Here is a 57,671-nt window from a genome sequence, read left to right on the forward strand (position 1 = left end):
TGCTGGAGCCGCTCGGCTATATACCGCCGGCCGAAGCTGAGGCAAACTATTATAAGCAACTGAGCAGTCAAGCCATCTCGGCCTGACTCACACTAACCGGCCTCCACGAAAGCCGGGGCGGTTCATATCTTGGGTTCGCGTTGCAACCAGTGCGGCTATGCTACTACCTTCTGAGCAGTCCACGTGATGCGAGCGTGTCCCTCGAATATCTGGATGATGTTGCTGTCCACTACGCCGACGGCACGCTGCTATTGGAGCAATGCAAAAGTGCTCTCGCACACAACCCCATTTCTGACTGGTCGGATGACCTTTGGAAGACGGTCGCGAATTGGTTTGACGCGGTGGAAACGCAGAAGGTGGATGGTGCGAAAACATCCTTCAAGCTCTACGTGACACCTCCGAAGCCCGGCAAATTGAGTACGGCAATGCACACCGCAGCCGACGAAAAAGCTATTGAGGCGCTTGTCAAACAGGTCAAGGACAAGCTGAAGAAAAAGGCCAATGCCCCAAAATGCATAGCGCATGTTCAGAAGTTTATCAATGCACCTAATGCCCTACGCCTAGCTGTTGTCGGCAAGGCCACAGTCTTTGCCGCCGATGCTGACCCATTAGAACCTCTTCGTGAACTGTTGAGGCCCACGATCCCAGAGGCATTGCTTGACGTGATCTGCGCCTCGGCGATTGGCCAGGCCAAGGAGGCTGCCGACAAATGCATTCGCAGGAAGGTCCCGGCGGTGGTAGCTGTGGCGGAGTTCCAAAGAAACTTCCACGCCTTTGTCCAGCAGAACAACATGGCAGGCTATCTACCGACTTTCACGGCCGCTCCATCCAAAGACGCCGCAAAGGCTTTACTGACGAATCGTCCGGTTTTCGTGCGACAACTGCAGCTGATACAGGCGTCCGAAGAGCAACAGCTTCGAGCGGTCAGCGACCTCATGCGTATGTCTGGCGACAAGGTGAAGTGGGCAGAACAAGGCCTCGTCTTTAACGGCACCTTTGAGGACTGGGAGGGTACCTTACTGCGCAAGCACGATGCAGCTCAGAGCGAAGTCCGGGACACTTACGCAGAAAAGACTCAGGAGGCTCAAGGAAGGATCGTTTATAGCCGCTGTGCTGTTATGGAAGTTCCGCTCGACAGTCGAGTAGTACCTGGGCATTTCACTCATGGAGGCTTTAACGATCTGGCAGACAGGCAAGAACTGGGTTGGCATCCGGAGCACAAGACGCTTCTGAATAAAGAGGACAAAAAGTGACAGACAGAGCTCCAGCACCACGTCTCAGTGAGGCCGCACTCGTGCAAAACGAGGCGCTCGCGGCATACGCTATTTGGAGATTCGGTCTTGGATTCCAAGAGCGTGATGGACAAGCTGCACCTCTGCCTCTTGCATTCTTGCTCTTGCCGCTGGTACTTCACGCGCCGACTCTGGCTACCGTGCTTAGCACGCAGAAAGCTTCCGGCTTGTATCTTTTCGCTGGCAAACTTGGCGAGCATCGCGAAGATCTTTTGGCGGTACACGGTCGTGCTTTGGCACTCCGTCAACTGACGCTTGAATCACTCATCGTCGCTGAGCAGTCTAGGTTGGTTCGCATCGAACCGAGTACCGCAACCATCCGGGCATTCAGCCCCCACAATGAGTTGGTGGCTCCAACGCTTCCTGAGCGAATTCGACGAATCTCACCTGCCAGTGAAAAGATTGGATACTGGTTTTCTGGCCTCTCCGACCAACAGGTCGCCCATACATTGAAAATAGGGTTCTAATGCACTTCCAACTGTTGAAAGTCATTTTGTGGCCGCGAAAAGGCAGTGAGCCGAGGGTGGTCAAGTTCGAGCCGGGCATGGTGAACGTCATCAGCGGCGCCTCTAAGACAGGGAAGTCGTCGGTCATCCCAGTCATTGACTACTGCTTGGGTTCGGAAAAGTGTGCCATTCCCGTCGGTGTAATTCGAGATTCGTGCTCATGGTTTGGCATTTTGGTCGATACACTCGAAGGGCAGAAGCTGCTAGCTCGAAGGGAGCCCGGTGGCCTAAAAGCATCCGGAGAAATGCTGCTCCTAGAAGGCCCGGTCGTCGAGGTCCCGTCAATCATCATTGAGAAGAATCACAATGTCGAGTATGTGAAAGCCGTATTGAACCGGCTCTCTGGTCTGTCGAATCTGCAGTTCGAGGCCGGCGCAGATGAGCGGTTCAAGTCGCGTGTGAGCTTTCGTGACCTGATGGCCTTCCTGTTCCAGCCACAGAATATCGTTGCCAATCCAGATGTGCTGTTCTTTAAGGCGGACACGACTGAGCACCGGGAAAAGCTGAAGACCATCTTCCCTTACGTGCTCGGCGCGATAAGCCCTGAACTGCTTCTGGCCCGGCACGACCTTGACCGGCTATCGCGGCTTCTTCGTCGCAAAGAGGGCGAACTTAAAGCACGTCAGGATACAGGTGCAGCTTGGCAGCGTGAAGGTTTCGCATGGGCCCGTCTGGCGATTGAATATGGACTTTTGCCCACGCAAACGGTGGTGCCGGATGACTGGCCAGCGACCGTCGATCTGATGCGAGTGGCGCTTCGCAGCGACACGCGGTCAGCAACGCCCACGTTAGCGTCGATGGACGTTATCATGAGCAGACTCGCCGAACTGCGGGCGATCGAGTCGAAGCTGACGATGACCCTTAATCATTCCCGTCAACGCCTCCATGAACTGCGCCGCCTTGACGAAAGTAGCGACGAGTACCGTGATGGTCTCCGCATTCAGCGAGACCGCTTGGGCTTGTCGACCTGGATTCGAGAGCTTGCGTCACAGCATCCCGCAGCGGTCCTTGAGCCTAGTGAGGCGGGTCGTTCGCGAGTCGACCAGCTATGCCAAGCGCTGGAAGGCATTGAGTTAAGGCTACGGTCCTACCCGGAAGTTTCTGAATCGCTTGGAAAAGAGACGCTGCGCCAACGTGAGACGGTAGACACTGTCCTCAGCGACTTGGCCGCTGTGCGGACGGAAATTCGCGCCTTAGAAGGACAGTCTGATGAGGCTCGGAAGGTCACTACGCGAGGCGAGGAAATTTCCCGATTCCAAGGGCGGTTGCAAGAGGCACTCAGGCTGTACGACGCTGCTGACACGTCCTCTGAACTGAACCAAGAGATTTCGATGTTGCGGGCTGAGGTCGGACAGCTTGCCAAACTGGTGTCAGAACATGAGATTGGAAGGAAGCTGGAGAACGCGCTCGATACTATCCAGAACATCTCTGGCAGACTAATCCCGCAGCTCGACGGTGAATGGCCAGACGCACCAATTCGCCTTGTCATCCAAGACCTCAGCGTGAAAGTAATCCGAGAAACGCGTGACGACTTCCTTTGGGAGATTGGTAGCGGCGCGAACTGGCTGGCATATCACATTGCCCTTAGTCTGGCGCTACAAGGATATTTCTTGCGCTTGCCGCAACACCCTGTTCCCGCGCTACTGATCTACGATCAGCCGAGTCAGGTCTATTTCCCTGCACGTCGCACAGGAAAGGTGACCGAGGACGAGCTCGATCCCACGTGGAAGAATGAAGACGTGGTCGCGGTCAGGAAGGTCTTCGCACTGTTCGACGACATCATCAAGAAAACAATGGGACGCCTTCAAATCATTGTTCTCGACCATGCGGACGAGGAGGTTTGGGGAGGGCTGAAAAACGTTCATCTCGTGGAGGAGTGGCGCGGTAAGGGGCTTGTGCCAGATGCTTGGGTTTAGCGGTAGGCCGGTGGATATCGAGGTGGTCGAAATCATATCCGGCAACACATCTGTGCCGTGCAGTTCCCGCAGGTGCGCTGGGCACTCTGACACCCTCATATCACGCGCGTACATGCTTACGACCAGGGGGACACTTCGCGCTGGTGATTGCGAAACCGATTGCTACGCACTTAAAAACGTGGTCTAGCTTGGCTTACGCTCGGCATTAGCCCGTGGTAACCGAGTTATCCGCGTTTTAGCCGGAAGGCAGAGGTGTCGTACAATTTAGCGATGGAATACCATATTGCGCGTGTCAATTATCACTATCGGAAACTTCGAACGACACTTCAGCGACTGCCGGCGACTGACGCTGGCGCGAATGTGGAGTTCGAGGCCTACGTGTTCTTCGAAGTCTGCTTCCACTTGAAGGATTGGATAAAGTCCGACCCCAGGTATGACCTACGCCGCGATGATGTTGACGCCTATATCAACCAATCAAAGCCTCTGCGAATGCTTCATGATCTCTGTAACAGACTGAAGCATCGGACTCTGACTTGGCCTAAAACGGATATTGGCCCTTTTAGTATGACTTTCACTATTGAAGTTGGCCCTGAAGGGGCATACCAGCGGCTGAGCCGGCTAGAGGCAGAAGTTGACGGAAAGGTCGTGTGCATGTACTCCTTGGCTGATCAGGCGATGCGTTCTTGGGCTGCGTATTTTGACGCTCACCCAGCGCTTCGTCTAGCGGCAGGATGCACCCTTGAGCCAGTGTAGCGCCCCTCAATGACGAGAGTGACAGCGGTAAGCAAATATGCGAACTCAACCATTTACGGTATATCTGAATGTATTTGGCATACTGCCAATGGAAAGCTCAGCAACCTAGCGGGTTGTGATGCTATTGAACGTAATCGCGCGCTACGTCGAGCGCATGCTGACAGCGACCAAGGCGTAGTAAGCACAGCGTACGGCCGGCCTCGGCCGTACAAATTTCCTCCGTTTCCCCATCAATTGGCGTAGACTGCCTGCTGGCAACACCATCAGTAGGCAGGGCATTCGCTCGCCTGTATTTACTACAGAATAAAACAAAAGGGGACCAGGATGAACACGAGGATGCGTGGCGTGAAGCCATTGGTATTGCTGGCGCTGCTGGCCGCGGCCGGCATCAGCTCGGCCGAGGGCATGCACAGCTACCGCTCGCTGGCGATTTCCGGCAATGGCGAACGCCTGGCCGCGCTGGAAGCGGTCGAGGGCGAGGCGAAGAACGGCCCGCGCATCGTCGTGCGCGACACCGCCACCGGCAAGATCGTCTCGACTTTCCAGCAATCCGACTGCAGCGGCTGCCGCATCGAGGCGCCGGTATGGTCGCCGGATGGCAGCGCAATGGCGCTGATCAGCACCGACCCGAAGGCCGGTGTTGCGACCGTCAACGTGCTGCGTGACGGCAAGCTGAGCGCGGTCGCCAGTGTCAAGGGCGTCGCGAACACCGTGCGCTGGTCGCCGGATGGCCGCCAGCTGGCCTTCCTGGCCACCGTCGGTGCGAAAAAGCTGACCGGCGCGGTGGAAGCGGGTGCGCGCCAGATCGGCGAGATCGGCGTGGCCGAGCAGGAAGACGAGCAGCGCATCGCCGTGGTCTCGAGCAGCGGCGGCGACTATCAACTGGTTTCCCCGAACGACACCTTCATCTACGAATACGACTGGACTCCGGACGGCAAGGGCTTCGTCGTCACCAGCGCCAAGGGCAACGGCGACAACAACTGGTGGATCGCGACCCTGGGCCACGTCGAGCTTGCTTCCGGCAAGCTCCGTGTGCTGGCCGCGCCGAAGATGCAGATGAACATGCCGCACGTCTCGCCGGACGGCCGCACGGTCGCCTTCATCGGCGGCCTGATGAGCGATTTCGGCTCGGTCGGCGGCGACGTCTACACGGTCTCGATCAATGGCGGCGAGCCGGTCGACGTGACCCCGGGCTTTGCCGGCACCTTCAACGGCATCGCCTGGCGCGGCAAGCAGGTGATGGCATCCGTGCTGGCCGGCGCCGACGCCGGCGTGGTGGCGATCGACCCGGCGGCGCGCAGCAGCCGCGTGCTGTGGAAAGGGCCGGTCTCCGCCTCCGCATCGCGCGACGGCCGCTTCGTGTTCAGCCTCGATGGCAAAGTGGCGGCTTCGGTGCACGAGGACTACGAGCACGCCCCGCGTATCGTCGCCGGCCGCCTGCCGGAGATGAACGCGATCACCCGCGACAACGAATCCTTCGCCCCGGTCGTGTCGGCGCAGAGCGTCAGCTGGACCAACGAGGGCTACAAGGTGCAGGGCTGGCTGGTCGGCCCGCGCCAGGTCGACGCCGGCAAGAAGCATCCGATGATCGTGCAGGTGCACGGCGGCCCGGCGGCAGCAAGCACACCGCGCTACATCTCTGGCGGCGAGGGTGGCAATTCGCTGGTGCGCGACCTGGTCAAGCAGGGCTATTTCGTGTTCATGCCGAACCCGCGCGGCAGCTATGGCCAGGGCTCGAGCTTCACCAGCGCCAACCGCAAGGACTTCGGCGGCGGCGACTGGCGCGACATCCTGGCCGGCGTCGACGCCGCCATCAGGCAGGCGCCGGTGGACGGCAACCGCCTCGGCCTGATGGGCCACTCCTACGGCGGCTACATGACCATGTGGGGCGTCACCCACAGCACGCGCTTCAAGGCCGCGGTGGCCGGCGCCGGCATCGCCAACTGGATCAGCTACTACGGCCAGAACGGCATCGACCAGTGGATGGTCCCGTTCTTCGGCGCCACCATGTACGACGATCCGGCCGTCTACCGCCGCGCCTCGCCGATCGAATCGATCAAGGATGCGAAGACGCCGACCCTGATCTACGTGGGCGAGCGCGACGTGGAATGCCCGCCGGCGCAGTCGATGGAGTTCTGGCACGGGCTGAAGGCGATGGGCGTGCCGACCACGCTGGTAATCTATGAAGGCGAAGGACATGCCTTCCGCAAGCCGGAGCACCAGAAGGACCTGCGTGCGCGCGAAATCGGATGGTTCAACAAGTATTTGAAATGACTATGCAGTGCGTGGGCACGGAGTGCCTAGCCTATAAGAAGCCGGCTCGCGCCGGCTTTTTTTACTGCGGCGCTTTCTGCGCATTACCCGCCGCAGCCACTTGCGCAGCCGCTTTTTCCGGATTCAGCACCACCTGCACATAATTATCCGGCTTCAGATACCGCTGCGCCGCCAGCTTCAGATCCGCCACGCTCAGCTTCTGCACTTCCTTGTCGAAGGTGAGGATGGTGGCCGGGTCGGTGCCTTCGGTCAGTGAGGTCTGTAGCGCGGCCAGCCAGTAGCCGTTTTCCTGCAGCGACTTGCGGTAGGTTTGCAGCCAGTTCGTTTTCACCTTGTCGAGGTCGGCCTGGTCCGGCCCCTGGGTGCGCATGCGCTCGATTTCGTCGAAGGTCGCCTTCACCACCTTGTCGACGTTGTCCGGCCCGGTCGGCAGGGTCACGCCCACCGTGTAGTGGGCGTAGGGAATGCGCGTCATCGAGGCTTCCATGCCGCCGCCGTAGATCAGGCCCAGCTTCTCGCGCAGCACGTCGATGATGCGGATGTTCATGACCTCGGTCAGCGCGGACAGGCGCAGCTCTTCGAGTTCGTTGACCTCTGTGGCGCCGGTGAAGGTCAGCGAGACCGTGCTCTTGTCCTCGGAACCGCTGTTCACTTCCTTCTTGACCACGCCCTTGACCGGGCGGATGCCGAGGTCGCGGTACGCCACCGGGATGTCCGGCGTCGGCAGGCTGGCCAGGTAGGTCGCCAGCAGCGGCTTGATGGCGGCGACGTCGAAGCTGCCCACGAAGATGAAGGTCAGGTCCTTCGCGCTCGAGAAGCGCTGGCGGTAGATGGCGATCGCGCGGTCGAGGTTGATGCTGGCGAAGTCCTCGGGGCGCAGGGCGCGCGGCGCGCGCGGGTTGTCGCCGTACAGCGTCGACATCAGCACGTCGCCGAAATGGGCGCCGGGCTGGGAGGCGCGGTTGCGCGCCAGTTCCATCTGCTTGCCGAGATAGGACTTGTACAGGTCTTCGTCGCGGCGCACGCCGGCGAATTTCAGCCACACCATCTGCAGCATGGTCTCGACGTCGGTGGCGCCCGCGGTGCCGGCGACGACGTCGGTGTTGTTGCCGAGGCCCGCGCTGACGGCGGCCGCCTTGCCGGCCAGGATCTTGCGCATGTCGAGCGGCGAGAAGTCCTTCAGGCCCATCGCCGCGACGATCGAGTCGGCATAGCGGGCGTTGTACATGTCCTCGGTGTCGAACAGGCTCTGGCCGCCGAAACGGGCGGCGCTCATCAGGACCTGGTCGTTGCGGAAGCGGGTCGGCTTGAGGATCACCTTGACGCCGTTCGACAGCACCAGGCGGGTGGTGCCGAGGTGCTCGTCGCGGCTCTCGCCGACGATGCTGCCCGGCGCGGGCGGCTGGTCCATCAGGCGCGCCGCCACGGCCTTCTCGTCGTGGGCCTGCACGTCGCGGCGCTCGGCGGCGGAGACCGCGGCCAGCAGCTGCTCGCCGGTCGGCACGGGCGCATCCTGCTTGGCCGGGCCGGTATAGATCACCAGCTTGCCGGAATCGGCAGGGATGGTGCGGCGCGCGTAGGCGTTGATTTCGTCCAGCGTGATGCCGGGCAGGAGCTCTTTCACGTAGCGGTATTCGTTCTCGATGCCGGGGATCGATTCGCCTTCCAGGAAGTTGCGGATGTACTCGGCGGCGTGGGCGCCCGAATCGGTCTTGTCGCGTTCGTTGTAGATGCGCTCGTAGTTGCGCATCACGCCTTTCTTCATGCGATCCAGCTCGGCCTCGCCGAAGCCGAAGCGGCGGGCGCGTTCGTTTTCCTGCACCAGCGCGTCGATGGCCGGTGTCGCGCCTTTTTCGCCCAGCGCGGCAGCCGCGTTGTAGGAGCGGTAGCGCGGCGTCAGGCGCCCGAGCGCGCTGCTGGCGCCCATGAAGGGCGGGGAGGGCAGCTGCGCCAGTTCGGACAGGCGCTGGTTCAGCATGCCCGCGAACAGGCCTTCGATCAGCTGCTCGCGGTAGCCGCCGATGGTGGCGCGCTCGCTGAAGGGCGTGACCGGATAGCGGATCAGGACCGAGGCCGGCCCGGCTTCCTTGTCGGTGACCACCACCGCTTCGGTGCCGGTGCGCGGCGGGATCTGGGCGTAGCTGCGCGGGCGCTTTGATGCCGGGTTCTTCAGGCCGGCGAAGTGGCGCTTGATCAGCTGCTCGGCCAGGGCCGGGTCGATGTCGCCGACCGCCACCACGGCCATCAGATCGGGACGGTACCAGTCGCGGTAGAAGCGGCGCAGGGCGTCCGGCTTGAAGCTGCGCAGCGTGTCTTCCTTGCCGATCGGGAGCCGCTCGGCATAGCGCGAGCCGTTGTACATCTTCGGCATCAGCACCTTCTGCATGCGGTCGCCCGCGCCTTTACCCAGGCGCAGTTCCTCGAGCACGATGTCGCGCTCCTTGTCGATGTCGGCGTCGTTCAGGGTCAGGCCCTGGGCCCAGTCCTGCAGCACCTGGAAGGCTTTATCGAGATCCTGCTTCCGGTCGGCCGGCACCGGCAGCACGTAGACGGTTTCGTCGAAGGAGGTGTAGGCGTTCAGGTCGGCGCCGAACTTCACGCCGATCGACTGCAGGTAGGACACCAGTTCGTGCTTCTTGAAATGGGTCGAGCCGTTGAAGGCCATGTGCTCGGTGAAGTGGGCCAGGCCTTGCTGGTCTTCGTCCTCGAGGATGGAGCCGGCCTTTACCACCAGGCGCAGCTCCAGCTTGTGCTCGGGCTTGCGGTTCTTCTGGATGTAATAGGTGAGGCCGTTCGGCAGCTTGCCGACCTTGAGCTGGGGCGCGACCGGCAGCGGGGCGTTCAGGTCCAGCGGCGCAGCGACGGCCAGGGACGAGGCCAGCAAAATGGCGGAAATCAGGGCGTTACGGGCAAGGCGGGCGGTCATGCGCAGGTGCTCCGGTTGAGCAATAAAAAACCATTCTACCCTGTGCATCGTGTTGCACAGTTATTGCTGAACACCATTCTTGCACCGGCGCAGTGCAGGATGGATGCGGCGGTCGTTGTCAGAATGCAACAACATGGTGCGACCCTGGCCGGCAGGGGGCGCGACCGGCAGATATTGCCGCCATCCGGCCCGGTGAAAGACTGGCAAATCCATTAAAATAACGGGTTTCAGCACAGGATTTCGCATGCCCATCTCCACTACCCAGGAAATCGTCGAGGAACTGCGCGCCGGGCGCATGGTCATTCTGGTCGACGAGGAAGACCGCGAGAACGAGGGCGACCTGGTGCTCGCCGCCGAGCACGTGACGCCGGAAGCGATCAACTTCATGATCCGCCATGCGCGCGGCCTGGTCTGCCTGACCCTGTCGGAAGAGATCTGCGACCGCCTCGAGCTGCCGATGATGACGACCCGGAACGGCACCTCCTTCGGTACCAATTTCACGGTCTCGATCGAGGCGGCCGAAGGCGTCACCACCGGCATCTCGGCGGCCGACCGCGCCCGCACCATCCAGGTGGCGGTGGCGAAGAACGCGAAGCCGGAAGACCTGGTGCAGCCGGGCCATATCTTCCCGCTGCGCGCGGTCAAGGGCGGGGTGCTGATGCGCGCCGGCCATACCGAAGCGGGCTGCGACCTGACCGAGATGGCGGGCTTGAGTCCGGCTTCGGTGATCTGCGAGATCATCAAGGAAGACGGCACCATGGCGCGCCTGCCGGACCTGCTCGAGTTCGCGCAAGAGCATTGCCTGAAGATCGGCACCATTGCCGACCTGATCCATTACCGCAGCCAGACCGAGTCGCTGGTCCAGCAAGTGGGCGAGCGTCAGCTGTCGACGGAGCACGGCGACTTCCGCCTGGTCGCCTTCCGCGACAAGCCGAGCGGCTGCGCCCACCTGGCGCTGGTGCACGGCGAGCCGCAGGGCGACAAGGAAGCCCTGGTGCGCGTGCACCAGCCGGTGTCCATCCTCGACCTGCTGGACACGCGCGCCACCTCGCACTCCTGGAACCTGTCGGCGGCAATGCAGGCGATCAAGGCGGCGGAGGCCGGCGTCATCGTCCTGCTGAACTGCAGCGAGACGGCCGAGCAGCTGTTCGGCCAGTTCGAGGACAAGTCGGCGGCGCGCCCGGCCGGCCGCGCGGCGAATCTCGACCTGCGCACCTACGGTATCGGCGCCCAGATCCTGAAACAGGTCGGCGTGTGCAAGATGAAGCTGCTGGCGAATCCGCGCAAGATGCCTTCCATGGTTGGCTTCGATCTCGAAGTCACCGGCTATCTGGCCAAGCCAGAGGCTTGAACGAATCAGGCGCGGGCTGGACAGCCCGCGCGGTACCATTCAATTATTCATTTACAGTAAACAGAAAAAGAGGCAGCCATGACGGTAGGAACTTTTGAAAGCAATATGCAGGGTGAAGGCCTGCGCATCGGAATCGTGCAGGCGCGATTCAATGCCGACGTTGGCCATGGCCTGCTGTCGGCCTGCCTGGCGGAACTGAAGCACCTGGGCGTGGCCGACGAGGACATCCTGCACGTGACCGTGCCGGGCGCCCTGGAAATCCCGCTGGCCCTGCAAAAGATGGCTGAAACCCAGCAGTTCGACGCCCTGGTCGCCCTGGGCGCCGTGATCCGCGGCGAGACCTACCACTTCGAGCTGGTTTCGAACGAGTCGGGCGCCGGCATCACCCGCGTCGGCCTGGACTACGGCATGCCGATCGCCAACGCCGTGCTGACCACCGAAAACGACGAGCAGGCCGAAGCGCGCATGGCGGAGAAGGGCACGGACGCCGCCCGCGTCGCCGTCGAGATGGCCAACCTGCTGCTCGGCCTGGACGAGCTGCAGGCCGAGGAAGAGTGAGCATCAAGCCATGAATACGACTGACAAGAGCACGCACGCCAACCCGAACAAGAACCGCACGCCGCGTCACCGCGCGCGCGAGTTCGCACTGCAGGGCCTGTACCAGTGGCTGCTGAACAATGAGCCGGCCTCCACGGTCGCCAAGCACATCCGCTCGGCCCACGGCTTCGACAAGGCTGACAGCGAGTACTTCACCGAGCTGCTGAACGGCACGATCGCCCAGTCGGTCGAGCTGCGCGAAACCCTGACCCCGACCGTCGACCGCCCGATCACCGAGCTGTCGCCGATCGAGCACGCGGTGCTGCTGCTGGGCGCCTGGGAGCTGAAGAACAAGATCGAGATCCCTTACCGCGTCGTGATCAACGAGGCGGTCGAGCTGGCCAAGTCCTTCGGCGGCATCGACGGCCACAAGTACGTCAATGGCGTGCTGGACCGTATGGCGGGCAAGCTGCGGCCGGATGAGGCGGCGGCGGATGCGAAGCGCTGATTAGTTCACATCATATATATAAGTGAAAGCCGCCCTGGGAGACCAGGGCGGTTTTTTTACGGCCAAAAAAGAAGGCCACCGCAGCTCTCGCCGACAGTGGCCTTCGACCAGGGATCGATAGGTGTGCTTACAGCCCGGCGACAGTCTCGCCAGTCTCGCTCGCGCCGTGTGCGGCGTCGACGGTGGTGGTGTCGGCCTTGGCGGGCGCCGGGGCGGCTTTCTGCACCAGTTGCGGCGCCGGGGTGGACGGGGTGTAGATCGGGACGTTCTTGCCGCTCGCCACCTGCTTCAGGCGGCGGTATTCGGCCAGCACCTTGTGGCCGTAGCCCGAGTCGTCCTCGAACGCGGCGGCGCCGACGTAGGTCTTCAGGCCGCCTTCGACGGAACCGGTGCGGGTCACGTAATCCTTCAGGATCTGGGAGCCGACACGGATGTTGGCAACCGGATTCAGGGCGGCCTTCGAGCCGCCGACTTCCTCGAATTTGTCGCTGTGGACCTTCGACATCACCTGCATCAGGCCCTGCGCGCCCATCGGGCTCTCCGCGAACGGATTCAGGCCGGATTCGATCGCCATCACGGCCAGGATCAGCAGCGGGTCGAGCTTGATCTCGTGCGCAGTGCTGTAGGCGGTGGCGACCAGCATGTTGGCGGCATCACCGGCAACCCGGTAACGGCGCGACAGCCATTCGGTCACGTACTTCTGCTGGCGCGTGGCGCGCACGGCCTGCTTGTCGTCGCTGTTCTTGATCTCGACGGCGTCGCTGCCCTTGGCGACCAGCTGGGCGCGGGCAGGGGCGGCCGCGGCCTGGACGCTTTGTTGCGGGCTCAGGAAATCCGACACCCGTTTTGCCAGATCGGGGCGGTTGTACAGCAGGGCAAGCATTGCAACTGCGGATAGACCGAATACGGTCAGGGTATGTTGTGCGGTCGTTACCAGACCGCGTACCGTTTTTGTCACGGAAGACCACGTGACTGGCTGGCTGGCCATGTTTTGGACAAGCTTTGCGCTCGTGCCGATGAAGCGATGGATCATCGTCTCTCCTTTGTCGCGGAAAAAGCATCCCCATGCGGCGCACAAGCGCTGCTTTTTTGGGTACCTAATGCCGTGCATCAGAAAACCGTCCGTCGCCGCTCGTAGCGGGCGAGGAACGCCGTCATTGCTTGCTACAGCTGGGCAGCGCTGCAGTGGAGGTGCCCAGTGGCTAACAACTGTCTCGGGGTTAGGTTGGGCAGACGCCCAGTGAAAACACTCCTAAAATGTCATTTGGGGCCCCGACCCCGTGAAAGAATGAGACCGGCTAGAATCACGTCTTGGACGGGCCTGTCTCACTTGGTAGCCGGATTGTAGAAGCTGGTTTATATCAAGTCAATACTAGCACGATAGGCTTTTATTACTTTTAAATCTAACTTTTCTTGCCTAGCTCATCAATTCTTTGGCAAATCAACCACTTGCCGCCGATTGTTAGCCTTGCTCAAAAGATGTAAAAAAGAATTAAAAACTAGATGAACTATTCAGATTTGCGAGATTTTATTGCCAAGTTGCAAGGGATTGGCGAATTAAAACGTATTTCAGTACCGGTGTCGCCGAACCTCGAGATGACCGAGATCTGCGACCGGACGCTCCGGGCAGGTGGGCCAGCTCTTCTGTTTGAGAACCCGACTGGCCATAAAGTTCCCGTGCTCGGCAACCTGTTCGGCACGCCGCAGCGCGTAGCGATGGGCATGGGGGCGGACGACGTCAGCGAGCTCAGGAAGATCGGCCACGTGCTGGCGCGCCTGAAGGAGCCGGAGCCGCCCAAAGGCTTCAGGGACATCATGGACCTGGGCTCGCTCGTGAAAGCGGTCTGGGACATGTCGCCGAAGGAAGTGAAGGGTGCACCCTGCCAGGAAATCGTGTGGGAAGGCCAGGACGTCGACCTGGCGCGCCTGCCGATCCAGCATTGCTGGCCGGGCGACATCGCACCCTTGATCACCTGGGGCCTGGTGATTACCAAGGGGCCGCACAAGAAGCGGCAGAACCTGGGTATCTACCGCCAGCAGGTGCTGGGGCCGAACAAGCTCATCATGCGCTGGCTGGCGCACCGCGGCGGCGCCCTCGATTTCCGCGAGCACGCCATCGCCAACCCGGGCAAGCCTTATCCGGTGGCGGTGGCGCTGGGCGCCGACCCGGCAACCATCCTCGGCGCCGTGACGCCGGTGCCGGACACCCTGTCCGAATACCAGTTCGCCGGCCTGCTGCGCGGCCAGCGCACGGTGCTGACGAAAGCCATCGGCAGCGAGCTGCGGGTGCCGGCCTCCGCCGAGATCGTGCTGGAAGGCCATATCTATCCAGATGCAAATCACCCGAGCGGCTTCGAGCACGCGCTGGAAGGCCCGTACGGCGACCACACCGGCTATTACAATGAGCAGGACTGGTTCCCGGTGTTCACCGTCGACCGCATCACCATGCGGCGCGACCCGATTTACCACTCGACCTATACCGGCAAACCGCCCGACGAGCCGGCCGTGCTGGGCGTGGCGCTGAACGAAGTCTTCATTCCGCTGCTGCAGAAACAGTTCAGCGAGATCACCGACTTCTACCTGCCGCCGGAAGGCTGCAGCTACCGGATGGCGGTGGTGCAGATGAAGAAGCAGTACGCCGGCCACGCCAAGCGCGTGATGATGGGTGTCTGGAGCTTCCTGCGCCAGTTCATGTACACCAAGTTCATCGTCGTCGTCGACGAGGACGTCAACGTGCGCGACTGGAAGGAAGTGATCTGGGCGATCACGACGCGCGTCGACCCGACCCGCGACACGGTCCTGGTCGACAACACGCCGATCGACTACCTCGACTTCGCGTCCCCGATTAGCGGACTCGGCAGCAAAATGGGCATCGACGCCACCAACAAGTGGCCGGGCGAGACCAATCGCGAATGGGGCACGCCCATCGTGATGGCGCCGGAAGTGAAGGCGCGCGTGGACGACATCTGGCAGCAGCTGGGCCTGTAAGGCGGGGAGGGCATCCGCGCCGGGTATGCACACTATATATATGTGTGCCGGGTCCGCCAGACAGCGATCCTGCCGAAGGTTTGCCCGGCGGCCGCATGCTCGGTTATAATGAGCGCTGGCGGGCCCCTGCGCATTGTGGCATGGTTTACCTGGTCAGGTCGGGAACGAAGCAGCCAAAGCCGTTCACCGCAAGTGCCGCAGATCAGGCTCGCCTCCTCATTCATGTAAAACAGCTGCCTCGGCAGCTGTTTTCGTTTGCGCGGTCCGCGTTTGTCGTCCGGATCCTCAATCCGCGTCGATCTCGGCCTCGAAAGGCTGCTCCGACAGCGTTACCAGCGGGTTTTCCTTCAGCAGGTCCTTGTCCAGCTTCAGCCGCACCCGGTGCTTCGCATCGCTGGCATAGCGCCGTTCGCCATCCTTTGCCTTGATGACCATCTGGGCCGGCTTGTCGAATTTGAAGATGATCGAGGTCATGGTCGGCACGAACATGCTGAGCATCCCCGCGACCTTGCCGATGCCGGCGTTGGACTGCGGAATGGCGCCCATGACGCTCGCGTAGTTCCATTGGCTTGCCTCGGGCAGCACGGCGCCGATGTCGAAGCTTATGCTTATCTTTTCGCCCGCCGGCAGGCTGGTCCAGATTTTCGCGTCGTCCGCCAGCCATTGCTGGTTCGGCACGAGTCGCATGCGGCCGGCCGCGTCGAGCGGCAGCGGCGTGCGGCTGGCGCCGTCCACCAGCACCAGTTTCGCGTCCGGCGCCGCGATGGCCTTGTTGACCGGCTTGAGGCGCGCGTACAGGATTACCTTGTCGCGCTCGCCCGGCGGCAGGGCGTAGAACTTGTCGGCCTTGACGGTCTCGACCAGTTTCCGGTAGGACAGCCATTCACGCTCGCCGGCGGCACCGGCGGGCAGCGTGAGCGACAACAGCAGGGATGCAGCGAGCAGTGTTTTCATTTTTTCTATATTGAAATAAAAACATGAGTGTAGGGGAATTTTTCGAGGCCGTCGAATATTGGCTCGGCAGCCCCGGTCTACGGTAAAATCCCGGTATGTCCTATCAAGTCCTCGCCCGCAAATACCGTCCCCGGAACTTCGAAACGCTGGTTGGCCAGGAGCACGTCGTCCGTGCGCTGACCCATGCGCTGCGTACCGGGCGGCTGCACCACGCTTACCTGTTCACCGGCACCCGCGGGGTGGGCAAGACGACCCTCTCGCGCATCCTGGCCAAGTCGCTCAACTGCGTCGGCCCGGACGGGCAGGGCGGCATCACGGCCGAGCCGTGTGGGGTCTGCGAACCCTGCCGCGCAATCGACGCCGGCCGCTTCGTCGACTATGTCGAGATGGACGCGGCTTCCAATCGCGGCGTCGACGAGATGGCCCAGCTGCTGGAGCAGGCGGTGTATGCGCCGAGCAATGCGCGCTTCAAGGTCTATATGATCGACGAAGTGCACATGCTCACCAACCACGCCTTCAACGCCATGCTGAAGACGCTCGAGGAACCGCCCGAGCACGTGAAATTCATCCTCGCGACCACCGACCCGCAAAAGATCCCGGTCACGGTGCTGTCGCGCTGCCTGCAGTTCAACCTGAAGCAGATGCCGCCGGGTCACATCGTCGGCCACCTGGAAAACATCCTCGGCCAGGAAGGCGTCGGCTTCGAACAGCCGGCCCTGCGCCTGCTGGCGCAAGGCGCCCACGGTTCGATGCGCGATGCGCTGTCCTTGACCGACCAGGCCATCGCCTACGCCGCCGGCGCCGTCACGCTCGACGCCGTGCAGGGCATGCTGGGCGCACTCGACCAGTCCTACCTGGTGCGCCTGCTGGATGCACTGGCGCGCCAGGACGGCGCCGACCTGATGGCCGTGGCCGACGAGATGGCCAGCCGCAGCCTGTCCTACAACGGCGCGCTGCAGGACCTTGGCACCCTGCTGCACCGCATTGCCCTGGCCCAGACCGTGCCGACCGCGGTGCCGGAAGACCTGCCCGAGCTGGCCGACATCCAGCGCCTGGCGACCGTGTTCGATCCGCAGGAAGTCCAGCTCTACTACCAGATCGTGGTGCACGGCCGTAACGAGATCGGCCTGGCGCCGGACGAGTACGCCGGCTTTACCATGACCCTGCTGCGCATGCTGGCCTTCCGCCCGGGACAGGGCGGGGCGGAACAAATTGCCAGCCCGGCACCCGCGTCGATCGCGCGCGCCATGCCGCAGGCCCAGGCCGCGCGTCCGGCCGCGGCGGCTGCTTCGGCTGCGGCCGCACCGGCCCGTCCGGCTGCGCAGGCCGCCGCTGCATCCGTACCCGCACCCGCTGCGCCGGCGCCACAGCATGCGCCGCAAGCACATCAAGCGCCGGCGGCCCCCCAGCCGGCCGGCGGCGCTGCCCTGAGCCCGGCCCGCGCCGCCATCAATGCCGCGCTGGAAGCGGCGCGCGCCGCCACGCGCATGACCACCGGCGGCGGCAGGCCGCGTCCGGGACCGTCCGAAGCGCCGGCTGCCCAGGCGGCCGCGCCGGCCCCGGCTCCCGCGCCGGCAGCACCGGCCCCCGGCCCGGCCCCGATGGCCAGCGCCGCGCCGGCAGCCGCGCGTTCGTCTTCACCTGCGCCCTGGGACCAGCCGGCCGCGCGCCCGCAGCCGCAATCCGCCGCCCAGCCGCAGCCGGCCATGCGCCAGGCGCAGCCGCAGGCACAAGCTCAGGCACAGGCCCGGCAGCAAGGCCATGAACAGGCGGTGGCCGAAGATGAGCCGCCATCCTGGGTCACCGAATTCTCCGACGACACCGCCGTCGCCGCCGAGGCCCCGGCCGCGGTGACGGCGCCGCCGCCCGCCCGCGCGCAGGCGCCGAGCGCGCCCACGCATGCCTACGTGATCACGCCGGTGCCGGCGATCGGCTGGGACGGCAACTGGCCGGCGCTGGCAGCCTCGCTGCCGCTGCGCGGCGTGTCCCAGCAGCTGGCCTTCCAGACCGAGCTGATCGGCTGTACATCGGACGGCTCGTCCGCCACCTTCCGCCTGCGCGTGCCGGTCGACACCCTGCGCGCCAGCGGCAACAGCGAGAAGCTGTGCGCGGCCCTGCAGGAGCGTTTCCCGGCGGTGCGCGTGAACATCGACACCGAGATCGGCCCGGTCTGGTACACCGCCAGCGCCGAGGCGCGCGCACGCCGCGAGCAGCTGCAGCGCGAAGCCGAGGAAACGGTCGGCGCCGACCCCTTCATCCAGGCGCTGGAAAGCACCTTCGACGCGTTCGTGGTGCCCGGTTCGGTGCGTCCGATCGGCACCTGATACTCTTTCGTTTCACCGACTTTTTTGGAGAACACCACCATGATGAAAAACCAGCTCGCAGGCATGATGAAGCAGGTCCAGTCCATGCAGGACAACATGAAGAAGGCGCAGGACCAGCTGGCCCTGATCGAAGTCGAAGGCCAGTCGGGCGCCGGCCTGGTGAAGGTGGTCATGACCTGCAAGAATGACGTCAAGCGCGTCGCGATCGATCCCTCGCTGCTGGGCGACGACCGCGACATGCTGGAAGACCTGGTCGCCGCCGCTTTCAACGACGCCGTGCGCAAGGCCGAAGCCACGACCCAGGAAAAGATGAGCGGCCTGACCGCCGGCCTGCCGATCCCGCCGGGCTTCAAGATGCCGTTCTGATGTTCATCATTGCCCTGACCTATACGGTGCCGCTGGCGCGCATCGACGGCTACCTGGCGGCGCACCGCGCCTTCCTGGCCGAGCAGTATGCGCGCGGGCTGTTCCTGATGTCGGGGCGCAAGGAACCGCGCGACGGCGGCATCATCATCGCCCATGCCGCCAGCCGCGCCGAGCTCGACGCCGCGCTGCGCGACGATCCTTTCCACCAGGCCGGCGTGGCAAGCTACGAGATCACCGAATTCGTGCCCACCATGACGGCCGAGGCGCTGGCCGCCTTCCGCGCCGCGTAACGCGCTTCACCGGAACCCGGGATCCATTATGTCCAAATCGCTCGACTTCCTGACCGAGGCCTTGCGCCGCCTGCCGGGCGTCGGACCGAAGTCGGCGCAGCGCATGGCTTTCCACCTGCTGCAGCACGACCGCGAAGGCGCCTCCATGCTGTCGCGCGCCCTCTACCAGGCGGTCGAGGCGGTGCACCACTGCGCCATGTGCAATACCTTCTCGGAACTCGAGGTTTGCGAGCTGTGCTCGGACCCCGAGCGCGACCATGCGCTGCTGTGCGTGGTCGAGACCCCGGCCGACCAGCTGATGATCGAGCAGACCCTGACCTGGAAGGGCCTGTACTTCGTGCTGATGGGCCGGCTGTCGCCGCTGGACGGCATCGGCCCGCGCGACCTGCACCTCGAAAAGCTGGTCAACCGCGCCGCCGACGGCGTCGTCAACGAGGTCGTGCTGGCCACCAATTTCACCAACGAGGGCGAGGCCACCGCCCATTACATCAGCGAGATGCTGAAGGCACGCGGGCTGAAGGTCAGCCGCCTGGCGCGCGGGGTTCCTGTCGGCGGGGAACTTGAATACGTGGACGCGGGCACGATTGCGCGCGCCATGCTCGACAGGCGAAGTGCATAATGAGCCTCCCGCAAGGGACTCCCTTGCGGTAGCGGTTCACGGTTGACGGTACGCAAACGGCATGCCGGGTCCGCTGCTATTGTGGGCCTCATTTGACCGTAGTTTGACCGGAATCGAGCATGCACCTTGTCGACATCACGATGTTCTACGCGGCCGAAGGCGGCGGCGTCAGCACCTACCTGAATGCCAAGGCGCAATGGCTGGCACGCCGCAGCCACGTGCAACACACCATCCTCAGCCCCAATGTCGAGACTTGCGATGATGCCGTACCGGCGCTGGTGCGCATTCCCGCCGCCAACCTGCCGGGCTTCCACGGCTTCCGCATGCCGCTTTCGGTGTCCGGCCCGGCGCGCCTGCTGGAAGCCGCAGGCCCCGACCTGGTCGAGGCGGGCGACGCCGGCCACTGCGCCTGGGCCGCGCTGCGCATGCGCAAGCGCTACGACATTCCCGCCGTCGCCTTCTACCATTCGGATTTGCCGCGCCTGGTGCGGCCTCGCCTGGGCCGCTGGATCGCGCGCGGCACCTGCCGCTACCTGGTCAATCTGTACCGCCAGTTCGACCTGGTGATGGCGCCCAGCCGCGTGATGGTCGAGCAGCTGGAGGAGATCGGCGTGCGCGGCGCGGTGCACCAGCCGCTCGGCATCGACGCCGGCGTCTTTCACCCCGAGTGCCGCGACGATACCCTGCGCAAACAGTTGGGCCTCGATCCGGACACCCGCCTGCTGGTCTACGCCGGCCGCTTCACGCCGGAGAAGAAGCTGCATGTGCTGGTCGAGGCGGTGCGCAAGCTGGGCGCGCGCTACCACCTGGTGCTGGTGGGCGGCGGCGGCGTGCTGCCGCTGGCGGACAACATGACCATCATCCCGTTCAAGCGCGACCAGCGCCAGCTCGCGCGCCTGCTGGCCAGCTGCGACATGCTGGTCCATCCCGGCGACTGCGAGACCTTCGGCCTGATCGTGCTGGAAGCCATGGCCTGCGGCCTGCCCATCGTCGGTACCCGGCGCGGCGGCGTGGCCGAACTGGTCGACCGCGAGACCGGCATCCTGGCCGAGCCGGACAAGGTCGACAGCCTGGCCGGCGCCATCGAAGCCATCTACTACCGCGACATGGCGCGCATGGGTCAGGCCGCGCGCCGCAAGGCCGCCGGGCGCTACGACTGGAACGAGATCCTGCCGCAGGTACTGGGCCGCTATGACAAGCTGCTGGGCGGCTACCGTCCGATCCGGCGCGCGCCGGAGGGCATCTGTGTCACCGATTGAGGCCAAGCCCGACAAGGCGCAGATGTTGTGCGTGTCGATCCACGACGTTGCGCCGGCCACCTGGCCGGATTGCCTGCGCCTGGTGCAGGCGATCCGCGCCGTCGCCGACATCCCGCTGACCTGGCTGGTGGTCCCGCACTACCACTTCCGCCCGGAGCGCTCGGCGGCGATGGAAGCGGGGCTGGGTGCGGCCCTGGCGCGCGGCGACGAACTGGCGCTGCACGGCTACAGCCACCTCGACACCGAGGCCAACGGCGGCGGCCTGCGCGCGCGCTTCCTGCGCAACGTGTACACGCGGCGCGAAGGCGAGTTCGCGGCCCTGAGCCTGGATGAAGCGCGGCGCCGGCTGGCGCTCGGACTCGACTGGTTTGCCGAACGCGGCTGGACGCCCTCCGGCTTCGTGCCGCCGGCCTGGCTGCTGGGCGAAGGCGCCTGGCAGGCGCTGCGCGAAGCGCCTTTCGCCTACACGACCACCTTCAGCCATTTCCACTGCCTGCGCGGCGGGCCGGTGATCAAATCGCCGTCGATGGTGTACGCGGCGCGCAACCGCAGCGGCCGCTGGCTGTCGCCGAAAGTCGCCGACGCCACCGCGGCGATGCTGGCGGACTCGCCCCTGGTCCGTTTCAGCCTGCATCCGCCGGACGCGCGCTATCCCGAGCTGATGCGGCATACCCAGCGCGTGCTGGAAAAGCTGCTGGCGCGGCGCAGCGCCGTCACCAAGGCCGAGTGCGCACGGCGCCTGGCCGGGGAAGAAAGCGTGACCGGCGGCGTCACCAGCGGCGGCCCCAGTAGCCACCTCCCCAGTAGCCCGGACCCCAGCCCGGGCCCGGTCCATAACGCTGCATCTCGTCCTTGGTGCTGAGGCTCAGGATGCAGCTGCGCCATTGGTCGGAATCGACGGCGTAGCCCAGGCGCGAACAGGCGGGGCCGTAGATTTGCATGAGGTTCCCCATCTCGGCCTGCTTTTGCGCGGCGCGTTCCTGCGGCGTGCTGCAGGCTGTCGTGGCCAGCGCCAGGCAGAGCAGGGCGCCGGCAGCGGCGGGGGATGGTAGTCGACGTTTTGAGAAGGACATGGTGGCCTCCGGGTAGACGGCGCTATGCGCCTTGGGTCAAGAATAACGCAGGCGGCCGCGGCGTGCCTGCTTGTGTTCAATCGTACGCGTGAGGCCGGGTGCCGGCGGGCGCGCAAGACTCGCTGAGCAGGAAGATTTCTGGCAAGATCCACGTTTTCCAAAGGGGAGACGAGCATGGCGCGACGGGCATGGCTGATCTGGGGGCGACGCACTCTGTTGCTGCTTGCCGCGTTGCTGGTGCTGGCCCTGCTGGGCGCCTGGCTCTTCCTGCGCGCCAGCCTGGCCCAGCTCGACGGCAAGGTGGCTTCAAAGCTGCTGACCAGCGCCGTCACCGTCACGCGCGACGCCAGGGGCGTGCCCACCATCAGCGGCGCCAACCGCCTCGACCTCGCCTATGCGACCGGCTATGTGCACGGCCAGGAGCGCTTCTTCCAGATGGACCTGCTGCGCCGCAGCGCCGCCGGCGAGCTGGCCGAGCTGTTCGGACCCAAGGCCCTGCCGCTCGACCGCGCGCACCGCCTGCACCGCTTCCGCGCCCGTGCCGCAGACATCCTGGCGCGCATGACGCCGGCGCAGCGCCAGTTCGTCGAGCGCTACGCCGCCGGCGTCAACGATGGCGTAAACGCGCTGGGCGCACGGCCTTTCGAATACGCGCTGACGGGCGCCGCGCCGCGGCCCTGGACCCCGGCCGATTCGATGCTGGTGGTGTGGGCCATGTACTTCGACCTGCAAGGCAACCAGGCGCCGCGCGAGCTGGCGCGCGGCTGGCTGGCGCAGCATACGACTGCCGAGCAGCGCGCCTTCCTGATGCCGGAGGCGAGCAGCTGGGACGCGCCGCTGGATGCCCCCGACCTGTCCGCGGCGCCGGCGCCGGTGCCGGCGGCGGCGCCCGACTGGTGGGGCCGCAAGGAAGCGCTGCCCCCAACCCAGGTGGCCGGCATAGCCTTTACCGATGCTGTCGGCAGCAACAACTATGCGGTGGCCGGCACGCGCACCGCCAGCGGCGCCGCGATCGTCTCGGACGACATGCACCTGGGCCTGCAGTTGCCGAACATCTGGTACCGGCTGGCGCTGCGCTTCCCGGATGCGACCGGCGCCCAGCGGCGCGTGGTGGGCGTGAGCCTGCCGGGCGCGCCGCCGCTGGTCATCGTCGGCAGCAATGGCCACGTGGCCTGGGCCTTCACCAACAGCTATGCCGACACGCTCGACCTGGTGCGCCTGAACACCGACGCTGCGCGCGCCGGCCAGGTGCAGACGCCCGCCGGCTGGGAGACGCCGGCCGAGCATGCCGAGACCATCCTGGTGAAAGGCCGGCCGGCCGAGCGCCTGGTGGTGCGCGAGACCAGCCTCGGTCCGATCCGCGAGGCCGGCGGTGCGCTGTATGCCGTCCACTGGGTCGCGCATTCGCCGCAGGCGCTGAACCTCGAGCACCTGAAGCTGGAAACCTCGACCACGCTGGAGGAAGCCCTGGCAGCGGCAGCCGCCGACGGCATCCCGGCGCAGAACATCCTGGCCGGCGACGACCGCGGCAACATCGGCTGGACCATCGCCGGCGCGCTGCCGCAGCGTGGTGAAGCCGCCCGTGGCCTGGCCGTGTCCTTTCCCCTGAACGCGGACGGCGCCGTGCCGAGCTGGCAGGAACTACTGGCGCCAAGTGAGCATCCGCGCGTGGTGAATCCGGCCGGCGGCCAGCTGGTCACCGCCAACAGCCGCCAGCTGGCCGGCGCGGAGGCGCAGCTGCTCGGCGACGGCGGCTTCGACCTCGGCGCCCGTGCGCGCCAGCTGGGCGAAGGCGTGCGCCAGCTGGGCGGCAAGACCGATGTGCCGGCGGCCTTCCGCGCCGCGCTCGACGACCGCGCGCTCTACGTGGAAGGCTGGCGCCAGCGCGCACTGGCCGCGCTGGACGAGCGCGGCGTCGCCAGCCATCCGGAGCGCGCCGAGTTCCGGCGGCTTTTAAAGGATAGCTGGGATGGCCACGCCAGCACCGCCTCCGTCGGCTACCGCCTGGCGCAGCAGTTCCGCTGGTCGCTGTACGAACTGGTGTTCGCCGGCGCGAATGCCGAAATGGAGAAGCTCGATCCCAAGGCCAGCGTATTGAGCGCCACCTCGCGCTGGGGCGCGGTGCTGGCGCGCCTGCTCGACGAGCGCCCGGCCGCCTGGCTGCCGCCGGGCTATGCCAGCTGGCAGGACCTGCAGCTGGCCGCGATCGACCGCACGATAGCCGACGTGACGAAGGACGGCACGCCGCTGGCCCAGGCCACCTGGGGCAAGCGCAACACGGCGGCCATTGCGCACCCGATCAGCATGGCGCTGCCTTTCCTGAAGCGCTGGCTGGGCGCGCCGCCGGACCAGCTGCCCGGCGACGCCAACATGCCGCGCGTGGCGGGGCCGAAGTTCGGGCAGTCGGAGCGGCTGACGGTGTCGCCGGGACGGGAGGAGGAGGGCTTGTTCGACATGCCTGGGGGGCAGAGCGGGCATCCGCTGTCGCCGTGGTTCCTGTCGGGGCATGAGGATTGGGTGAACGGGAGGGCGACGCCCTTGTTGCCGGGGCCGACTGAGCATACGCTGGTTTTTTCCCGCTAAGGTCGTTCCGCGGTCCCTCCGTCGTCCCCGCGCAGGCGGGAACCCAAGTTCGTGGTGCTGCCTGTGGCCTCACTATTCACGCGAGCCTTGGGTTCCCGCCTTCGCGGGAACGACGATGAAAGGATGGCGGGAATGACGAGGATCCTATTTCTCCGCCACCGGTACCCACAAAGACTGCAGCATCCCCGTCACCGAATCCGCCGGCGCCGGCCGCCCCAGGTAAAAGCCCTGCACCAGGTCGCAGCCATACTCCTCCAGCAGCACCAGCTGCTCGCCGGTCTCCACCCCCTCGGCCACCACCACCATCTTGAGTCCATGCGCCATGGCGATGATGGCGCGTGTGATGGCGGCGTTTTCGGAATCCTGCGGCAGGCCGCTGATGAAGCTGCGGTCGATCTTCAGCGCGCGCACGTCGAAGCGCTTCAGGTAGTTCATTGACGAATAGCCGGTGCCGAAGTCGTCGATCGACAAATAGACGCCGATGCCGCGCAGCTGCTCCAGCGTGGCCAGGGTCGCCTTGGCGTCGTCCATCAGCGTGCCCTCGGTCAGCTCGAGTTCCAGCAGGCGCGGGTCCAGCCCCGTATCGTGCAGGGCCGAGAGCACGATCTGGCTCAGGTTCTCGTCCTTGAACTGCTTGGCCGACAGGTTGACCGCCATGCGCACCGGGCGCCGGGTCAGCTTCTGCCAGGCGCGGGCCTGGCTGCAGGCGGTGCGCAGCACCCATTCGCCGATCGGCACGATCAGGCCGGTCTCCTCGGCCAGGGGGATGAACTCGGTGGGCGAGATGATGCCGCGCTCGGCATGGCGCCAGCGCACCAGGGCCTCGACGCCGACGATCTCGGACGAGCGCACGTCCAGCTGCGGCTGGTACAGCAGGTAGAGTTCATCGTTCTGCAGGGCCTTGCGCAAGCCGACTTCCAGCTTCACGTGGCTCATGATCTGCATGGTCAGCGAGGACGAATACAGCTTGGCGTTGTTCTTGCCGCAGTTCTTGGCGTGGTACATCGCGGTGTCCGCGAACTTCAGCAGCGAGTTGCAATCGTCGCCGTCTTCCGGGAACAGCGAGATGCCGATCGAGGCGGTCACGAAGATCTCGTTGCCCTCGATGATGAAGGGACGCCGCATCGCATCCTTCACGCGGTGGGCGACGTTGAGCGCATGCTCGACGCGGTCGAGGTCGGGGATCAGGATCGTGAACTCGTCGCCGCCCAGGCGCGCCAGGTTACTGCCCTGGTCCAGATGCGGATCAAAGCCTTCGCGCGTGAGCGAATCGCCGCGCGACAGCAGGTCGCTGGGGCGGATGGTGTCGCGCAGGCGGTCCGAGACCTGCTGCAGCAGCTGGTCGCCGACGTTGTGGCCGAGCGTGTCGTTGATGCGCTTGAAGGCATCCAGGTCCATGAACAGCACGGCGAACTTCTTGTTGCCGATCTTCGAGCGCTGCAGCTCGCGTTCCAGCATCTCCAGAAAGGCTTGGCGGTTGGGGATGCCGGTGAGGCTGTCGCAATAGGCCAGGCGCCGGATCTGCTCTTCGGCGCGCTTGCGTTCGCTGATGTCGCGCACCAGGCCCAGCACCTCGGACGGACCGGTGGCGACCAGGCGCGCTTCGTAGTGCTGGACTTGGCCGAAGCGGATCAGCTCATATTCGACCGAGCGCACCTGGCGGATGCGCAGGGCGACTTCGACCTGCTCCAGCATGCGCTCGGCGATATCGCGCGGCAGCACCTCGCTCACATGCTTGCCCACGCATTCGTCGGCAGCGAAATCCTCGCGGCTTGCATTCTCGCGCCGGTTGCCGATGCGCCCCGGTTCGTAGTCGAGATAGACGCCGCCCTGGTCCATGCGGAAGAAGGTATCGGGAATCGCCGCCAGCACCGCGCGGTTCTGGGCGTCGGCGATGCGCAGGCGCACGATGGCGTCGCTGGCGCGCAGCACATACAGCACGCGGTGCCCGAGGATGGGCCAGTTGATCGGCTTGGAGACGAAGTCGGTGGCGCCGGCCTCGTAGGCATTGGTGACGGCTTCGAGGTCGTCGCCGCCGGTTACCATCACGATCGGCACGGTGGCGCCGTTCTCGGAATCGCGGATCGCGCGGCAGGCCGCAAAGCCGTCCATGTGCGGCATCTCGACGTCCATCAGGATCAGGTCCGGCGCGCACTCGCGCGCCAGCTGCACGGCCTGCAGGCCGTCCTCGGCCTCGATGGCGTCCAGGTTGACGCCATCCAGCATCTCGACCATCAGCAGGCGCATCACCGGATCGTCGTCGGCAACCAGCACGACGCCGGGCCGGTTCGCGCGGTGTTTGGAGGAAGGGGCTGGCATGTCAGGTTTCCTTCTCAAGGAGGGCGGTGAGCGAGTCCCGGACGGCCTCGAACTCCTGTTCCATGTTGGTCAGGAGCGAATCCGCCCCTTCGGTGGTATCGGCGCGGCCGAGGTGCTCCATTTCCTTGCACAGGGCGGCGAGGGCCTCGGCGCCGACGTTGGCGCTGGCGGATTTCAGGGTGTGGGCGATGCGCCGCACGTCGTGGGTGGCCATCACGTCGATCGCGCGGCGCAGGGTCGAGAGCTGCTGCGGCGTGTCGTCCACGTAGGCGTTGATCACCTTCTGCACCAGGGCGTCGCCGCGCTCGCGCGACAGCATGCGGATCTTTTCCAGCGCCGAGCGGTTGATGACGTCGCGCTGGATCACCTCGACCGATTCGCGCGGCAGGCGCGGCGGCTCGTCGTCGTGGTGCACGGTGGCCGCCAGCGGCAGCGCCATCCAGCGGCCGATCACGGCGGCCAGGTCCTGCTGGCTGAAAGGCTTGGACAGGTAGTCGTCCATGCCGGCGGCGAGGCAGGCTTCGCGGTCGCCCTGCAGCGCGTTGGCGGTGATCGCGATGATGGGCAGCACCCGTCCGCGGCCGGCTTCGCGCTCCTCGCGGCGGATCGCGGCGGTGGCGGCAAAGCCGTCCATCACCGGCATCTGGCAATCCATCAGCACGCAGTCGTACTGGCCCGCATCCGCGCCTGCCCGCACCGCGTGCAGGGCCTCTGCGCCGTTGCGGGCGCAATCGACGCGCAGGTCCAGGCTTTCCAGCATGGCGCGCGCGACCTCGATGTTGACCGGGTTGTCCTCGGCCAGCAGCACGCGGCGCGCACGCGGACGGCCGGCGTCCTGGTGCAGGGGATTCGGCGGCACGAAGCGCGGCGCCGGCGCCACCTGGCCGCGCGGCCGGGTCGCCAGGCAGGCGAACAGGTCGGCGGCGCGCGCCGGCTTGATCAGCTGGTAGGCCACGCCGGCCTCGCGGCGCTGGACCGGGTCGGCGGCCAGCTTTTCGGGAGACAGCAGGATCAGGCGCGTGGGCCTGGTGGCGGGTTCGCTCTTGATGGACGCCGCCAGCAGCAGGCCGCTGACCTGTTCGAGCTCCATGTCGAGCACCGCGGCGTCATACGGGCGGCCTTCGCGCGCGGCCTCGTGCAGGCGCTCCAGGGCTTCGTCGGCGCTGTCGGCGCCGTCGCATTCGACGTGCCAGGCGGCCAGGTGGCGCTCCAGGCCGACGCGGGTGGTTTCATTTTCGTCGATCACCAGCACGCGCAGGCCGTCGATGGTGTGCTGGTGGTCGCCCGGCGCGTCCGGGTCGACGCGGCGCTTGTCGAAGGCCACCGTGAACCAGAACACCGAACCTTGCGGGCGGGCGTTGTCGACGCCGATAGCACCGCCCATCAGTTCGACCAGCTGCTTCGAGATCGCCAGCCCGAGCCCGGTGCCGCCGAACTTGCGGGTGGTCGAGTCGTCGGCCTGGGAGAAGGCTTCGAAGATGCGGCCGCGCGCCTCGCGCGAGATGCCGATGCCGGTGTCGTGCACCTCGAAGCGCAGCATCACGGCCTGGTTGTCCTCGCTGGCGATGCGCACCCGCGCCAGGATCCGCCCCTCGTTGGTGAACTTGATCGCATTGCCGAGCAGGTTGGCCATGATCTGGCGCAGGCGGTTCGGGTCGCCGCAGATCGCCACCGGGATGTCGTTGGCGATATCGAAGTGCATGGCGATGTTCTTGGCCTCGGCCTGGGGCGTGTAAACGGTGTGGATGTCGTCCAGCAGGTCCCACAAGTTGAAGTTGATGTACTCGACGGTGAGCTTGCCGGCCTCGATCTTCGAGAAATCGAGGATGTCGTTGATGATCACCAGCAGGTGCTCGCCCGACTGCTTGACCAGCTGGGTGTAGTTGCGCTGGGTCTCGCTCAGATCCGTCCCCAACAGCATTTCCGCCATGCCCAGCACGCCGTTCATCGGGGTGCGGATCTCGTGGCTCATGGTGGCCAGGAAGGCGCTCTTGGCGCGGCTGGCCGCTTCGGCCGCGTTCTTGGCCTTTTCCAGCTGCTCGGTGCGCACCGAGACCTGGCGTTCCAGCTCGTCGCGGTGGTGGGTGAGGGCCTGGCCGCGGCCCTCGACCTGGGCCAGCATGTTGTTGAAGCTGTCGATCAGCGCGCCCAGCTCGTCGTCGCGCTGGTGGGCGATGCGCAGCGTGTAGTTCTGGCTGGCCGCGACCTTTTGCGCGGTGTTGATCAGCTTGGCGATCGGATCGGCGATGCTGCGCCGTACGCGCCGCGCCAGGATCCAGGAGACCAGCATGCCGGTCGCCAGCGCCACCGCCATCGCGCCGATCGCGCGCGCCAGGCGCAGCCAGACCGGGCGCTGGTCGGCTTCGACCATCACCACGCCGGCAGGCTGGCCGCTGGCGTCCGGCGTCACCTGGCGGTAGACGCGCATGCTGGGCAGCCAGGGACGGCTGGCGGCCAGGGTCGCCTCGTCCAGCGCGTTCTGGCCCAGGTCGGGCAGGGAGTCCAGGTGGACGCTTTCGCTGCCTTCCGCGCGCCAGCTGGCGAAGGGGCGGCCCTTGCGGTCGTACAGCACGGCCGACTGCAGCGCCGGCCTTTCCTGGGCCGCCGACAGGATCTGGGCTGCCAGCTTGCGGTCGTTGAATTGCAGCGCATCCTGGCTGCTGCGGGCAAGCACCTGGGCCAGCGCGCTCAGGCCAGCCGTCTCGTTGCGGCGATGCTCGGACACGGTGGCCAGCGCGAACGCGGCGAACGCGATCAGCAGCGCGCTCGCGGCCGACAGCAGGCACATGGTCGTCAGTTTATGGCTGAGGCTGGAACGCTCGAATGTCGGCATAGTCGGCAAATCCATAGGGAAAGAGCTTTCCCGCAAGAAGGGACTATAGGGGAGCGTTTGTTCCCCGCATTTGTGGTGCATCAAAGTAAAAAGGGACGCATGTAGCGTCCCTTCGAAGATGATGCCTTACGGCGCCGGCGTCAGCAGCATCCGCCGCGTTTGCCGTTGCCGTACCTGGCCTGCTGGCGCTCGCGGAAGAACTCCTCGTAACTCATGATGGGTTGATCCGGATGGGTCTTCTCCATATGCGCCACATAGGTGTCGTATTCCGGCAGGCCGACCATCAGGCGCATGCTTTGCCCGAGGTATTTGCCTGCCTGTGCGAGCGTGCTGAACATGATCAGGCCTCGACCGCCGGCTCGGCCGGCACATACGGGGTTTCCTTGGCGCTCGGACGGCTTTCGCGGTTCGCCTGCATGGCGGTGCGGATGCCGAACAGCAGCACGGCGACCACCACGAACATGAAGAAGCCGCACAGGGTGGCGTCGACATAGTCGTTGAAGATCACGCGGCTCATCTGGTCCAGGCTCTTGGCCGGCGCCAGCACCTGGCCCTGGTCGAGCGCGGTCTGGAACTTGTTCGCGTGGGCCAGGAAGCCGACCTTGACGTTCGGGTCGAAGATCTTCTGCCAGCCGGCGGTCAGGGTGCAGATCAGCAGCCAGATGGTCGGCACGATGGTGACCCAGGCGTACTGGCCGCGCTTCATCTTGAACAGCACGACGGTGCCCAGGGTCAGCGCGATACCGGCCAGCATCTGGTTGGCGATGCCGAACAGCGGCCACAGGGTGTTGATGCCGCCCAGCGGATCGACCACGCCCTGGTACAGGAAGTAGCCCCAGGCGGCCACGCACAGGCCGGTGGCGATCAGGTTGGCCGGGAGCGACTCGGTGCGCTTGAACGAGGGCATGAAGGCGCCCAGCAGGTCCTGCAGCATGAAGCGGCCGGCGCGGGTGCCCGCGTCCACCGCGGTCAGGATGAACAGGGCCTCGAACAGGATCGCGAAGTGGTACCAGAAGGCCATCATGGCCTTGCCGCCGATGACGTTGGACAGGATGTGGGCCATGCCGACCGCCAGGGTCGGCGCGCCGCCGGCGCGCGAAATGATGGTGTTCTCGCCGACGTCCTTGGCCATCTGGGTCAGGATTTCAGGCGTGACCACGAAGCCGAGGTTCGATACCGCGGCAGCCGCAGTCTGGGCGGTGGTGCCGACCAGGGCGGCCGGGCTGTTCATCGCGAAGTAGACGCCCGGATCGATAACCGAGGCAGCGACGAGCGCCATGATGGCGACGAAGGATTCCATCAGCATGCCGCCGTAGCCGATGAAGCGGGCATGCTTTTCGTTCTCGATCATCTTCGGCGTGGTGCCCGAGGAAATCAGCGCGTGGAAGCCGGACACGGCGCCGCAGGCGATGGTGATGAAGAGGAAGGGGAACAGCTTGCCCGACCAGGCCGGACCGCTGCCGTCGATGAAGCGGGTCAGCGCCGGCATCTGCAGCATCGGTGCGACGAACACGATGCCCAGCGCCAGCGCGGCGATGGTGCCGATCTTCAGGAAGGTCGACAGGTAGTCGCGCGGGGCCAGCAGCAGCCACACGGGAATCACGGAGGCGATGAAGCCGTAGCCGATCAGCATCCAGGTCAGCTGCACGCCGGTGAAGGTGAACATCGGCGCCAAGGTCGGCGAATCGTGGACCCACTGGCCGCCGATAATTGCCCCCATCAGCAGCACGAAGCCGATCAGCGAGACTTCGCCGATGCGGCCGACGCGGATGAAGCGCGAGTAGATGCCCATGAACAGGGCGATCGGGATGGTCGCCATCACCGTGAAGGAACCCCATGGCGAATTGGTCAGGGCCTTCACGACGATCAGCGCCAGCACGGCCAAAATGATGACCATGATCATGAAGGTGCCGAACAGGGCGATGACGCCGGGGATCTCGCCCATTTCGGACTTGATCAGGTCGCCCAGCGAGCGGCCGTCGCGGCGCATCGACAGGAACAGCACCATGAAGTCCTGGACGGCGCCGGCCAGCACCACGCCGGACAGGATCCACAGCATGCCGGGCAGGTAGCCCATCTGCGCGGCCAGGACCGGGCCGACCAGCGGGCCGGCGCCGGCGATCGCGGCGAAGTGGTGCCCGAACAGCACGTAGCGGTTGGTCGGCACGAAATCGAGGCCGTCGTTGAATTTGTAGGCCGGGGTCTGGCGGCGGGCGTCCAGGCCCATCACCTTGTCGGCGATATAGAGGCTGTAGAAACGGTAGGCGATCAGGTAGACGCACACGGCGGCGACCACGACCCAGACCGCGTTGATGGATTCGCCGCGGTTCAACGCGACATAGGCGAGCGAAATGGCGCCCGCCAGCGAAAGCGCGGCCCAACCGAGCCGGCTTGTAAGACGATTCATGGTGACTCCTCCAAGTGATTGCTTATTCTGTAAATGCTTTTATTGCGTACATTACTGACAAGCTACCGGTGAGTATCTTGCACCGCCTTGCTGACAACAAGCGCATGATTACGCAGGCCCCTCCGTACCACTACGTAGGGCCGGGCGCGTGATCAGGCGTACAATTTCATGTTACGACGAAATCCATGCGCACGGAATGAAGTTACGGCAGAAGTTCATCTTTCTTGCGATCGCTCCGCTGATCGTGGCCCTGTGCGCGATTGCCCTGTTCATCCGGCAGCAGGCCGTGACCCTGGCCCAGCAGCAGCGCGCCACCATCCAGCAAGCCTGGCTGGCCACCAAGCAGGCCGAGCTCGAGCATTACGTCGAGCTGGCCTCGCACGCCATCGCCCACCTCACCAGCACCGGCCGCAAGGACCCGGCCACGCTGGAGGAAGCCAAACGCGTGCTGGCCTCGCTCAGCTTCGGCAACGACGGCTATTTCTTCGTCTACGACCTGAACGGCCGCAACCTGATGCACCCGCGCCAGCCCGAGCTGGTCGGGCGCGACCTGTGGAACCTGCACGACCAGTTCGGCGCGCCGACCATCCAGAACCTGATCGCGGTGGCAAAGAAGGGCGGGGGACTGGTGCGCTACAACTGGGCCAAGCCCTCGAGCGGCGTGGCGGCGCCCAAGCTGGGCTATGTGGTGCCCATCGCCGACTGGGGCTGGATGATGGGCAGCGGCCTGTACCTGGACGACGTCGACGCCGCCCTGGCCAAGGTCGACGCCCAGCAGTCGCGGAATATCGAGACCACGATGTGGTGGATCGCCGGCCTGGCAATTCTTGCGGCGCTGGCGATCGGCGCTTCCGGGCTGGCGCTGAACGTGAGCGAATCGCGGGTCGCCGACGCCAAGCTGAAGGTGCTGGCCCAGCGCGTGGTCGATTCGCAGGAGACCGAACGTGCGCGCCTGTCGCGCGACCTGCACGACGGCATCAGCCAGTGGCTGGTGTCGATCAAGCTGCAGATCGAAGCCGGCGTGATCCGCCTGGCCGGCAGCCCCGAACAGCAACAGCAGGCGCGCGCCAGCTTCGAGCGCACCGCCGAGGAGCTCAACAAGGTGCTGGGCGAAGTGCGGCGCATCTCGCACGACCTGCGGCCGACCCTGCTGGACGATATGGGCCTGGGCGCCGCCCTGGAGCACCTGGCCGGGGAATTCAGCCAGCACAGCGGCATGCCGGTGTCGTTCAAGGCGGCCGGCAAGGTCGAAAAGCTGCCGCAGGTGGTGGGCACGGTGCTGTTCCGCATCGCCCAGGAAGCGCTGACGAATATCGAGCGGCATGCGCATGCATCGACGATCTCGCTGTCCCTGGAACGGCGCCGCCACGAACTGACGCTGGCGGTGGCCGACGACGGCGCCGGCTTCGACACGGAGGACGTGGCCGTGCACCCGCAGCGCGGCATCGGCCTGCGCAACATGATGGAGCGGCTCGACGCGATCGGCGGCGCGCTCCAGATCGCCTCATCGAACGCGGGCACCACGGTGCGCGCGATCGTCGACCTGAGCCACTGGAACCACGATGACTGACACGATAGAAAAAGCCGTCCACATCATGCTGGTCGACGACCACCCCCTGGTACGCGACGGCCTGCGCGCGCGCCTGGAGGCGGTGCCGCACTTCCGCGTGGTGGCCGAAGCCGGCTCCGGCGCAGAGGCCCTGGCGATGGTCGCCGGCGCCCAGGTCGACCTGGTGCTGATGGACATTACCATGCGCGACGGCAGCGGCATCGAGGCCACCGCGCAGCTGGGCCGCAGCCACCCGGAAGTCGCCGTGCTGATCCTGTCCATGCACGACAAGCTCGAATACGTGAGCCAGGCGATGCAGGCCGGCGCGCGCGGCTACGTGCTGAAGGATGCGCCGGGCAAGGACATCGTGCTGGCGATCGACACCGTCATGGCCGGCGGCATCTATTACAGCGCCCCGGTGGCGCGCCAGCTGGCCCGTCCAAGCATGCCGGACAACCAGCTGACCACGCGCGAGCAGGAAGTGCTGCGCCATATCGCCAACGGCGAATCGAACAAGCAGATCGCCCGCGCGCTCGACCTGTCGGTGCGTACTGTCGAGACCCACCGCCTGAACATCAAGCGCAAACTGGGCATCGAAGGGCAGGCCGAGCTCATCAAATTCGCGGTCCAGCACGCATTGTAAATATTGTTGGATAAAGTGTATCCATGCGGAAACATTTGAGTTGCTTTCCGATAACGTCTGCACTACTATTGATGAATTGACCAATCATGCATAAACATTAATACCTAATGGCTGCCGCCCCGTTCCCGTTGGTTGACATCCGTTCCGTGGCCAACGCGCAGAACGAATGGGTTGCGCTGCTGTTGCGCGCGGCCGAGGGCAGCTTCGACGACGCCACCTTGCAGGCCATGTTCGGCGCGCCCGACCTGCTGGCGGCCGTCGCGCCCCTGGATTGCATCCTGCTGCTGGACTCCCCGGCGCTGCTGACGCCCCCCATACTGAAACTGCTGCCGCCGAACCGCGTGGTGCTGGCGGTCGACGCCCGCTCGCTGGCGCAAGAGAACGTGGCGAAGCGCCTGGCCGGCCTGCAGCTGGACGGCTACCGCGTGCTGCTGGACGGCCCGCTGCCCGAGGGGATGGCGCCACCGATGGCGCTGCGCAGCGTGGCGCGCTTCGTGGGTGGCGATGCCCTCCCGTTGCCGCCGGCCTCGCTGCCGGCCCTGTTCGGCCCGCACCTGGCGCGCGGCGTCGACACACTGGAATCCCTGCGCGCCTGCGAGAACGCGGGCTTCAGCTGGTTCTCGGGCGGCTATGCGCTCGACGACGCCGGCGCCAATGCCGGGGACCCGCAGCAGCACGACGACGGCACCACGCGCCGGCGCCTGATGACCATGCTGGCGCTGCTCTCGCGCGACGCCGATTCGCACGAACTCGAAGCCCAGCTGAAGCAGGATCCGGCGCTGTCCTACCACCTGCTCAAGCTGGTCAACTCAGCCGCGTTTTCGAGCGGCTTGCAGATCACCAGCTTCGGCCAGGCCATCAGCCGCATCGGCCGGCGCCAGCTGCAGCGCTGGCTGCAGCTGCTGCTGTACGCGCGCCACGACCCGGACGGCCCGCCCAACCTGCTGCTGCCGGTCGCGGCCCGCCGCGGCGCCGTGCTGGAAGAACTCTGCAAGCGCGACGGCGGCGACCGCGACGAACAGGACCTGGCCTTCATGACCGGCGTGTTCTCGCTGCTCGACCGCCTGTTCCGCACACCGATGGCCGCGCTGGTGCGCGACCTGAACCTGCCGGACGAGGTCGAAGCGGCCCTGCTGGCGCGCGAAGGCTGCCTGGGCCAGCGCCTGCGCCTGTGCGAGATGCCCGGCCCGGTCCGCGCGGTGCTGGACGGCGCCGGCATCGACAGCCTGTCCTGGTGGCAGGCCCAGCTCTATGCCTATCACTGGGCGATACAGGTGGCGCGCAATGTCTAAGCTGCCGCCCGCGCCGCTACTCGACATCGCCGGCAGCAGCGCCGCCGTCTGCCAGGCCGTACTCGGCCTGCGCGGCGACGCGCTGCACGTGGAACTGGGACGCATCGCCGGCGAACTGCTGGCGGCGCCGCAGGGTGTGTTTGCAACCGGCGCCGTAGCGAGCGATGCGGGCGAAGGCCTGCTGGCTGCGCAGGTGACGCTGAATGGCGATGTACTCGGCCACTACCGGCTCGGCGGCCGCAACTTCGGCGAGGCCGACCGGCGCCAGCTCGACACCCTGGCGACCCTCACCGGAACGCTCCTGCAGATGCACGGCCTGGCCCAGCGCACCACCCACGCCTACGCCCAGGTCGAGGCCCAGCTGGCGCACCAGTCGCAGATCCTCGACCAGATCCACGAGTCCGTGCTGACCACCGACCGCATGGGCTACATCACCAGCTGGAACCGCGGCGCCGAGCAGCTGTTCGGCTACACGGCGGTGGAAGCGGTGGGGCGGCACGTTCTGTTCCTGTATGTGGACGACGGCAGCGGCGAGGAGGGCGCGGACTTCCCGGACGCCTTTGCGGAGCAGGGCGGCCGCATGATGGAAGTCCGGCGCCGCAAGAAGTCCGGCGAGATCTTCTGGGCCAGCCTGTCGCTGTCGCCGCTGCGCGACCTCGAAGACAACCCGGTCGGCCTGATCGCCTACCTGACCGACATCACCGAGCGCAAGCTGGCCGAGGAGCGCCTGCACCACCTGGCCTACTACCAGGAGCTGACCGGCCTGCCGAACCGCACCCTGTTCGCGCGCCTGGTCGACCAGGGCCTGATGTCCGCCCAGCGCAACGAAGGCACGGCCTGCGTGCTGTACATCGACCTGAACCGCTTCAAGCTGATCAACGGCACCCTCGGCCGCACCGTCGGCGACGAGCTGCTGCGCCAGGTCGCCCAGCGCTTCCGCAAGACCCTGCGCGACGAAGACGTGGTCTCGCACCTGGCCGCCGACGAATTCGCGATCGGCCTGTTCGACGTGCGCCAGCACTTCGAAGCCACCACGGTGGCGCAGAAACTGCAGGCGGTGTTGGAGGCCCCATTCCTGATCGGCGGCCACGACCTGCGCGTCGGCGCCAGCATCGGCATCAGCGTCTATCCGCAGGACGGCACGGATGCCGAAACCCTGCTGCGCATGGCCGACATCGCGATGCAGCGCGCCAAGGAGCGCGTCGACAACCCCGACCACAACGTCGCCTTCTACCGCCTTGACATGAACGAGGGCATGCAGCAGCGCATGCAGATCGAAACCGGCCTGCGCCACGCGCTGGGCCACGGCGAACTGCTGCTGCACTACCAGCCCAAATTCGAGATCGGCAGCTCACGTCTGGTTGGCGCCGAGGCGCTGGTGCGCTGGATGCATCCGCAGCGCGGCATGATCCCGCCTTCCGACTTCATTCCGCTGGCCGAGACCACCGGTTTGATCGTGCAGGTGGGGGAGTGGGTGCTGGAACAGGCCTGCGCGCAGGCGGCGATCTGGCAGCGGGCCGGCTTGCCGCCGTTCCGGCTGGCGGTGAACGTGTCGGCGCGCGAGTTTACGTCTTCGCTGCCGGGCAGGGTGGCCGATACCTTGAAGCGGTATCGCATCGATGCGTCGTGGCTGGAGCTGGAGATTACCGAGAGTACGCTGATGCATGATATCGATTATGTTATCGGGATCATGGATCACATCAGTGCGCTGGGCGTGGCTTTGTCGCTGGACGACTTCGGGACTGGTTACTCTTCTCTTTCGTACCTGAAGCGCTTCCCTATCGATACCTTGAAGATCGACCGGTCCTTCACTACCGGTATCCCTTCCGACGTCAGCGACTGTGCGATTGCCAGTACCATCATCAGCATGGGGCGCAAGCTGGGGCATCGCGTCATCGCCGAGGGGGTGGAGACGCTGGAACAGATGGAGTTCCTGCGGCAGGCGGGGTGCGATGAGGTGCAGGGCTACCTGTACGGCAAGCCGATGGCGGCGTATGACTTTGAGAAGGCGTTGCGGGAGAATTGGTTGCTGGTGGCTTGAGCTGCCTGTACGGCAACGATTTATGTATAATGCGGTTCCCCAGGAAGCGTGGCCGAGTGGTTGAAGGCAGCAGTCTTGAAAACTGCCGACGGGGGAACCCGTTCGTGAGTTCGAATCTCACCGCTTCCGCCAGTACATGATCAAAACCCCAGCAATGGGGTTTTTTTTCGTCCACTTCTCATAGAGCAAAGCCCCAAAAATAGTCCAGATTGTTCCACGGAAATGCGTTAAAATCCGCTCATTGCGTGTGGGTAGAGATGGGGGTAAGTAAGTGGCGGTCGTGACTGAAAAATTGTCTGCGCTAGGGGTGCGTCAGCTGACTAAGCCCGGCTATTACGGCGATGGCGCGGGACTTTGGCTTCAGGTATCCAAGACCGGCACGAAGAGCTGGATTTTTCGGTACACGGTTTCGGGCAAACAGCGTGAAATGGGGCTGGGGCCACTCCATACGGTTAGCTTGGCGGACGCCAGGGCTCGAGCAAAAGACTGCCGTCTTCTCCTGCTCGACGGTAAGGACCCGATCGACGAGCGCCGTACGGTGAAAAACGCGCAAACATTGGCGCGCGCCAAGCGGATTACTTTCGACGAATGCGCTGCGAAGTACATCGCCGTCAAGCGCACCGACTGGAAGAACGCAAAGCACGCGAGCCAGTGGGAGAACACGCTCGCTACCTATGCCTCGCCGGTCATCGGGGCGCTTTCGGTTGCAGACATCGACACCGATCTGGTAGTGAAAGTGCTCAGCCCTATCTGGACGACGAAGACGGAGACTGCTAGTCGCCTGCGAGGACGTATCGAAAGCATCCTCGATTGGGCCACGGTAAGCAAATTCCGCCAAGGTGATAACCCGGCACGCTGGAACGGGCACTTGGAAGTATTGCTGGCCGATCCGAACAAGGTTGCCCCCGTCGTCCACCACCCGTCGCTTCCTTGGCAGGAACTCGGCGAATTCATGCTGGCTTTGCGAGAGCGAGAGGGCATCGCCGCGCGTGCTGTTGAGTTCGCGATCTTGACAGCTGTTCGCTCTGGCGAAGTGCGTGGCATGGTCTGGTCGGAGGTCGATCTGGAAGCCGGAGTCTGGACGATTCCGAAGGAACGGATGAAGGCAGGCAAGGAACATCGTGTTCCATTGTCGACCCAGGCCAAGGCGCTCTTGCGCGCCATGCCGCGCGAAGGAGATGCGGTGTTTTTTGGGCGGAAGGCCGACACGCCGTTGTCTGATATGAGCCTGACTGCGGTGCTGAAGCGTATGGGCAGAAAGGACATTACGGTACATGGGTTCCGCTCGACGTTCCGCATGTGGTGTGCTGAATCAGTGGGCAATTTCTTCTCGCGGGAAGTATGTGAGCACGCCCTTGCGCACAAGCTGCCGGATAAGGTCGAAGAGGCGTACCAGCGCGGCGATTTGTTGGCGAAGCGTGTCGTGCTAATGCAAGCGTGGAGCGACTTCTGTGCTGTTGTTCCCGTTGCGGCATCGGTTAGCACCATTCATCAGGCGGCGGCTTAGCTCGCCAGACAACAACGCCGCTGCCGGATGATCAAGAGCGTGCAATGCTCTTTGGCCCCTAACGAACAATCCCGGTATATCTGAGACCTAAATTCTCTGGGTCGAATTATTTTTGGCCTACTAAGCTGGATACCTCTTAGTCAAGAAGGAGTGTATCCAAAGCATGGCCATGATTTTGCGCATCAAAGCTGTCAAGGAGCTGACCGGTCTCGGCCGCAGCAGCATCTACGACAAAATCAAGCGGAACGAATTCCCTCCGCCGATCTCCCTCGGCCCCCGCGCCGTCGGCTGGCTCGTCAGTGACCTGGACATCTGGCTCAACGCTCAGGCCGCCTCGTCGCCTCGCCACATTGCGTGGCGTGCCGCACAGTCTGCGCGCTGCGAACTCAAGGGCCAGAAGAGCGCCCGCAAGGGCTCGGCATGCGCGTAATCTCCGGTTCCGTTCAGGTTGCTGACGCGCCCCAGGCGTCGGCACATCTGACATCGGACCGAGCTGACCTCGCAGGCATGCGGGCGCACGGCGTGTCGAACAAGGGGGCGGCGTTCGACATGCTGGACAACGGTCCGGCGTCGCTCGGCGTCGTTGCACGCGAACAGGATACGAGCTACCAATTCCTCGCTCCCCAATTCGATAACATCCCGGGAAAACTCAAGAATCTGGCACGCTGGCTCACTTGGAAGGCAGAGTCGATGAACGGTGGGAAGCCCCGGAAAGTGCCGTATTGCCCGACGTTGCTGAACGTGCGGGGCAGTTCGACCGATCCGAACACTTGGGGTACTTTCGCTCAAGCGGAGGCTGCTTTCGAGGAAGGGGGGTACACCGGAATTGCATTCGTTCTGAACGGTGACGGTATCGTCGGGGTCGACATTGACCAATGCATGGTCAACGGTCAGCCATCGATGGCGGCGATGACCTTGATGAAAAAGCTTGGCGTCGAGTACATCGAAGTGTCGCCGTCGGGCACCGGGCTGCGTGGATTTGGCTACGCTGAAAAATTGGAAAGGGGAGTTAACGGCAATTTGGATGGGCTGAAGGTCGAGTTGTATTCCGACCGCAGGCTCTTGACCGTGACCGGGCATGTGCTGAAATACGGGCCGCTCGTCCGCCTGAACGGGTTCGCCGACCTCGCAAATACGATCCGCGCAAGCACGGTCAGCAAGTCGCTCTGCGTGACTGCCCACGGCGTGCAGGAAGATCGTCATGGCGCCTGGATGCGCCAGGTGATCAGTGGTGAGGTCTATCACGACAGCCTGCGTGACATGGCTGGTTCGTTGATTGCCTCCGGCACGCAACCGGGCGTAGTCGTGTCGTACCTGCGTGGCCTCATGCAATCCTCTCAGGGCCCTCACGACGATCGCTGGAAAGCCCGTATGGACGAAATCCCGAGGCTGGTAGACAGCGCCGTGAAGAAATTCTCGCGGCAGGTAGTGGACCTCAGCCGGGTTTTGCAGCTGACGGAGAAATCGGCCAATGACGACACGTCCGCACATCGCTTTAAGATGCTGACTGCGGCACAGCTCGCGCAAGCAGAACCGGTTAAGTGGATGGTTCGCGGTCTGTTGCCGCAGGTCGGTCTCGCTGCGCTGTATGGCCCGAGCGGTTCTGGCAAGTCGTTCCTGACCCTGGACTTGGGCGCATCGGTAGCGTCCGGTGTGTCTGAGTGGTACGGCATGCGAATCACGCAATGCCCTGTTACTTACTGCGTGCTGGAGGGGGAAGGGGGCATGGGCAAGCGTATCGCCGCTTGGGAAAAATACAAAGCGCGGCAAATGCCGGACGCCTTGCGGTTCATTACGCAGCAGTTCGACATCACCTCGGCATCGGACGTCGAAGGACTGGCGCGCGCTGTCCGTGACGCTGGTGGTGCGGATGGTTTGATTGTGTTGGACACGCTCAACCGCGCCGCCCCTGGTACCGATGAGAACTCGTCGAAAGATATGGGGGTGATCATCGCCAATGCAAAAGCGCTGCAGCAGTTGACGGGCGGGATGGTGCTGTTGGTGCATCACACCGGCAAAGACGAAAGCAAGGGCATGCGCGGCCACTCCAGTCTGTTCGCGGCGATGGATTGCGTTATCGGGGTTGTTACTGGACAGGGCCTGAGCTGGGCGGTCGCCAAGTCTAAGGATGATGTCACCGGCACGCTGCACGGCTTCCGGCTCGAACAAGTCACGGTGGGCCAGGACGAGTACGGCGACGACATCACGTCGTGCGTGGCGGTGTCCATCGCTCCGCCCATCGCGCAACGAGGCGCCAAGAAGCTCGGGCGACATCAGCAGACTGCCCGCGACGTGCTGTGCATTATGTTCAACAATGCTGCCGACGGCAGGACGATCATGTATGCCGCAGCGTATGACGCGATTTCCGATGCTATCGACGTCGACCCAAAGCACAAACGAGAACGTGCCAAAGATGCTGTCAAGGCACTCGCAGGCCATGGCATGGTTGAACTGACTGAGACCCACATCGTGCGCCTGCCGGCCTTGGGGCAATAACACGGCACCGCGAGAGGATTTTGCACTGGTACCCAAACGATAGACGTACTGCCTAGCCCCACAGACCTACCTGCCGACCAATCTACCGACCTACTGACCGACTATATTCCGCTCAGCCCTTCCCGGTTTCCCCCTCCCCCTATAGGGGAGGTGGGAAAGTCCGGGATCAATATGGGCGCCCGTACATTCCCGGTTTTTCTTAATTCGGGAAAAACTGGGATCAAAAAAAGGTCGAATTACTCTGGCTACTGTGTAATAGCTAGGTATTAAATAAGAGAACATTTATGAACACTGACATTATCAAAGGCTGGACGTGGACTATCAAACGACAGGCCAAACACCGAGCAAATCAGGGCATCGTGTGCCTGACGCCTGAGGAAGCAAGGGCACTGGTCGCAATCGATGCGAGCTTGAACGGCTATGAAGGGCTGCGCAAAAACCGCGTACTCAGCCAGGTGACGTTCAGTACGGAACGCCATTTGGGTTACCTCGAATTGATCGAGGCTATCCGCGTGGGCATTGATCGTAATGCAACGATTGCCTTCGACGACCCGCTCAAGGTCGAGAAAGGCGCTCTCCGTGCCACGCAAACTGCTCTGTTCGGCGAACTGGACAAACCGATCGGCATTGTCGTCGGGACGATGTACATGGAAATCCAGCCGAGGGAAGCGGGGCACTAAGACCGCAGCATTACGCGACCAAAGCGAACCGTGCGTGCAAACGTCCGGTTCGCTTTTCTTTTAGGTGTTCTCAATGAAAAAAGCCAAGGCAGCCCGAGTACCACTGCTTGAGAATGCGTTCGAGCTGAACCTGCCAAAACTGATGCGAACAGTGAAAGCAACGGGTGACTCTCGGGTTGTGCTCGACGATGGAGTTGTGCGAACTGTAGCCATGCTCACCGAGACGCGATTAGCGGTCTTTCTAGGCGGCCGATCATGGATCGTCGACATCGTGACCGTCCACTGCTTAAAAGACCGCGTACGCCCCCTCCTAAAGTGTCCTCGCGCGCACGAAGGGAATTTTCAATCACTTTACTTTCGAGGCGATGAGCTGGCGTGCCGACACTGTCATACGCTGCGATACCGGACGAATGTTGCAGCGTCAGCGGCAGATCGAGTGCGGATCGCGCGATTGAAGTTGTTGCGGGAGATGGGGGCAGAGCCTGGCGAACCTATGGCAGCACGTCAGCCTTTTGCATGGCGCAAACGGTACCTCAGCTTAGCGGCGCGTGTCGAGCGCCTAACCTCTGCCGATTATCAGAACGTCCGGGATTCGCTGGTGCGTATCTGACAGCCTACGTATTGTTGTGCACGCCAAAGCGTGGGCAGCTTTTTTAAGTTGCTCACACCCACTTTTTACGTTGTGTGACTACTTTATTTGCTTGTGAGGTCTTTAAGTAGCAGCTTTGACTGCAGTGTTTCAAACTGCGCGTAAGTCGTTCCGTCCTCCAGCTTCCAGTATTCCCGTCCGTTGATCGAGTAGCCCGCTAGCACCCCTGCAGCTTGTGATGGGCTCTTGAAGAGATGATCTCGTGTCATCCTCAATTTCGCACCATCTAAGGCAAGCGTACCTAACTCGACCAAAGTCTGCCTTAGTGCCGCCATGCTGCTAGTCATGCTTTTGTATGTGGTATTTGTTGCGAAAGAACCTTCTAACACCACTATGCCCTCATCGGTACGTATAGCTCGAGCATCAACATCCGCCACCCGGAGATAAAAAATCGGCGGCTTATCTGATATTTGCATGCTTTCAATGTCGCCAACCAAAACGTTTTGCGACTGAGCGTCTGGTTTTGTGACAGGAGCTTGATGACCCAATGGTTGAGAAACGAGGGTATCAAGGACTTTATGCCCCAGCGCGCCCATCAACATTCGCGCTGCTATAAGAAATTCTTCCATCGCATCGCGGTCTGAACGTGGAAGCGATGGCAACTGAGGGGACGAAAAGTTAGTCATCCGATAACGACCTGCATGCTTAGCGATTGCAACTAAGCGGGACTCTAGGTATCGAACGTGCGCTTTCGTCAAGTTTTCATCCTTACTTGTAAAAGCGATAACTTCCGTCCAAAAATCCTTTCCGGTCATATGTGAAGACAACCGATCGATTACAACCTCTGCCTCACCAATATACACAGCGTTACTACCAGTCTCATCGTCCACACCAAAAAGAAAGTAAACCCCAGGGCGCTGAACCTCTGGCCACTCGCGCAACTCTTGGAAGCGTGAGCGTGGACAAGCAAGAGCCTGGCCACTCCAGTTCGTGATCTCGGCATGTCGGATACCTGATGCGCTTTCGTCCGGAAGATAAATCTTTATTGTCTTTCCCATTATTGTTTATCAATATTTGATTTTCATAGTTACGCCAATGACTTCCTGATTGTTTTGCCTCGAGTCTTCAAGAGCTCAATTAGCCAATTTCTTTTGCGGAAGATTGAAAAGGCTTCTTAAGAATTCTTTTAGTGGCATTAAAAAATCTGGCTCGTTCTCAAGTAACCAATTGATCATAAAGGGCACATCCCTAGTTTTTTTGAATTCCGTTCTGGCGTCGGTAAATTTTTCGAAAATTGATTTCAAAACTTTAGCTCCGTCAACATGTCCCTTTGACGAGCTTAATAACTCGACTAAAGAATGTTGGACGTCACTTGCGTTCGGAGATTCCCCGTGGCTTTTCAATGCATGAACAATTGCATGAGGATGTAAAACATAGTTCTCAAGCATTGGCTCATCTAAAAACCGTAGCACACTATTAGATGACTTGCTCAAACGTGCACATTCAGCTTTGCTACGTGTTTCTCGGTCGAGCAAAATGGCTACCATTGGAGGAACAAGGGCAGTCGAAGTAGTGAGGCGACTATAAAGTGCGGCCACTTCTTTTGGGTCTACACCTTTCTTTTCGAATGTTCCTGTATGCTCAACCCGAAGAGTTGCTGTCCCTGGTGCTACTTCTGGACAGAAGCTACGTAACAAATTCGGCAAAACTAATTCTTCGGTTTGGCCTTCTACCCATAAAACTCTGTCGCGGCCGTGTAATTCCGTCATCCTTATGCCTAGATCAGAGAGCTCTTCACGAATCGTTGCCAATTCACCGCCTTTTACCTGTTGTATTACTGTTGCGCCATTATTTACCTCAAACGTCGTTACTAGACTTGGGACTACTGCAGTCAAAACGTCGGCAGAATGAGCGGTTAAAAGATACTGATGGATCTTTCCCTCAACCGCAAAAATCTGAAGCAGTTCTCGCAACGCTTTTGGATGCAAGAATGAATTTGGCTCATCAATTGCAATAACTCGCGGAATGCGAGCAGTCAGAACGACGTAAAGCATCGCAATTACGTTGCCGATGCCGCTGCCCATTTTATCTAAGGGCACCGCAAGGTCAGGGCGTCTTGCTGATGGCGGAAGTGGCAAACACTCAATTTCAAATACATTACCGGGCCTTGGCGATGCTTGAACCCATTGAACAGCAGGAAAAATCCTATTAATCCATTCGCATAGAATTTGATGCCCATGCGCATCCATTGATTGAAGCACATTCAAACAGTATGCGAGGTTGGCCGCGTCAGGAGCCAACACAACTGGATGTGGGGTTTCGGCGCATCGTCCAGCAGGACGTCGATGGGCTGAGAACCGATAAAAAGAATTGGTTAATCTCTTCAACATCGCTATTGTCTCGCCATTAAAGGCTCCGCCCATGTTGTTGAGGTCCTTGTATTTTAAATTTCGATCGTCGGGGGCATCGAGCGTAAGAGTAAGAACTGAAGAGGTTGATGCGCTATCAATAAAATTTGTACCCAAGGCACTTGTTGTACTCAATGAGTGGCGCCCCGCTCCGAAGCTATAGACCAGTTCTACTTTGGAATTTGCCGTGAGTGCTTGCGTTATTCCATCCACTGGATTTGAATGTCCATGTATACGTTCGCGCCAACTTTCAGGAATAGGCATTTTGAGAATTCGGCTTTGCGGGTCTCGCATTTCATAAGCCTCGATTTCTAAAGTGATAGACATCGTTGACCAGCCAGCCGGCTCTGTGCCGAACTCACGTAGATTCTTAATAGATCGATGTGGGATATGTATTGTCGTATCGATATCGAGAGGCTCCAGCATTGTTGTCTTTCCCGCGTTGTTTCCACCGAGAAATATATTAAACCCGTGCTCGACAAAAACGCTCTGTTTCTCAAGATAAGATTTGTAATTCTCGACTGCTAGTGCTGTCAGCTTCATCTTCTACCTCAACCAAAAAACAATATCCTACCTGACGAGTTACTGATGATAAACGGCCGTTTTCGAACACCTGTTGTCTGCTCCAAAAAAAACTGTCAAAAAAATAGCATTTACATATATCAACATGTTGATATATATTGATGAGGTTTTTCAACACTATTAGGGGCGGCGATGGCGGTGTTTGGATATGGGCGAGTGTCAACAGCAGAACAGACAGCAGACAACCAACGGCTTGAGATCGAACGCGCAGGTTACGCAGTTGAGTACTGGTTTTCTGACGTAGTAAGCGGTAAAGCGCACGCATCGCAGCGCGCGCAATTCAGCGACATGTTGGCGAAATTGAGAAAGAACGACGTCGTCGTCGTATCTAAGCTTGACCGTCTTGGCCGCGATGCCCCGGATGTCCTCGTTACCATTAAAACGCTGGCTGGTCTCGGTGTCGAGGTCGTTGTCCTCCAGCTCGGGAAGCTCGACCTGACATCCCCCGCTGGTAAGCTCATGCTGACCATGCTTGCCGCGGTCGCGGAAATGGAGAGGGATTTGATCGTTGAGCGTACCCAGGCGGGGCTGGCCCGAGCGAAGGCAGAAGGAAAGGTGCTCGGCAGGCCGTCCAAAACGACGCCAGAGCAGCGCAAAGCGATGGCTCAAGGCTATGCGAACAAACAGAGCGTAAGCGCGCTAGCGAAGCTCTACGGTGTGTCGCGGGCGACAGTGTTGACGGTGGTGAGGCCGAGCCAAAGCGGCGATACGACTAACAAAACTCATCAGTAAATTGGGCGTCCGAAGCGAGCATAATCGATACCCCTAGCAGATGTCTTGGGCTGCGCAACCCCGGCGGCCCCTACCTGACCCAACGAAACGAACAATCTAGGTTGCCGCCAGTCGTTGCGTAGAAGAAACTTCTATGGCAGCATCAGCTTTCGTCTTTAGTTTCCAAAAACAGAATGAACTCGCCCCTCCAGACTATTAACCTTGCCGCGCTACCACCAGAAGAGCGGACGATGATCGTCATCTATCCTGAAAATGAAGTTGCGGAGCGCCGTAAGTGCCGGGCGACCGGCCCACAGGCGAGCACGACTACCCGCAAGGTGGGCCGGGTTGCTAGGCGCCTTATCCTCGGCCCCCTCTGGTCGATTCCGGTCGAGCGCGCGATCGACGCGCTTTCGGACAAGGCCGCTGGACTAGATGTCCAATACGCGACTAGCCGTGAGTTTAAGCAAGCCAATTTGACAATTCCAGGGCATATCAAGCTCCGCACACTATATGTAATTCATCCGAAAGCACCCCTACATTATTTGCCTGCGGCGAGCTTCCACCGGATGGCGTTCGAGCAGAAATTTGCCGAAGCTTGGCGCTTGCTCATGGCGCTTGGGGCCACAAGCCTCGTCGTCGAACATGAGCATGGCTGGTCCCGCGAAGTAGTTGGGAAGGTCGATGTTCCGGTGCCTGAAGAAAAAGCGACAGTCGGCCTAACTACAAAGGGGAACGCGGGCGCGCGCTCCAAAGTCTTGTTTGAGGCGTCTTTTAAGAGTTCCGGTTCGCCGAGCGTGCCAGAAGACCTGATTTGGTATCCGCATGAGCCTCTGTGGCAAGCAATCGCAGAATCGCGTCTTAAAGGAGGAATGAACAGTTTCTCGCTGACGCTGCGCTACGACGACGACTTTGGTGTGAATGCCGACTTGATTGCGAAAGCCGAGGGCGCCCAAATCGAGATTGGCGGCAAGTTCGAGTCGCACGTAGAGACTATGTGGAGGATCCATGGCGACTTCCGCAAGACTAGGGCGCGCAAGAGCGCGTGACGCGAAAATCCGGACCGACTTGCGGCACATTCATTGGCTGCACGTCAGCAGCGCGCCGGATGCTAAGTAATGGATGACTAAACCGAAGGCCGCACAACGTACGCACGATTGCCGGCTGACGAAACCGTGCGGCGGACCAAATCAGGCCAACCTCCATGTAGCATCTATGGTCTTGGCTACGAGGCGGGATGCGCCGGCCAAATCGCGCGTTTCCTTGCCAAGATGGCTGCGATCCTCACGATTTTCGGCAAGTTCCCGACCATTGTCATTTTAATGCGCGACGAGCGGGGGGCAAAGGCTACCTGGCCTACCTTGCTAGTTGATCGGCCACCCCGTCAAAACTCGGCGGGGTATAGAAAAAGCCGAAATTTTTTTCGACGCCAAACATCGTCCGAATCCGCTGGTGCGGGCCGACAAGCAATCAGTAACCCTAACGGGGCATTTGCTGGACTGTCTAAAGCGACGTCAGCTTAGTATGTCCCGCTTGGGCCAATCGCTGAATCTTGCTGGCCTTAACTTCCGAATGACCATCGGGCTTCACTGTTTTCAACACCGCGACCGCTTCATCAAATCGCCCCAATTGCCGCAACAGCTCGCCGCGCTCTACCTGCTTAGAGGGATCAGTCTCGAACAGTTCCAGCAGCCGTAGGGCGTTAGTATGCGCGTCGGCCGGCGCCACGGTTGGCTGCGATGCAGTCGGTGTCCCATCTGAACGAAGGCGATGGTGATCGTTAGAAGCCCACCAGAGTCGCCGCCGCACATAAATCTCTCGATCCCCCGCGTCAGGTAATAGACTCGCCAAGGCGTCTAGGAGGTCTCGTGCGCTCTGTAGACCATTAATGCAGTCGGCTTCTTTGATCTCTCGGGGTAGCGCGATCCAGTCACGCTCATCGCGGAGTCGCCGTTTGCTGTCACCCGTCATTCGGTGCCACAAGCGGGCCACGGCACCGACTGGACGAGGCTTCCGAGGGGTGGGCATCACGGCCTTGGCGTCGTCGACCCAAACGACTTTGGTGCAAGTTGGGCACCGCCCCACAGGCGCTCCGATTCCCGCCCACCATTGCCCGTTCATCCCATCTGACCAGTCCGGTACGTCATCGTAAAAATGCAAGAACGTAAGAACCGAGCGGGTAAAGTACCCTGCGCAGGCAGGGCATTGGTAGAGGGTCGGAGCAGATAGTCGAGTCATGAGGCTATGGTAACTCGGCGCCCTTGCTAACGCGAAGTGGCGCGACCGGAGCATCCTGTTCAAACCTGTCGATAATCTGAGCAACCGCTGGTATCACGATGTCCACCCACGTAGGATGCTGCCAGTGATTCTTGTGCCCGTATCTCATGTCGGGCGCGGAGAGTGGTGTCCTTACCGGCAGGGGCTTGGCCCGACCTGGACTGTAGAAGGCCGCGCGACCGGACGCGATGGCAAGCTGTGGCATAGGCATTACTTCGCCTGCCTTCTGGCCATGGGCGGTTCGTCGCGATCTGGGCGGTTGTTCGAGCCACGCGCGTTTGATGGCAGCGTTTATCTCTTCCACGACCTGATTGCCGAAGACCATGACGATCTGCTCAAACACTCGTTCGCGCCGTCCTTGCTCTGCACAGGCAGCTACATGTGCCGCATGTCGCTTCGCCGCTGTGGCCTTCACATGGGCCTCGTATCGATCTGAACCCATCCAAGCTTCGATGAGTTGCGTCTCGGCCAACGTGCCCGAAAACTCGTTCGGTACCGCTGACGGGTCTTCTTCGTTCGTGCTCAGGATTAAGCTATCCCTAGCCCGTTGCCGTTCTCCGACGTACCCCACGCCGCCGGCTTCGATCTCGCTGTCGAGCGATCTCAGTATTTCTCGCAATGCTTCACGCCTAGTGGAAAAGCAAGAGGGGCCGTCCATTCCATCGTCGATGAGGTAAGACTCCATTGCCAGCTCGTCGTGGGCGTCATTGGACCAGCAGGTGTGCCAGCTACCAGACGGCCCGCGCAGCAGATAGATCGGGCCATACCTGGCCATTATCATTTTGAGGAACGCTGTCCTGATAGGGCTGAGTCTTAGGTTCATAGGTGTCGTGAGGCTGCAAGCGGCGGGCGCCGACGGGGGCAGATCAAACGCAAGTGAAGTGCAGCGTGGACTGCGGGAACTGGCCAAAGAAGCGTGGCGTATCGGTTTCGCTGATCGCTTTGACGTTGTTGCCCCGGCCAGTGCAACGCACCCCGGACTCGTTGAATGTGGCGGCTTTAATCTTGCCTAGGGAGGCCGCCGGGCTATTGCCCTCGCGAGAGATCATGAAGGTGTCGTTCCCGGTCGGGACGATGCCAGTGGTAGAGGCGCAACCGACCAGTACCGCGCAAAGGATAAGAAACTTGGCAAAGTTGCACCTAAAATAAATATTCTTTTCATTGAATGAAAATAAGTCTTGTTGGGGAAGATTGCCCGTGGAAAGAGGCTAATCTTACCCAGAAGATTGGCCTATGCCAATTAGTTCCCCTCACTCGAAAGACGCTGCCCTTGTCGCGTTCGGCGCCGCTGTTCGCGTAGCGCGGACAGTGCGCGGCATTTCACAAGAGGAGTTGGCACATCGAAGTGGTATCGACCGCTCGTACCTCGGTGCGATCGAACGCGGTGAGCAGAACTCGGGCTTGCTGCACCTTGTCAGAATGGCGGCTGCTCTCGATACAACAGTACGCGACCTGATGGAGAAAGCCGGTTTGTAATGCAAATATTGCATTTTGGTACTGCATAAGATGGGATAAGATTGTGGCCGTCAAGAATTAAAGCGCCACGCATCCCTACATGATTGAAGACATCAAGAAAACCCTTTGGGCAACAGCAGACAAGCTGCGCGCCAACATGGACGCCGCTGAGTACAAGCACATCGTGCTGGGCCTAATCTTCGTCAAATATATTTCCGACACGTTCCAGACCCGTCGCGATGAGCTGACGACGCGCTTTGCCGACCCCGCCGACGACTATTTTCTCCACGATGTCGACGCTGAAATGCTCGCCGATGAGCTGGAGGATCGCGATTACTACAAAGAGGTCAACGTATTCTGGGTGCCCGAGGCGGCGCGCTGGGAGACATTGCGCTCCCAAGCTAAGCAAGCCGACATCGGCAAACGCATTGACGATGCCCTCTCGCTGATCGAGGCAGAAAATCCGAAGCTGAAGGGGATTCTCGACAAGCGGTACGCCAGGGTACAGCTCCCGGACGGAAAGCTCGGTGAGTTGGTCGATCTGGTCTCGACCATTGGCTTTGGAGAGTCTGGCGACACGGCCAAAAATCATGCTCGCGATCTTCTCGGACAGGTATATGAATACTTCCTGGGACAGTTCGCCAGTGCGGAAGGCAAGCGCGGTGGCCAGTTCTACACGCCTGCGTCGATCGTCAAGACCTTGGTGGCGGTGCTGGCGCCACATCACGGCAAGGTGTACGACCCGTGCTGCGGTTCGGGCGGTATGTTCGTGCAGTCCGAGCGGTTTATTGAGGCGCATGGCGGCAAGATCGGCGACGTGTCGATCTACGGACAGGAAGCCAACCCCACGACATGGCGGCTGGCAGCGATGAATCTGGCCATCCGTGGTATCGACTTCAATCTAGGAAAAGAGCCGGCTGACACTTTTGTGCGCGATCAGCATGCCGACCTGCGCGCCGACTTCGTGCTGGCTAACCCGCCATTCAATATATCGGACTGGTGGCATGGCAGCCTAGAAGGTGATCCGCGCTGGGTCTACGGCACGCCCCCACAGGGCAACGCTAACTACGCATGGCTTCAGCACATGCTGTACCACCTTAAGTCCACGGGGCGGGCCGGCATCGTGCTCGCCAACGGCTCAATGTCGTCCAGCCAAAACAGTGAAGGTGACATTCGCCGTGCCATGGTCGAGGCCGACAAGATTGAAGTCATGATTGCGCTGCCGGGTCAACTCTTCTTCAACACCCAGATTCCGGCTTGCCTGTGGTTCCTGGTCAAGGAGAAGCGGGTACGTAACGGCGAGGTTTTATTCATCGACGCGCGCAAGCTGGGCAGCATGATCAGCCGCGTGCAGTGCGAGTTCACGGAAGAGGTGATTGACAAGATCGCTGCGACCGTAGCTGCATGGCGCGGCGAATTAGACGCAGGCGAGTATCAGGACGTGGTGGGTTTTTGCCGTAGCGTCGCGCTGGCCGAGATCGCCGAGCATGGACATGTGTTGACGCCGGGGCGTTATGTTGGGGCTGAAGCCGTCGACGATGACGATGGCACATTCGGTGACAAGATGCAAAGATTGACAGAGATGCTGGGCGAGCAGATGGCTCATGGGATGGAGCTCGATCTATTGATACGCCGGCAGCTGGGGGGGCTCGGATATGACTTCTGAAGTTAGTTGGTTGCGAATAGATGAAGTTATTGAGGACATCATAGACCGAAGGGGCATTACGCCACTCAAGCTAGGAGGAGATTTCGTTGAAAGTGGCCACCGAGTTATTTCGGCGAAGCTCATAAAAGATGGACGAATCGATTTAGGTGCTGATGCGCCTCGCTTTGTGGATGCGTCCGTTTACACAAAATGGATGAAGACTCCACTGCGCGCAGGCGATGTGATCATGACATCAGAAGCGCCCCTAGGCGAACTTGCCTATTTAAACCGCGACAAAGACTGGTGCTTGGGTCAACGATTATTCGCGCTTCGGCCTCATCAGGGCATCATTGACGGTCGCTTTCTTTATTATGCTCTACAAACAGGTCAAGTCAGGGCCGATGTTCTTGGAAGGGCAACCGGCACGACAGTCCAAGGAATTCGCCAAGTTGAACTTCGCAAAGTCAAAATCCCAGTTCCCGCACTGCCGGCTCAGCTATATGCAAGTAATATTCTCGGCGCACTTGATGATCGAATCACTCTATTGCGCGAAACGAATGCCACACTAGAAGAAATCGCCCAAACCCTGTTCAAATCTTGGTTCGTGGACTTCGATCCAGTGCGTGCCAAGCAGGAGGGCCGCGAGCCGGAAGGAATGGATGCTGAAACCGCCGCGCTGTTTCCCAATAGCTTCGAAGAATCGAAATTGGGGCTGGTACCGAAGGGGTGGTCTATTGGCACAATTGATCAAGCAACTGCCATGATCATAGATTACAGAGGTAAAACCCCAAAAAAGCTAGGCCGCGATTGGTCGCGTTCAGGCATTCCCGCGGTGTCTGCCAAAAATATAAAAAGAGGTAGATTGGTAGAAAAACAGGCCATGAATTTTGTTGATGGTGAATTGTTCGATTTGTGGATGAAAGATAAACTTGCGCCTGGCGATGTTTTGATGACATCCGAAGCACCACTTGGTGAGCTACTGTATCTTGCAGAGAATCATAATTTCTGCATCAGTCAGCGGGTATTTGCGATGCGCGCAAATCCAAGGAACTGTTTTTCATCTTTTTTATATTTTTCGCTGACGTCAAGTGAGACTCAAGAACGTCTGCGTGCTAGGGCGACAGGTACAACCGTAGTAGGTATTCGGCAGAGTGAACTTAGGAAGGTTGAGATGTTATTTCCTCCGCTTTTAATACAGAAAATGGCCAATGAAATTCTTGGCCCCTGTCTGTTAAAGATCGAAAAAAACGAAGCCTTAAAGGAAACACTAACCACTCTTCGCGACACGCTGCTCCCGCGCTTGATCTCGGGCCAGTTGCGTCTGCCTGAAGCCGCTAACCAAGTAAAGCGCGCAGCCTAATTCCCATCAACAATAATCGCCATTGAGCGGCTTGCCCATGACTGAAGACCAACTCGAACAAGAAACATTGGCATGGCTGAGCGCCACCGGATACAGTCATGTATATGGCCCCGATATCGCGGTTGACGGCAACGCCCCCGAGCGTAGCAATTACCTTCAAGTCGTGCTGGTTGGACGGCTGCGCGGGGCCATCGCCAGACTCAACCCATCGGTACCATATGCCGCCCGCGAGGATGCGCTGCAACAGGTATTAAACTTAGAAAATCCTGTGCTCATATCAGCGAATCGACTGTTCCATCGCATGCTAGTCAACGGCGTGCCCGTCGAGTATCAACGCAATGGCGAGACGCGCGGCGATTTCGTCCGCTTAATTGACTTTGCTAACGTCGCGGCAAACGAATGGCTGGCGGTGAATCAGTTCTCCATTAAAGGGCCGAAGCACACCCGGCGCCCCGACATTATCCTATTCGTCAATGGCCTGCCGTTGGTGCTGCTTGAACTCAAGAATCCAGCCGACGAGAACGCGGACATTTGGAGGGCCTATGACCAGATCGAGACCTACAAGGAGCAAATACCGGACGTGTTCCAGTACAACGAGGTGCTCGTGATCGCGGACGGCACCGAAGCCCGCATGGGTTCGCTGTCCAGTAACGCCGAGCGGTACATGGCGTGGCGCACTATCGACGGCGTCGTGCTCGATCCGCTAGGACAGTTCAATGAGCTTGAAACGCTCGTGCGCGGAGTGTTGGCCCCAGTCTATCTGCTCGACTTCCTTCGCTTCTTCGTCCTGTTTGAGGATGACGGGGCACTAATCAAGAAAATCGCCGGCTATCACCAGTTTCACGCCGTGCGCGCTGCGATCATGCAGGTAGTTGCCGCATCGCGCCCTGGAGGAACCCAAAAGGGTGGCGTGGTATGGCATACCCAAGGATCGGGTAAGAGTATCACCATGACCTGCTTCGCCGCGCGAGTGATGCGGGAGACCACGATGGAGAACCCGACCATTGTGGTCATCACCGATCGCAACGATCTCGATGGCCAGTTGTTTGGCGTGTTCTCCCTGTCGCAAGATCTCCTGCGCGAGCAACCTGTTCAGGCATTGACGAGGCAGGACTTGCGGGCGAAGTTGGCGAACAGACCCTCGGGCGGAATCGTATTCGCCACCATCCAAAAGTTTATGCCGGGGGAGGACGAAGACATGTTCCCGCTTCTGTCTGATCGACATAACATTGTTGTCATTGCTGACGAGGCGCATCGAACGCAGTATGGCTTTGAAGCGAAGCTGAAGACCCGCAAGCTAAAGCCTGAGTTGCTCGCCACGGGGGCGGTATCAGCATCGCAATTAGCCGTCGAAGAGGCGCCAGCGCAGTACTCAGAGCGGTATCAGGTCGGCTATGCGCAGAATCTTCGGGATGCGCTTCCTAATGCCACCTTCGTGGCGTTCACTGGCACGCCGGTATCCAGCGAAGACCGCGACACGCGGGCGGTCTTCGGCGACTACATCCACATCTATGACATGCAGCAGGCCCGCGACGATGGCGCGACGGTGGCGATCTACTATGAGTCGCGCTTAGCGAAGCTGGGGCTAAAAGAAGAATCCCTCGATGTCATCGACGACGAAGTGGAAGAGTTGGCGGAAGATGAGGAGGACGACCAGAAGGCGCTCCTCAAGAGCCGCTGGGCCGCACTAGAAAAAGTTGTGGGTTCCGAGCCACGCATCAAGCAGATTGCCGCCGACCTAGTCCATCACTTCGAAGAGCGTGACAAGGCCCAGACGGGCAAGGCAATGGTAGTGGCCATGAGTCGGGACATCTGTGTGCACTTGTACAACGCGATCATTGAGCTACGGCCTGCCTGGCACGACGACGACCCGGAAAAGGGTGTGATCAAGATCGTGATGACCGGCTCCGCCAGCGACAAGCCGCTGCTACGACCCCATATCTACTCGAAGCAGGTCAAGAAGCGGATGGAGAAGCGATTCAAAGATCCCGGTGATCCAATGCGATTGGTGATCGTCCGGGATATGTGGCTGACCGGCTTCGACGCACCGTGCGTGCACACAATGTACGTGGACAAGCCGATGAAGGGGCACAACCTGATGCAGGCGATCGCGCGCGTCAACCGCGTGTTCCGCGACAAGCAGGGTGGGCTTGTGGTCGATTACATCGGCATCGCTAGCGACCTGAAACAGGCGCTCAAGGAGTACACAGCAAGCAATGGCCGAGGGCGTCCTACTGTCGATGCGCACGAGGCTTACGCCGTGCTGGAGGAGAAGCTGGATGTGTTGCGCGTCATGCTTCACAAAATCGACTATAGCGGCTTCCTGACTGGTGGACACGGCATGCTGGCCAAGGTCGCGAACCATGTGCTCGGCCTGGAAGACGGCAAGAAGCGATTCGGCGATACGGCTCTCGCTATGTCGAAGGCATTTACCCTGTGTTGCACGCTTGATGAGGCTAAGGCCGTGCGTGACGAGGTTGCATTCTTCCAAGCGGTCAAGGTGTTACTGACCAAGAAGGAAATCAGCGCCAAGAAGCGTACGGACGAAGAGCGCGACTTAGCCGTAAGGCAGATTATTGGCTCGGCGCTAGTGTCGAATGAGGTCGTGGACATTTTCAATGCGGCGGGTCTGGAAAAGCCGAACATTGGCATCCTTGATGATGACTTTCTCAACGAGGTGCGCAACCTGCCCGAGCGCAACCTGGCCGTAGAGCTTTTAGAGCGCCTGCTTGAAGGAGAAATCAAAACCCGGTTCGCCACCAACGTTGTGCAAAACAACAAGTTCAGCGAGATGCTGACCAACGTGATCAAGCGGTACCAGAATCGGTCGATCGAGACGGCGCAGGTGATGGAAGAGCTGATCGCCATGGCGAAGAAATTCAGGGAGGAAGCCGAGCGGGGCGCCAACGCTGGCTTGAATGCCGATGAACTGGCTTTCTACGATGCGCTCGCTGAAAACGAGGACTCCGTGCGCGAGTTGGGGGATGAGACGCTAAAGAAGATCGCCCACGAGTTGGCCGACAGCCTGCGTAAGAATGCCAGCGTCGATTGGGCAGTGCGCGACAGCGTGCGCGCCAAGCTGCGCCTGCTCGTAAAACGAATCCTACGCAAGTACAAATATCCGCCCGTGAAGGAGGAGGCGGCTGTTGCCTTGGTTATGCAGCAGGCGGAGACACTGAGCGCGGAGTGGGCTTAAGCTGCAAAAAAAAAGAAATTACATAAGGATACAGATTGAACGCTTATTTTGAAATAGCATACGCTGCAGTTACAAATCGTCTCTGTCTTTTTACTGGAACCGGCTTCTCAAAGGCGGTCACAGAAAATAAAGCTCCAAGTTGGCAAGGGCTTCTAGAGCAAGCATGCGGTCTCCTTCCTAACGGATCTGAGATCATTTCTGCACTATTTCCCAAAGACGGAGAGAACCCTCTAAGTCTTGAGGAAGCCGCACAGGTCATTTCTCTGCAATTCGCGAAGCGCGGGAAAGTGCTTCACGATGATATAGCAGAAATGATATCAAAGCTGGAATGCGTCGGTGACAACGCGGTAATTGAAGAGTTTTTTAAGACCACTCCGCTTCGTGTAGTAACAACGAACTACGATTTGCTTGCCGAAGACCTTGCAGGGGCGGAGCGATGCCAATCGATTTCTCCTGGCTTTCCGATTCCACGTTCATCAACACCCGTCAAAGTATTTCATGTTCATGGTTCTGTTGAATCGCCGCTCAATATGGTGGTAACCTCGGATGATTATTTCCGTTTTATGACAGGTGAAACATATTTTTCCCGTAAACTAAGCACCGTTTTGCATGAAAATACAGTAGTAATTCTTGGGTATTCATTAGCCGACACAAATTTAAAAACAATCATAAACGACTACAAGCGTTTTTCTCGCAGTCACGTCATTGGTGGAAATCTTTTTCTGGTGTCCAGGGGGAAAGTTGCTGGATATTTAAAAGAGTACTACGCGCATTGCTACGGGATTCGAGTAATCGATTCCACGGAAATACATGTGTTTTTCGAAAAGCTTACAAACCAGATGGCAGCAGCGAAAAAGTGTGCAGTTCCGTCAATAGAAAAAATAAAAAAGGTGCTCGAAAATGGCGATACTTATGAGGATAGCTACCTTGGCCAAGAGCAATCGTTTTATGAAGTAACTGCTTCAGTTGCCGCTATAGGGCGGAGCATCAACGACGACGATGTCGTAGCGGCTCTAGGGGAAATAATTAAAAAAAAGATCGGGCTAACTGGTGCTACGGGGGCATGGGAGCAATATCAACATCTTGCACGATGGCTCTGCCACCTAGGCACTATTCTCGAACTCCCCGGCACGTCAATTGAAGCCATCTACCTCAAAGCCGT

Annotated in this window: 43 protein-coding genes, 1 tRNA gene, 1 other RNA gene and 2 pseudogenes (1 of these 47 running past the window's edge); 34 read left to right on the top strand and 13 right to left on the bottom strand. The window is 61.5% G+C overall.

Annotated features, from left to right (window positions below; genetic code table 11):
• Nucleotides 1-194 precede the first annotated feature (194 nt).
• The 4 genes from LQV39_RS22755 to LQV39_RS22770 all read left to right on the top strand — a co-directional run bounded on the left by LQV39_RS22755 (nucleotide 195) and on the right by LQV39_RS22770 (nucleotide 6,741).
• On the top strand, nucleotides 195-1,253 hold the full coding sequence (locus LQV39_RS22755; RefSeq protein WP_230029465.1) for an ABC-three component system protein: 1,059 nt from the start codon (nucleotides 195-197) through the stop codon (nucleotides 1,251-1,253).
• Nucleotides 1,250-1,759 (top strand): three component ABC system middle component, encoded by a 510-nt coding sequence (locus tag LQV39_RS22760; RefSeq protein WP_290368622.1) that lies wholly within the window; start codon nucleotides 1,250-1,252, stop codon nucleotides 1,757-1,759. Before LQV39_RS22755 ends, LQV39_RS22760 begins: the two co-directional genes overlap by 4 nt.
• Before the next feature lie 77 nt (nucleotides 1,760-1,836).
• Nucleotides 1,837-3,714 carry a DUF3732 domain-containing protein gene (locus LQV39_RS22765; RefSeq protein WP_230029467.1) on the top strand — a complete coding sequence of 626 codons (1,878 nt, stop codon included), beginning with the start codon at nucleotides 1,837-1,839 and terminating at the stop codon, nucleotides 3,712-3,714.
• Between the two features lie 1,077 nt (nucleotides 3,715-4,791).
• The gene (locus tag LQV39_RS22770) at nucleotides 4,792-6,741 is read left to right on the top strand and encodes a S9 family peptidase (protein WP_230029468.1); all 1,950 of its coding nucleotides are present in this window, start codon (nucleotides 4,792-4,794) and stop codon (nucleotides 6,739-6,741) included.
• Nucleotides 6,742-6,802: 61 nt separating this feature from the next.
• Here the strand turns inward: LQV39_RS22770 and LQV39_RS22775 are convergent, their stop codons facing one another.
• Nucleotides 6,803-9,667 (bottom strand): pitrilysin family protein, encoded by a 2,865-nt coding sequence (locus tag LQV39_RS22775; RefSeq protein ID WP_230029469.1) that lies wholly within the window; start codon nucleotides 9,665-9,667, stop codon nucleotides 6,803-6,805.
• A gap of 15 nt (nucleotides 9,668-9,682) precedes the next feature.
• On the opposite strand from LQV39_RS22775, the gene LQV39_RS22780 reads away from it, so the two are divergent.
• From LQV39_RS22780 to nusB, 4 genes are all read left to right on the top strand, one after another.
• Entirely contained in the window at nucleotides 9,683-9,883 is a 201-nt protein-coding gene (locus LQV39_RS22780) for a hypothetical protein (RefSeq protein WP_230029470.1), read from the top strand.
• 28 nt (nucleotides 9,884-9,911) lie between these two features.
• Entirely contained in the window at nucleotides 9,912-11,018 is a 1,107-nt protein-coding gene (ribBA, locus tag LQV39_RS22785) for a bifunctional 3,4-dihydroxy-2-butanone-4-phosphate synthase/GTP cyclohydrolase II (RefSeq protein WP_230029471.1), read from the top strand.
• Nucleotides 11,019-11,096: 78 nt separating this feature from the next.
• Entirely contained in the window at nucleotides 11,097-11,576 is a 480-nt protein-coding gene (gene ribH, locus LQV39_RS22790; protein WP_230029472.1) for a 6,7-dimethyl-8-ribityllumazine synthase, read from the top strand.
• 10 nt (nucleotides 11,577-11,586) lie between these two features.
• Nucleotides 11,587-12,063: a transcription antitermination factor NusB gene (gene nusB / locus LQV39_RS22795; RefSeq protein WP_230029473.1), complete on the top strand. Its 477-nt coding sequence runs from the start codon at nucleotides 11,587-11,589 to the stop codon at nucleotides 12,061-12,063.
• A gap of 127 nt (nucleotides 12,064-12,190) precedes the next feature.
• On the opposite strand, the gene LQV39_RS22800 is transcribed toward nusB, so the two are convergent.
• Nucleotides 12,191-12,946, bottom strand: a complete 756-nt coding sequence (locus LQV39_RS22800; protein ID WP_307727868.1) for a transglycosylase SLT domain-containing protein — start codon at nucleotides 12,944-12,946, stop codon at nucleotides 12,191-12,193.
• 620 nt (nucleotides 12,947-13,566) lie between these two features.
• On the opposite strand from LQV39_RS22800, the gene ubiD reads away from it, so the two are divergent.
• Both ubiD and ffs read left to right on the top strand, forming a co-directional pair.
• Entirely contained in the window at nucleotides 13,567-15,051 is a 1,485-nt protein-coding gene (ubiD, locus tag LQV39_RS22805; RefSeq protein WP_230029474.1) for a 4-hydroxy-3-polyprenylbenzoate decarboxylase, read from the top strand.
• 117 nt (nucleotides 15,052-15,168) lie between these two features.
• Nucleotides 15,169-15,267: signal recognition particle sRNA small type (ffs, locus tag LQV39_RS22810), an RNA gene on the top strand.
• 69 nt (nucleotides 15,268-15,336) lie between these two features.
• Here ffs and LQV39_RS22815 read toward each other — a convergent pair.
• Nucleotides 15,337-16,005: a DUF2987 domain-containing protein gene (locus tag LQV39_RS22815; protein ID WP_230029475.1), complete on the bottom strand. Its 669-nt coding sequence runs from the start codon at nucleotides 16,003-16,005 to the stop codon at nucleotides 15,337-15,339.
• A 95-nt stretch (nucleotides 16,006-16,100) separates the two neighbouring features.
• Between LQV39_RS22815 and LQV39_RS22820 the strand changes: the two genes are divergently transcribed.
• The 6 genes from LQV39_RS22820 to LQV39_RS22845 all read left to right on the top strand — a co-directional run bounded on the left by LQV39_RS22820 (nucleotide 16,101) and on the right by LQV39_RS22845 (nucleotide 21,725).
• A complete protein-coding gene (locus LQV39_RS22820; RefSeq protein WP_230029476.1) occupies nucleotides 16,101-18,329 on the top strand; it encodes a DNA polymerase III subunit gamma/tau in 2,229 nt (742 codons plus the stop codon).
• Between the two features lie 39 nt (nucleotides 18,330-18,368).
• Nucleotides 18,369-18,695: a YbaB/EbfC family nucleoid-associated protein gene (locus LQV39_RS22825; protein WP_230029477.1), complete on the top strand. Its 327-nt coding sequence runs from the start codon at nucleotides 18,369-18,371 to the stop codon at nucleotides 18,693-18,695.
• A complete protein-coding gene (locus LQV39_RS22830; protein ID WP_230029478.1) occupies nucleotides 18,695-18,985 on the top strand; it encodes a YciI family protein in 291 nt (96 codons plus the stop codon). The genes LQV39_RS22825 and LQV39_RS22830 overlap by 1 nt, the downstream gene beginning before the upstream one ends.
• Nucleotides 18,986-19,013: 28 nt before the next feature.
• Nucleotides 19,014-19,604 carry a recombination mediator RecR gene (gene recR, locus LQV39_RS22835; RefSeq protein WP_230029479.1) on the top strand — a complete coding sequence of 197 codons (591 nt, stop codon included), beginning with the start codon at nucleotides 19,014-19,016 and terminating at the stop codon, nucleotides 19,602-19,604.
• Between the two features lie 119 nt (nucleotides 19,605-19,723).
• Nucleotides 19,724-20,863: a glycosyltransferase gene (locus tag LQV39_RS22840; RefSeq protein ID WP_230029480.1), complete on the top strand. Its 1,140-nt coding sequence runs from the start codon at nucleotides 19,724-19,726 to the stop codon at nucleotides 20,861-20,863.
• Nucleotides 20,850-21,725 (top strand): DUF2334 domain-containing protein, encoded by an 876-nt coding sequence (locus LQV39_RS22845; RefSeq protein ID WP_230029481.1) that lies wholly within the window; start codon nucleotides 20,850-20,852, stop codon nucleotides 21,723-21,725. The genes LQV39_RS22840 and LQV39_RS22845 overlap by 14 nt, the downstream gene beginning before the upstream one ends.
• Here LQV39_RS22845 and LQV39_RS22850 read toward each other — a convergent pair.
• A complete protein-coding gene (locus LQV39_RS22850) occupies nucleotides 21,634-21,936 on the bottom strand; it encodes a hypothetical protein (RefSeq protein WP_230029482.1) in 303 nt (100 codons plus the stop codon). The genes LQV39_RS22845 and LQV39_RS22850 overlap by 92 nt on opposite strands.
• Nucleotides 21,937-22,110: 174 nt before the next feature.
• Here LQV39_RS22850 and LQV39_RS22855 point away from each other — a divergent pair, with 174 nt between their 5' ends.
• Nucleotides 22,111-24,519 carry a penicillin acylase family protein gene (locus LQV39_RS22855; RefSeq protein ID WP_230029483.1) on the top strand — a complete coding sequence of 803 codons (2,409 nt, stop codon included), beginning with the start codon at nucleotides 22,111-22,113 and terminating at the stop codon, nucleotides 24,517-24,519.
• Between the two features lie 144 nt (nucleotides 24,520-24,663).
• Here LQV39_RS22855 and LQV39_RS22860 read toward each other — a convergent pair whose 3' ends face one another.
• The 4 genes from LQV39_RS22860 to LQV39_RS22875 form a co-directional block, all read right to left on the bottom strand.
• The gene (locus LQV39_RS22860; protein WP_230029484.1) at nucleotides 24,664-26,838 is read right to left on the bottom strand and encodes a bifunctional diguanylate cyclase/phosphodiesterase; all 2,175 of its coding nucleotides are present in this window, start codon (nucleotides 26,836-26,838) and stop codon (nucleotides 24,664-24,666) included.
• Between the two features lies 1 nt (nucleotide 26,839).
• Nucleotides 26,840-29,671, bottom strand: coding sequence for a response regulator (locus tag LQV39_RS22865; protein ID WP_230029485.1), 2,832 nt, complete (start codon nucleotides 29,669-29,671; stop codon nucleotides 26,840-26,842).
• Nucleotides 29,672-29,811: 140 nt separating this feature from the next.
• Nucleotides 29,812-30,009 carry a YbdD/YjiX family protein gene (locus LQV39_RS22870; RefSeq protein WP_230029486.1) on the bottom strand — a complete coding sequence of 66 codons (198 nt, stop codon included), beginning with the start codon at nucleotides 30,007-30,009 and terminating at the stop codon, nucleotides 29,812-29,814.
• 2 nt (nucleotides 30,010-30,011) lie between these two features.
• Nucleotides 30,012-32,078 (bottom strand): carbon starvation CstA family protein, encoded by a 2,067-nt coding sequence (locus tag LQV39_RS22875; protein ID WP_230029487.1) that lies wholly within the window; start codon nucleotides 32,076-32,078, stop codon nucleotides 30,012-30,014.
• Between the two features lie 196 nt (nucleotides 32,079-32,274).
• Here LQV39_RS22875 and LQV39_RS22880 point away from each other — a divergent pair, with 196 nt between their 5' ends.
• From LQV39_RS22880 to LQV39_RS22920, 9 genes are all read left to right on the top strand, one after another.
• Nucleotides 32,275-33,648, top strand: coding sequence for a cache domain-containing protein (locus tag LQV39_RS22880; protein ID WP_230029488.1), 1,374 nt, complete (start codon nucleotides 32,275-32,277; stop codon nucleotides 33,646-33,648).
• Nucleotides 33,641-34,270, top strand: a complete 630-nt coding sequence (locus tag LQV39_RS22885; protein WP_230029489.1) for a response regulator transcription factor — start codon at nucleotides 33,641-33,643, stop codon at nucleotides 34,268-34,270. Before LQV39_RS22880 ends, LQV39_RS22885 begins: the two co-directional genes overlap by 8 nt.
• A gap of 107 nt (nucleotides 34,271-34,377) precedes the next feature.
• A complete protein-coding gene (locus LQV39_RS22890) occupies nucleotides 34,378-35,562 on the top strand; it encodes an EAL and HDOD domain-containing protein (RefSeq protein ID WP_230029490.1) in 1,185 nt (394 codons plus the stop codon).
• Nucleotides 35,555-37,603: a bifunctional diguanylate cyclase/phosphodiesterase gene (locus tag LQV39_RS22895; RefSeq protein ID WP_230029491.1), complete on the top strand. Its 2,049-nt coding sequence runs from the start codon at nucleotides 35,555-35,557 to the stop codon at nucleotides 37,601-37,603. The genes LQV39_RS22890 and LQV39_RS22895 overlap by 8 nt, the downstream gene beginning before the upstream one ends.
• 42 nt (nucleotides 37,604-37,645) lie before the next feature.
• Nucleotides 37,646-37,735: transfer RNA gene (locus LQV39_RS22900), tRNA-Ser, on the top strand.
• A gap of 139 nt (nucleotides 37,736-37,874) precedes the next feature.
• Entirely contained in the window at nucleotides 37,875-39,110 is a 1,236-nt protein-coding gene (locus LQV39_RS22905; protein ID WP_230029492.1) for a site-specific integrase, read from the top strand.
• A gap of 163 nt (nucleotides 39,111-39,273) precedes the next feature.
• On the top strand, nucleotides 39,274-39,540 hold the full coding sequence (locus LQV39_RS22910) for an AlpA family transcriptional regulator (protein WP_230029493.1): 267 nt from the start codon (nucleotides 39,274-39,276) through the stop codon (nucleotides 39,538-39,540).
• Nucleotides 39,531-41,606: an AAA family ATPase gene (locus tag LQV39_RS22915; protein ID WP_230029494.1), complete on the top strand. Its 2,076-nt coding sequence runs from the start codon at nucleotides 39,531-39,533 to the stop codon at nucleotides 41,604-41,606. The genes LQV39_RS22910 and LQV39_RS22915 overlap by 10 nt, the downstream gene beginning before the upstream one ends.
• Before the next feature lie 284 nt (nucleotides 41,607-41,890).
• Entirely contained in the window at nucleotides 41,891-42,286 is a 396-nt protein-coding gene (locus tag LQV39_RS22920; RefSeq protein ID WP_230029495.1) for a hypothetical protein, read from the top strand.
• Nucleotides 42,287-42,979: 693 nt separating this feature from the next.
• Here LQV39_RS22920 and LQV39_RS22925 read toward each other — a convergent pair.
• Nucleotides 42,980-43,933 (bottom strand): GIY-YIG nuclease family protein, encoded by a 954-nt coding sequence (locus tag LQV39_RS22925; protein ID WP_230029496.1) that lies wholly within the window; start codon nucleotides 43,931-43,933, stop codon nucleotides 42,980-42,982.
• A gap of 75 nt (nucleotides 43,934-44,008) precedes the next feature.
• Nucleotides 44,009-45,826, bottom strand: a complete 1,818-nt coding sequence (locus LQV39_RS22930; protein WP_230029497.1) for an AAA family ATPase — start codon at nucleotides 45,824-45,826, stop codon at nucleotides 44,009-44,011.
• A 171-nt stretch (nucleotides 45,827-45,997) separates the two neighbouring features.
• Here LQV39_RS22930 and LQV39_RS22935 point away from each other — a divergent pair, with 171 nt between their 5' ends.
• The gene (locus LQV39_RS22935; RefSeq protein WP_230029498.1) at nucleotides 45,998-46,597 is read left to right on the top strand and encodes a recombinase family protein; all 600 of its coding nucleotides are present in this window, start codon (nucleotides 45,998-46,000) and stop codon (nucleotides 46,595-46,597) included.
• Between the two features lie 230 nt (nucleotides 46,598-46,827).
• Nucleotides 46,828-47,625 (top strand): hypothetical protein, encoded by a 798-nt coding sequence (locus tag LQV39_RS22940; protein ID WP_230029499.1) that lies wholly within the window; start codon nucleotides 46,828-46,830, stop codon nucleotides 47,623-47,625.
• Between the two features lie 454 nt (nucleotides 47,626-48,079).
• Here the strand turns inward: LQV39_RS22940 and LQV39_RS22945 are convergent, their stop codons facing one another.
• From LQV39_RS22945 to LQV39_RS22955, 3 genes are all read right to left on the bottom strand, one after another.
• Nucleotides 48,080-48,304, bottom strand: a complete 225-nt coding sequence (locus LQV39_RS22945; RefSeq protein ID WP_230029500.1) for a hypothetical protein — start codon at nucleotides 48,302-48,304, stop codon at nucleotides 48,080-48,082.
• 514 nt (nucleotides 48,305-48,818) lie between these two features.
• The gene (locus LQV39_RS22950) at nucleotides 48,819-49,676 is read right to left on the bottom strand and encodes a hypothetical protein (protein ID WP_230029501.1); all 858 of its coding nucleotides are present in this window, start codon (nucleotides 49,674-49,676) and stop codon (nucleotides 48,819-48,821) included.
• Nucleotides 49,677-49,719: 43 nt separating this feature from the next.
• On the bottom strand, nucleotides 49,720-49,902 hold the full coding sequence (locus LQV39_RS22955) for a hypothetical protein (RefSeq protein WP_230029502.1): 183 nt from the start codon (nucleotides 49,900-49,902) through the stop codon (nucleotides 49,720-49,722).
• 184 nt (nucleotides 49,903-50,086) lie between these two features.
• Here LQV39_RS22955 and LQV39_RS22960 point away from each other — a divergent pair, with 184 nt between their 5' ends.
• From LQV39_RS22960 to LQV39_RS22980, 6 genes and pseudogenes are all read left to right on the top strand, one after another.
• Nucleotides 50,087-50,329, top strand: a complete 243-nt coding sequence (locus LQV39_RS22960) for a helix-turn-helix domain-containing protein (protein ID WP_230029503.1) — start codon at nucleotides 50,087-50,089, stop codon at nucleotides 50,327-50,329.
• Nucleotides 50,330-50,408: 79 nt separating this feature from the next.
• Complete coding sequence (locus tag LQV39_RS22965; RefSeq protein ID WP_230029504.1) at nucleotides 50,409-51,974, top strand: class I SAM-dependent DNA methyltransferase; 1,566 nt, start codon at nucleotides 50,409-50,411, stop codon at nucleotides 51,972-51,974.
• On the top strand, nucleotides 51,964-53,313 hold the full coding sequence (locus LQV39_RS22970; RefSeq protein WP_230029505.1) for a restriction endonuclease subunit S: 1,350 nt from the start codon (nucleotides 51,964-51,966) through the stop codon (nucleotides 53,311-53,313). The genes LQV39_RS22965 and LQV39_RS22970 overlap by 11 nt, the downstream gene beginning before the upstream one ends.
• 37 nt (nucleotides 53,314-53,350) lie before the next feature.
• Nucleotides 53,351-55,471 (top strand): annotated as a pseudogene (locus tag LQV39_RS22975) (type I restriction endonuclease subunit R); the annotation flags it as partial.
• Nucleotides 55,472-55,537: 66 nt separating this feature from the next.
• A pseudogene (locus LQV39_RS26495) lies at nucleotides 55,538-56,509 on the top strand (DUF3387 domain-containing protein); the annotation flags it as partial.
• Nucleotides 56,510-56,544: 35 nt separating this feature from the next.
• Nucleotides 56,545-57,671, top strand: the 5' portion of a protein-coding gene (locus LQV39_RS22980; RefSeq protein WP_230029507.1) for an SIR2 family protein. The gene runs 178 nt beyond the window's last position; 1,127 of the gene's 1,305 nt are visible here — the first part of the coding sequence; it begins with the start codon at nucleotides 56,545-56,547; its stop codon lies off the right edge, out of view.

The sequence above is a fragment of the Massilia sp. Bi118 genome, from assembly GCF_918697865.1.
Taxonomy (GTDB): Bacteria; Pseudomonadota; Gammaproteobacteria; order Burkholderiales; family Burkholderiaceae_D; genus Telluria.

What these genes read in the sequence shown, in the direction of transcription:
- LQV39_RS22960 (WP_230029503.1), top strand. Translation starts at nt 50,087, where the DNA reads ATGCCAATTAGTTCCCCTCACTCGAAAGACGCTGCCCTTGTCGCGTTC.
- LQV39_RS22920 (WP_230029495.1), top strand. Translation starts at nt 41,891, where the DNA reads ATGAACACTGACATTATCAAAGGCTGGACGTGGACTATCAAACGACAG.
- ribH (WP_230029472.1), top strand. Translation starts at nt 11,097, where the DNA reads ATGACGGTAGGAACTTTTGAAAGCAATATGCAGGGTGAAGGCCTGCGC.
- LQV39_RS22825 (WP_230029477.1), top strand. Translation starts at nt 18,369, where the DNA reads ATGATGAAAAACCAGCTCGCAGGCATGATGAAGCAGGTCCAGTCCATG.
- LQV39_RS22865 (WP_230029485.1), bottom strand. Translation starts at nt 29,671, where the DNA reads ATGCCGACATTCGAGCGTTCCAGCCTCAGCCATAAACTGACGACCATG.
- LQV39_RS22775 (WP_230029469.1), bottom strand. Translation starts at nt 9,667, where the DNA reads ATGACCGCCCGCCTTGCCCGTAACGCCCTGATTTCCGCCATTTTGCTG.
- nusB (WP_230029473.1), top strand. Translation starts at nt 11,587, where the DNA reads ATGAATACGACTGACAAGAGCACGCACGCCAACCCGAACAAGAACCGC.
- LQV39_RS22910 (WP_230029493.1), top strand. Translation starts at nt 39,274, where the DNA reads ATGGCCATGATTTTGCGCATCAAAGCTGTCAAGGAGCTGACCGGTCTC.
- LQV39_RS22965 (WP_230029504.1), top strand. Translation starts at nt 50,409, where the DNA reads ATGATTGAAGACATCAAGAAAACCCTTTGGGCAACAGCAGACAAGCTG.
- ribBA (WP_230029471.1), top strand. Translation starts at nt 9,912, where the DNA reads ATGCCCATCTCCACTACCCAGGAAATCGTCGAGGAACTGCGCGCCGGG.
- LQV39_RS22915 (WP_230029494.1), top strand. Translation starts at nt 39,531, where the DNA reads ATGCGCGTAATCTCCGGTTCCGTTCAGGTTGCTGACGCGCCCCAGGCG.
- ubiD (WP_230029474.1), top strand. Translation starts at nt 13,567, where the DNA reads ATGAACTATTCAGATTTGCGAGATTTTATTGCCAAGTTGCAAGGGATT.
- LQV39_RS22770 (WP_230029468.1), top strand. Translation starts at nt 4,792, where the DNA reads ATGAACACGAGGATGCGTGGCGTGAAGCCATTGGTATTGCTGGCGCTG.
- LQV39_RS22970 (WP_230029505.1), top strand. Translation starts at nt 51,964, where the DNA reads ATGACTTCTGAAGTTAGTTGGTTGCGAATAGATGAAGTTATTGAGGAC.
- LQV39_RS22885 (WP_230029489.1), top strand. Translation starts at nt 33,641, where the DNA reads ATGACTGACACGATAGAAAAAGCCGTCCACATCATGCTGGTCGACGAC.
- LQV39_RS22925 (WP_230029496.1), bottom strand. Translation starts at nt 43,933, where the DNA reads ATGGGAAAGACAATAAAGATTTATCTTCCGGACGAAAGCGCATCAGGT.
- LQV39_RS22950 (WP_230029501.1), bottom strand. Translation starts at nt 49,676, where the DNA reads ATGAACCTAAGACTCAGCCCTATCAGGACAGCGTTCCTCAAAATGATA.
- LQV39_RS22765 (WP_230029467.1), top strand. Translation starts at nt 1,837, where the DNA reads ATGGTGAACGTCATCAGCGGCGCCTCTAAGACAGGGAAGTCGTCGGTC.
- LQV39_RS22855 (WP_230029483.1), top strand. Translation starts at nt 22,111, where the DNA reads ATGGCGCGACGGGCATGGCTGATCTGGGGGCGACGCACTCTGTTGCTG.
- LQV39_RS22875 (WP_230029487.1), bottom strand. Translation starts at nt 32,078, where the DNA reads ATGAATCGTCTTACAAGCCGGCTCGGTTGGGCCGCGCTTTCGCTGGCG.
- recR (WP_230029479.1), top strand. Translation starts at nt 19,014, where the DNA reads ATGTCCAAATCGCTCGACTTCCTGACCGAGGCCTTGCGCCGCCTGCCG.
- LQV39_RS22840 (WP_230029480.1), top strand. Translation starts at nt 19,724, where the DNA reads ATGCACCTTGTCGACATCACGATGTTCTACGCGGCCGAAGGCGGCGGC.
- LQV39_RS22890 (WP_230029490.1), top strand. Translation starts at nt 34,378, where the DNA reads ATGGCTGCCGCCCCGTTCCCGTTGGTTGACATCCGTTCCGTGGCCAAC.
- LQV39_RS22800 (WP_307727868.1), bottom strand. Translation starts at nt 12,946, where the DNA reads ATGCTTGCCCTGCTGTACAACCGCCCCGATCTGGCAAAACGGGTGTCG.
- LQV39_RS22870 (WP_230029486.1), bottom strand. Translation starts at nt 30,009, where the DNA reads ATGTTCAGCACGCTCGCACAGGCAGGCAAATACCTCGGGCAAAGCATG.
- LQV39_RS22935 (WP_230029498.1), top strand. Translation starts at nt 45,998, where the DNA reads ATGGCGGTGTTTGGATATGGGCGAGTGTCAACAGCAGAACAGACAGCA.
- LQV39_RS22820 (WP_230029476.1), top strand. Translation starts at nt 16,101, where the DNA reads ATGTCCTATCAAGTCCTCGCCCGCAAATACCGTCCCCGGAACTTCGAA.
- LQV39_RS22815 (WP_230029475.1), bottom strand. Translation starts at nt 16,005, where the DNA reads ATGAAAACACTGCTCGCTGCATCCCTGCTGTTGTCGCTCACGCTGCCC.
- LQV39_RS22895 (WP_230029491.1), top strand. Translation starts at nt 35,555, where the DNA reads ATGTCTAAGCTGCCGCCCGCGCCGCTACTCGACATCGCCGGCAGCAGC.
- LQV39_RS22955 (WP_230029502.1), bottom strand. Translation starts at nt 49,902, where the DNA reads ATGATCTCTCGCGAGGGCAATAGCCCGGCGGCCTCCCTAGGCAAGATT.
- LQV39_RS22930 (WP_230029497.1), bottom strand. Translation starts at nt 45,826, where the DNA reads ATGAAGCTGACAGCACTAGCAGTCGAGAATTACAAATCTTATCTTGAG.
- LQV39_RS22880 (WP_230029488.1), top strand. Translation starts at nt 32,275, where the DNA reads ATGAAGTTACGGCAGAAGTTCATCTTTCTTGCGATCGCTCCGCTGATC.
- LQV39_RS22850 (WP_230029482.1), bottom strand. Translation starts at nt 21,936, where the DNA reads ATGTCCTTCTCAAAACGTCGACTACCATCCCCCGCCGCTGCCGGCGCC.
- LQV39_RS22860 (WP_230029484.1), bottom strand. Translation starts at nt 26,838, where the DNA reads ATGCCAGCCCCTTCCTCCAAACACCGCGCGAACCGGCCCGGCGTCGTG.
- LQV39_RS22940 (WP_230029499.1), top strand. Translation starts at nt 46,828, where the DNA reads ATGATCGTCATCTATCCTGAAAATGAAGTTGCGGAGCGCCGTAAGTGC.
- LQV39_RS22830 (WP_230029478.1), top strand. Translation starts at nt 18,695, where the DNA reads ATGTTCATCATTGCCCTGACCTATACGGTGCCGCTGGCGCGCATCGAC.